At 66.3% G+C, this 56,416-nt stretch carries 51 protein-coding genes and 2 pseudogenes (1 of these 53 cut by a window edge); 30 read left to right on the top strand and 23 right to left on the bottom strand.

The features are described 5' to 3' along the window. Positions 1–2 precede the first annotated feature (2 nt). The 4 genes and pseudogenes from BR31_RS0113320 to BR31_RS0113335 all read left to right on the top strand — a co-directional run bounded on the left by BR31_RS0113320 (position 3) and on the right by BR31_RS0113335 (position 3,293). Complete coding sequence (locus BR31_RS0113320; RefSeq protein WP_027501314.1) at positions 3–1,166, top strand: steroid 3-ketoacyl-CoA thiolase; 1,164 nt, start codon at positions 3–5, stop codon at positions 1,164–1,166. Between the two features lie 156 nt (positions 1,167–1,322). Continuing rightward, positions 1,323–2,144 carry an alpha/beta fold hydrolase gene (locus tag BR31_RS0113325; RefSeq protein ID WP_027501405.1) on the top strand — a complete coding sequence of 274 codons (822 nt, stop codon included), beginning with the start codon at positions 1,323–1,325 and terminating at the stop codon, positions 2,142–2,144. Between the two features lie 74 nt (positions 2,145–2,218). Continuing rightward, a pseudogene (locus tag BR31_RS31085) lies at positions 2,219–2,299 on the top strand (PhnA domain-containing protein); the annotation flags it as partial. Between the two features lie 103 nt (positions 2,300–2,402). After that, positions 2,403–3,293, top strand: a complete 891-nt coding sequence (locus tag BR31_RS0113335) for a universal stress protein (protein WP_027501406.1) — start codon at positions 2,403–2,405, stop codon at positions 3,291–3,293. 152 nt (positions 3,294–3,445) lie between these two features. Here the strand turns inward: BR31_RS0113335 and BR31_RS0113340 are convergent, their stop codons facing one another. After that, positions 3,446–5,179, bottom strand: coding sequence for a sensor histidine kinase (locus tag BR31_RS0113340; RefSeq protein ID WP_027501407.1), 1,734 nt, complete (start codon positions 5,177–5,179; stop codon positions 3,446–3,448). A 52-nt stretch (positions 5,180–5,231) separates the two neighbouring features. Beyond that, positions 5,232–5,870, bottom strand: coding sequence for a response regulator (locus BR31_RS0113345; RefSeq protein ID WP_027501408.1), 639 nt, complete (start codon positions 5,868–5,870; stop codon positions 5,232–5,234). Between the two features lie 199 nt (positions 5,871–6,069). Between BR31_RS0113345 and BR31_RS0113350 the strand changes: the two genes are divergently transcribed. After that, on the top strand, positions 6,070–6,543 hold the full coding sequence (locus BR31_RS0113350) for a GNAT family N-acetyltransferase (protein ID WP_027501409.1): 474 nt from the start codon (positions 6,070–6,072) through the stop codon (positions 6,541–6,543). Positions 6,544–6,560: 17 nt separating this feature from the next. Here BR31_RS0113350 and BR31_RS0113355 read toward each other — a convergent pair whose 3' ends face one another. Next, positions 6,561–7,535: an Acg family FMN-binding oxidoreductase gene (locus BR31_RS0113355; protein WP_027501410.1), complete on the bottom strand. Its 975-nt coding sequence runs from the start codon at positions 7,533–7,535 to the stop codon at positions 6,561–6,563. Between the two features lie 245 nt (positions 7,536–7,780). Here BR31_RS0113355 and BR31_RS0113360 point away from each other — a divergent pair, with 245 nt between their 5' ends. From BR31_RS0113360 to BR31_RS28540, 4 genes and pseudogenes are all read left to right on the top strand, one after another. Then, a complete protein-coding gene (locus tag BR31_RS0113360; RefSeq protein ID WP_027501411.1) occupies positions 7,781–8,656 on the top strand; it encodes a universal stress protein in 876 nt (291 codons plus the stop codon). Positions 8,657–8,699: 43 nt separating this feature from the next. Further along, on the top strand, positions 8,700–9,605 hold the full coding sequence (locus BR31_RS0113365; protein ID WP_027501412.1) for a universal stress protein: 906 nt from the start codon (positions 8,700–8,702) through the stop codon (positions 9,603–9,605). A 24-nt stretch (positions 9,606–9,629) separates the two neighbouring features. Beyond that, a pseudogene (locus BR31_RS32225) lies at positions 9,630–10,238 on the top strand (HAD family hydrolase); the annotation flags it as partial. A gap of 114 nt (positions 10,239–10,352) precedes the next feature. Continuing rightward, the gene (locus BR31_RS28540; RefSeq protein ID WP_442970213.1) at positions 10,353–12,848 is read left to right on the top strand and encodes a glycoside hydrolase family 65 protein; all 2,496 of its coding nucleotides are present in this window, start codon (positions 10,353–10,355) and stop codon (positions 12,846–12,848) included. A gap of 2 nt (positions 12,849–12,850) precedes the next feature. Here BR31_RS28540 and BR31_RS0113375 read toward each other — a convergent pair whose 3' ends face one another. From BR31_RS0113375 to BR31_RS0113390, 5 genes are all read right to left on the bottom strand, one after another. Continuing rightward, positions 12,851–13,273 (bottom strand): Hsp20/alpha crystallin family protein, encoded by a 423-nt coding sequence (locus BR31_RS0113375; protein ID WP_027501413.1) that lies wholly within the window; start codon positions 13,271–13,273, stop codon positions 12,851–12,853. Positions 13,274–13,482: 209 nt separating this feature from the next. Beyond that, positions 13,483–13,953, bottom strand: coding sequence for a hypothetical protein (locus tag BR31_RS31090; protein WP_081830468.1), 471 nt, complete (start codon positions 13,951–13,953; stop codon positions 13,483–13,485). Between the two features lie 332 nt (positions 13,954–14,285). Next, positions 14,286–15,890, bottom strand: a complete 1,605-nt coding sequence (locus BR31_RS0113380) for an MBL fold metallo-hydrolase (protein WP_027501414.1) — start codon at positions 15,888–15,890, stop codon at positions 14,286–14,288. Between the two features lie 31 nt (positions 15,891–15,921). Next, the gene (locus tag BR31_RS0113385; protein WP_027501415.1) at positions 15,922–16,464 is read right to left on the bottom strand and encodes a flavodoxin family protein; all 543 of its coding nucleotides are present in this window, start codon (positions 16,462–16,464) and stop codon (positions 15,922–15,924) included. Between the two features lie 201 nt (positions 16,465–16,665). Then, positions 16,666–17,817 carry a serine hydrolase domain-containing protein gene (locus tag BR31_RS0113390; RefSeq protein WP_037176590.1) on the bottom strand — a complete coding sequence of 384 codons (1,152 nt, stop codon included), beginning with the start codon at positions 17,815–17,817 and terminating at the stop codon, positions 16,666–16,668. A 293-nt stretch (positions 17,818–18,110) separates the two neighbouring features. On the opposite strand from BR31_RS0113390, the gene BR31_RS0113395 reads away from it, so the two are divergent. From BR31_RS0113395 to BR31_RS0113405, 3 genes are all read left to right on the top strand, one after another. Further along, positions 18,111–19,214: a 3-oxoacyl-ACP synthase III family protein gene (locus BR31_RS0113395; protein WP_027501417.1), complete on the top strand. Its 1,104-nt coding sequence runs from the start codon at positions 18,111–18,113 to the stop codon at positions 19,212–19,214. Next, complete coding sequence (locus BR31_RS0113400; protein ID WP_027501418.1) at positions 19,198–20,085, top strand: beta-ketoacyl-[acyl-carrier-protein] synthase family protein; 888 nt, start codon at positions 19,198–19,200, stop codon at positions 20,083–20,085. Before BR31_RS0113395 ends, BR31_RS0113400 begins: the two co-directional genes overlap by 17 nt. Positions 20,086–20,370: 285 nt before the next feature. Further along, on the top strand, positions 20,371–21,771 hold the full coding sequence (locus BR31_RS0113405) for a wax ester/triacylglycerol synthase family O-acyltransferase (protein ID WP_027501419.1): 1,401 nt from the start codon (positions 20,371–20,373) through the stop codon (positions 21,769–21,771). A gap of 6 nt (positions 21,772–21,777) precedes the next feature. Here the strand turns inward: BR31_RS0113405 and BR31_RS0113410 are convergent, their stop codons facing one another. Genes BR31_RS0113410 through BR31_RS0113440 form a run of 7 tightly spaced genes read right to left on the bottom strand, consistent with a single transcriptional unit; the run spans position 21,778 to position 29,458 of the window. Further along, positions 21,778–24,477: a cation-translocating P-type ATPase gene (locus BR31_RS0113410; protein WP_037176594.1), complete on the bottom strand. Its 2,700-nt coding sequence runs from the start codon at positions 24,475–24,477 to the stop codon at positions 21,778–21,780. Next, the gene (locus BR31_RS28545) at positions 24,447–24,947 is read right to left on the bottom strand and encodes a hydrogenase maturation protease (protein WP_081830458.1); all 501 of its coding nucleotides are present in this window, start codon (positions 24,945–24,947) and stop codon (positions 24,447–24,449) included. The genes BR31_RS0113410 and BR31_RS28545 overlap by 31 nt, the downstream gene beginning before the upstream one ends. Further along, complete coding sequence (locus BR31_RS0113420; RefSeq protein WP_027501421.1) at positions 24,944–26,236, bottom strand: Ni/Fe hydrogenase subunit alpha; 1,293 nt, start codon at positions 26,234–26,236, stop codon at positions 24,944–24,946. The genes BR31_RS28545 and BR31_RS0113420 overlap by 4 nt, the downstream gene beginning before the upstream one ends. Continuing rightward, complete coding sequence (locus tag BR31_RS0113425; protein WP_027501422.1) at positions 26,226–26,993, bottom strand: NADH-quinone oxidoreductase subunit B family protein; 768 nt, start codon at positions 26,991–26,993, stop codon at positions 26,226–26,228. Before BR31_RS0113425 ends, BR31_RS0113420 begins: the two co-directional genes overlap by 11 nt. Then, positions 26,993–27,856, bottom strand: a complete 864-nt coding sequence (locus tag BR31_RS0113430; protein WP_037176596.1) for an FAD/NAD(P)-binding protein — start codon at positions 27,854–27,856, stop codon at positions 26,993–26,995. Before BR31_RS0113430 ends, BR31_RS0113425 begins: the two co-directional genes overlap by 1 nt. After that, complete coding sequence (locus tag BR31_RS0113435) at positions 27,846–28,310, bottom strand: cyclic nucleotide-binding domain-containing protein (RefSeq protein ID WP_027501424.1); 465 nt, start codon at positions 28,308–28,310, stop codon at positions 27,846–27,848. The genes BR31_RS0113430 and BR31_RS0113435 overlap by 11 nt, the downstream gene beginning before the upstream one ends. Next, on the bottom strand, positions 28,307–29,458 hold the full coding sequence (locus BR31_RS0113440) for a 4Fe-4S dicluster domain-containing protein (protein WP_051637383.1): 1,152 nt from the start codon (positions 29,456–29,458) through the stop codon (positions 28,307–28,309). The genes BR31_RS0113435 and BR31_RS0113440 overlap by 4 nt, the downstream gene beginning before the upstream one ends. Before the next feature lie 549 nt (positions 29,459–30,007). On the opposite strand from BR31_RS0113440, the gene BR31_RS0113445 reads away from it, so the two are divergent. Then, positions 30,008–30,589, top strand: coding sequence for an Rv1733c family protein (locus BR31_RS0113445; protein WP_442970212.1), 582 nt, complete (start codon positions 30,008–30,010; stop codon positions 30,587–30,589). A 253-nt stretch (positions 30,590–30,842) separates the two neighbouring features. Then, positions 30,843–33,158, top strand: coding sequence for a phosphoenolpyruvate synthase (gene ppsA, locus BR31_RS0113450; RefSeq protein WP_037176598.1), 2,316 nt, complete (start codon positions 30,843–30,845; stop codon positions 33,156–33,158). Positions 33,159–33,167: 9 nt separating this feature from the next. On the opposite strand, the gene BR31_RS28550 is transcribed toward ppsA, so the two are convergent. Continuing rightward, entirely contained in the window at positions 33,168–34,187 is a 1,020-nt protein-coding gene (locus BR31_RS28550) for a 1-phosphofructokinase family hexose kinase (RefSeq protein ID WP_197023608.1), read from the bottom strand. A gap of 179 nt (positions 34,188–34,366) precedes the next feature. On the opposite strand from BR31_RS28550, the gene BR31_RS28555 reads away from it, so the two are divergent. Beyond that, positions 34,367–34,666 (top strand): DUF1918 domain-containing protein, encoded by a 300-nt coding sequence (locus BR31_RS28555; RefSeq protein ID WP_051637384.1) that lies wholly within the window; start codon positions 34,367–34,369, stop codon positions 34,664–34,666. 105 nt (positions 34,667–34,771) lie between these two features. Then, positions 34,772–35,653 carry a universal stress protein gene (locus BR31_RS0113465; RefSeq protein WP_027501428.1) on the top strand — a complete coding sequence of 294 codons (882 nt, stop codon included), beginning with the start codon at positions 34,772–34,774 and terminating at the stop codon, positions 35,651–35,653. Positions 35,654–35,691: 38 nt separating this feature from the next. Here BR31_RS0113465 and BR31_RS28560 read toward each other — a convergent pair whose 3' ends face one another. The 3 genes from BR31_RS28560 to BR31_RS0113480 form a co-directional block, all read right to left on the bottom strand. Further along, entirely contained in the window at positions 35,692–37,104 is a 1,413-nt protein-coding gene (locus BR31_RS28560) for a bifunctional aminoglycoside phosphotransferase/ATP-binding protein (RefSeq protein WP_231496478.1), read from the bottom strand. Positions 37,105–37,355: 251 nt separating this feature from the next. After that, positions 37,356–38,207 carry a universal stress protein gene (locus BR31_RS0113475; protein WP_051637386.1) on the bottom strand — a complete coding sequence of 284 codons (852 nt, stop codon included), beginning with the start codon at positions 38,205–38,207 and terminating at the stop codon, positions 37,356–37,358. A gap of 37 nt (positions 38,208–38,244) precedes the next feature. Beyond that, complete coding sequence (locus BR31_RS0113480) at positions 38,245–38,502, bottom strand: SHOCT domain-containing protein (RefSeq protein ID WP_037176601.1); 258 nt, start codon at positions 38,500–38,502, stop codon at positions 38,245–38,247. A 264-nt stretch (positions 38,503–38,766) separates the two neighbouring features. Here BR31_RS0113480 and BR31_RS0113485 point away from each other — a divergent pair, with 264 nt between their 5' ends. Then, on the top strand, positions 38,767–39,030 hold the full coding sequence (locus tag BR31_RS0113485) for a dsRBD fold-containing protein (RefSeq protein WP_027501431.1): 264 nt from the start codon (positions 38,767–38,769) through the stop codon (positions 39,028–39,030). On the opposite strand, the gene BR31_RS28565 is transcribed toward BR31_RS0113485, so the two are convergent. Further along, a complete protein-coding gene (locus tag BR31_RS28565) occupies positions 39,006–41,375 on the bottom strand; it encodes a heavy metal translocating P-type ATPase (protein WP_051637387.1) in 2,370 nt (789 codons plus the stop codon). The genes BR31_RS0113485 and BR31_RS28565 overlap by 25 nt on opposite strands. A gap of 302 nt (positions 41,376–41,677) precedes the next feature. Between BR31_RS28565 and BR31_RS0113500 the strand changes: the two genes are divergently transcribed. Next, entirely contained in the window at positions 41,678–43,072 is a 1,395-nt protein-coding gene (locus BR31_RS0113500) for a wax ester/triacylglycerol synthase domain-containing protein (protein ID WP_027501432.1), read from the top strand. Positions 43,073–43,093: 21 nt separating this feature from the next. Here the strand turns inward: BR31_RS0113500 and BR31_RS0113505 are convergent, their stop codons facing one another. Next, the gene (locus BR31_RS0113505; RefSeq protein ID WP_027501433.1) at positions 43,094–43,684 is read right to left on the bottom strand and encodes a CBS domain-containing protein; all 591 of its coding nucleotides are present in this window, start codon (positions 43,682–43,684) and stop codon (positions 43,094–43,096) included. Between the two features lie 205 nt (positions 43,685–43,889). On the opposite strand from BR31_RS0113505, the gene BR31_RS0113510 reads away from it, so the two are divergent. From BR31_RS0113510 to BR31_RS0113525, 4 genes are all read left to right on the top strand, one after another. After that, on the top strand, positions 43,890–44,801 hold the full coding sequence (locus BR31_RS0113510) for an ABC transporter ATP-binding protein (RefSeq protein WP_027501434.1): 912 nt from the start codon (positions 43,890–43,892) through the stop codon (positions 44,799–44,801). Positions 44,802–44,805: 4 nt separating this feature from the next. Next, entirely contained in the window at positions 44,806–45,591 is a 786-nt protein-coding gene (locus BR31_RS0113515; RefSeq protein WP_231496479.1) for an ABC transporter permease subunit, read from the top strand. Between the two features lie 1,218 nt (positions 45,592–46,809). Then, positions 46,810–47,175 (top strand): hypothetical protein, encoded by a 366-nt coding sequence (locus tag BR31_RS0113520; protein ID WP_156042475.1) that lies wholly within the window; start codon positions 46,810–46,812, stop codon positions 47,173–47,175. Positions 47,176–47,323: 148 nt separating this feature from the next. After that, the gene (locus BR31_RS0113525; protein WP_156042476.1) at positions 47,324–47,905 is read left to right on the top strand and encodes a trypsin-like serine protease; all 582 of its coding nucleotides are present in this window, start codon (positions 47,324–47,326) and stop codon (positions 47,903–47,905) included. Positions 47,906–47,985: 80 nt separating this feature from the next. On the opposite strand, the gene BR31_RS0113530 is transcribed toward BR31_RS0113525, so the two are convergent. Then, positions 47,986–48,651 (bottom strand): DUF8020 domain-containing protein, encoded by a 666-nt coding sequence (locus tag BR31_RS0113530; RefSeq protein ID WP_027501438.1) that lies wholly within the window; start codon positions 48,649–48,651, stop codon positions 47,986–47,988. A gap of 361 nt (positions 48,652–49,012) precedes the next feature. Between BR31_RS0113530 and BR31_RS0113535 the strand changes: the two genes are divergently transcribed. Next, positions 49,013–49,507 (top strand): DUF3237 domain-containing protein, encoded by a 495-nt coding sequence (locus BR31_RS0113535; RefSeq protein WP_027501439.1) that lies wholly within the window; start codon positions 49,013–49,015, stop codon positions 49,505–49,507. 22 nt (positions 49,508–49,529) lie between these two features. On the opposite strand, the gene BR31_RS0113540 is transcribed toward BR31_RS0113535, so the two are convergent. Further along, entirely contained in the window at positions 49,530–50,363 is an 834-nt protein-coding gene (locus BR31_RS0113540; RefSeq protein WP_027501440.1) for an alpha/beta fold hydrolase, read from the bottom strand. A gap of 263 nt (positions 50,364–50,626) precedes the next feature. On the opposite strand from BR31_RS0113540, the gene BR31_RS31520 reads away from it, so the two are divergent. The 7 genes from BR31_RS31520 to BR31_RS0113575 all read left to right on the top strand — a co-directional run. Beyond that, the gene (locus tag BR31_RS31520) at positions 50,627–50,854 is read left to right on the top strand and encodes a hypothetical protein (protein ID WP_027501441.1); all 228 of its coding nucleotides are present in this window, start codon (positions 50,627–50,629) and stop codon (positions 50,852–50,854) included. Positions 50,855–50,858: 4 nt separating this feature from the next. Next, positions 50,859–51,221 (top strand): hypothetical protein, encoded by a 363-nt coding sequence (locus tag BR31_RS0113550; RefSeq protein WP_027501442.1) that lies wholly within the window; start codon positions 50,859–50,861, stop codon positions 51,219–51,221. A 328-nt stretch (positions 51,222–51,549) separates the two neighbouring features. Then, positions 51,550–52,674, top strand: coding sequence for a tyrosine-type recombinase/integrase (locus BR31_RS28570; RefSeq protein ID WP_051637397.1), 1,125 nt, complete (start codon positions 51,550–51,552; stop codon positions 52,672–52,674). Between the two features lie 96 nt (positions 52,675–52,770). Then, positions 52,771–55,137 carry an ATP-binding protein gene (locus tag BR31_RS28575; RefSeq protein ID WP_037176605.1) on the top strand — a complete coding sequence of 789 codons (2,367 nt, stop codon included), beginning with the start codon at positions 52,771–52,773 and terminating at the stop codon, positions 55,135–55,137. A gap of 142 nt (positions 55,138–55,279) precedes the next feature. Then, positions 55,280–55,483 carry a hypothetical protein gene (locus BR31_RS0113565; protein WP_027501443.1) on the top strand — a complete coding sequence of 68 codons (204 nt, stop codon included), beginning with the start codon at positions 55,280–55,282 and terminating at the stop codon, positions 55,481–55,483. A gap of 17 nt (positions 55,484–55,500) precedes the next feature. Continuing rightward, positions 55,501–55,770 (top strand): Rho termination factor N-terminal domain-containing protein, encoded by a 270-nt coding sequence (locus tag BR31_RS0113570; protein WP_027501444.1) that lies wholly within the window; start codon positions 55,501–55,503, stop codon positions 55,768–55,770. Positions 55,771–55,926: 156 nt separating this feature from the next. After that, positions 55,927–56,416, top strand: partial view of a PAS and ANTAR domain-containing protein gene (locus tag BR31_RS0113575; RefSeq protein ID WP_331281125.1) — the 5' portion only. It continues 209 nt past the right edge of the window; 490 of the gene's 699 nt are visible here — the first part of the coding sequence; its start codon is at positions 55,927–55,929; its stop codon lies beyond the right edge, outside the window.

The raw sequence follows: 56,416 nt of genomic DNA on the forward strand, positions 1-56,416 counted from the left end.
CCGTGGGCACACCAGTTATCGTCGAGGCAGTCCGTACCCCGATCGGCAAGCGAGGCGGATGGCTGTCCGGCCTGCATGCGGCGGAGACCCTCGGTGCGGTCCAGGTCGGAATCCTCGAGCGGGCGGGCGTCGACCCCGCCATCGTCGAGCAGGTCATCGGCGGCTGCGTCACCCAGGCCGGCGCGCAGTCCAACAACGTCACCCGCACCGCCTGGCTGGCGGCGGGTCTGCCGTGGCAGGTCGGCGCCACCACCATCGACTGCCAGTGCGGCTCCGCGCAGCAGGCCAACCATCTGATCGCCGGACTCATCGCGACCGGTGCCATCGACGTCGGCATCGCCTGCGGCGTCGAGCAGATGAGCCAGGTCCCGCTCGGCGCCAACGTCGGCACCGAGGCCGGCCCGCGGCGCCCGGCGTCGTGGGACATCGACCTGCCCGCCCAGTTCGAGGCGGCGGAGCGGATCGCGAAGCGTCGCGGCCTGACCCGCGAGGACATCGAGGCGCTCGGCGTCCGGTCGCAGGCGCTGGCCAAGCAGGCGTGGGCCGAGGGCCGCTTCGACCGCGAGGTGCTGCCCGTGACCGCGCCGGTCATCGGCGAGGACAAGCTGCCGACCTCCGAGACCACGGTCGTCTCCCGCGACCAGGGCCTGCGCGACACCACCGCGGAGTCCCTCGCCAAGCTCAAGCCGGTCATCGAGGGCGGCATCCACACCGCGGGCACCTCGTCGCAGATCTCCGACGGCGCCGCCGCGGTGCTGCTGATGGACTCCGACCGTGCCAAGGCCCTCGGCCTCAAGCCCCGCGCCCGGATCGTCTCCCAGGTGCTGGTCGGCGCCGAGCCCGAGTTCCACCTCGACGGCCCGGTCCAGGCGACCGCCAAGGTGCTCGAGAAGGCCGGCATGAAGATCGGCGACCTCGACCTGTTCGAGGTCAACGAGGCCTTCGCCTCCGTCGCGCTGTCCTGGGCCCAGGTGCACGGACCGGACATGGACAAGGTCAACGTCAACGGCGGCGCGCTCGCGCTCGGCCATCCCGTCGGCAGCACCGGTTCGCGCCTGATCACCACCGCCCTGCACGAGCTCGAGCGCCGCGACGCCTCGACCGCGCTGATCTCGATGTGCGCGGGCGGCGCGCTCGCCACCGGCACCATCATCGAGCGGATCTGATCCAACCTCCGGGCCGACTGTCGGATGGTTCCGACAGTCGGCGCCATCCTCGAACCCCTGATGCCCTCGGCACTCGGTCGCACCGCAGTCTCCGTGCGAGTTGATGTCGTCTCTCACCGCGCCGTCACACCGTGCGCCAGACACCGGAAGAGGCTCATGCCTATCGCCACCCTCAATGGGATCCAACTCAACTACACCGTCACAGGTACGGGGCCTCTGGTCGTACTGGTGATGGGGACCGGGAGCCCGGGGCGTGTCTGGAACTCCTACCAGGTGCCCGCGCTGGTGAAAGCGGGATTCCGGGTCGCGACCTTCGACAACCGGGGGATCGCGCCGTCAGACGAGTGTGCCGACAACATGCACATTGATGATCTCGTCGCCGATACGGCCGCGCTCATCGAACATCTCGGGCGCGGGCCTGCGCGGGTGGTTGGCACGTCGATGGGCGCGCGCGTGGTGCAGGAACTCGCCCTGGCACGGCCGGACCTGGTCGCCAAGGCGGTCATGTTCGGTACGACCGGGCGTCCGCACCCGATGGCGCACACCCTTAATCTCGGTGAGCAGGCCCTCCACGATCAGGGCGTGCAGCTTCCGCCGCTGTATGCGGCTGCCGTCAAGGCCATGTTGAACCTCTCGCCGCACACGCTCGAGGATCCGATACGCGCGCAGGAGTGGCTCGACATCTTCGAGTTCTCCAGCGCGGCCAAGGCCTCGCCCGGTGTCCGGGCTCAGCTCGGGATGGACCGTTCGCGCGATCGACTCGCCGACTACGCCCGCATCACCGTCCCGAGCCTGATCGTCGGATTCGCCGACGATCGGATGACACCCGCGGTGTTCTGCCGAGAGGTTGCCGCGGCCATCCCCGGCGCCCGCTACGAGGAAATCGAAGGCTGTGGGCACTTCGGCTACCTGGAACGGCCCGATGAGGTCAATCGGCTGCTCATCGACTTCCTGTCGGATAGCGCCGGCCCACGCTGACCGCGTCGATCGCCCCACGCGACCGGCCGATGCCTGGCATGTTGTCCGCACAGGAGCCGGTGGCGGGCAAGGCAGTCGGTGACCACGACACCGATTGCAAAGTGGACCGCATCGGCCCCATGCAACTCAAGTCGAGCGTCGTCAAGAAGGTCTGACATGTGACGCAGCGCCCGAGCGAGCGGGCGAGGACTTCCGGCCCTACCCGGCTCCGCTGGGTAGGGCGACGATGAGGGAACTCGAGATCGTGGAGGACCCGCTGTGGACGCTGTCGAACCGAAGGCCCCGGTCGTCGTCGGGATTGACGGGTCCGCCCGGGCCTACGCGGCCGTCAGCTGGGCTGCCAGGGAAGCCCAACGCCACGGATGCGCGCTGCATATCGTCTCCGCTCTCGGCGACCTCAACCCGCACGAGAACGGGATCCGCCTGCCACAGAGCTATTTTGCCGACCGTGATCGCGCGGTCCACGCCCACCTCGATGAGGCCGTCGCGATCGCGCGCACCACCCGCACCGCGACGTCCTCGACCGAGATCACCTCCAGAGTGCTGGACGGACCGGCGAGACCAGCCCTGCTCGAGGCGTCGAAGTCTGCCCGAATGGTTGTCGTCGGTAGCCGTGGATTGGGCCAGATCACCGCGGCGCTCGCCGGATCGGTTGCCGTCGCGCTCGCCGCGCACGCCCAAAGCCCTGTTGTCGTCATCCGCGGGCATGCCGGGCAGACCTCCGGCACCGGCGATGTCGTCGTCGGGGTGGACGGCACCGAGAACAGCGTGCCGGCACTCGCGGCGGCGTTCGAGGAGGCCTCGCTGCGCGCGACCGGCCTGGTGGCGGTCCATACGTGGTCGCCGTTCACCTTGCCAAGGGCCTTCGACGACCAGCTGGACCTGCCGTGGGATGAAGTCGAGACGGCCGAACAAGCGGTTCTCGCCGAGAGCCTCGCCGGCTGGACAGAGCGCTACCCCGAAACGTCCGTGACGCAGACGGTCGTCCGAGGAAGATCGGCCGCGGAACTGCGGGACCGGGCGGCGGATGCGGAACTGCTGGTAGTCGGTAGCCACGGCCGCGGCGGCTTCGCGGGCATGCTGATCGGCTCGACCAGCACCGCGCTGCTACACACCGCGGAGTGCCCCCTCATGATCGTCCGTTCGTGAGCGAACGGACGGAGACGGCACATCTCGGACACCGAAACGCACGACAGTCGGACCACTCGCAGATTGCCAGAACTCGGCCCTGTGGCTCGTGCGACCCTCGGCTGAGTCCGGGTCCCTCCGGATCGGCATGTGTCACCCTGTGGGGGATTCGGTCAGAGGTTCGAGAGTGGGGCCGACCACAGCAGAGTGGTCCCCCCGGACGCACCTCTCTCGACGGTGATGGATCCGTTGCTGTCGATCGCCCTAGACGCAAGATTGTTGAGGCCGCTGCGGCGTGCGTCGGCTGGGATACCGATCCCGTTGTCCGTCACCTCGATGGTGAGATCGTCGAGGACGCTCACCGAGATGGCGACTGCGGTCGCGGAGGCGTGCCGGACCACATTGCTCAGGGCTTCCCGCAGAACCGCCTCAGCGTGATCGGCAAGGTTCGGGTCGACCACCGACAGCGGCCCGGACATGTGAATCGTGATGCGCAGTCCGGCATCCGCGGTCGTCTGGGCGATCACCTCGTGCAATCGTCGTCGGAGTCTGCCGGCGCCCTCGTCTCCCGAATGCAGATCGAAGATGGCCGTTCGGATGTCCTGCACGATCTCCTGGAGGTCGTCGATGGAGTCCGACAGCCGCCGCCGAACCTCCGACGACTTTGCTCGTTGATGCGTGCTCTGCAGGGACAGCCCCACCGCGAACAGGCGCTGGATGACGTGATCGTGCAGGTCGCGGGCGATTCGATCCCGATCGGCCACGACATCGAGTTCCCGCATCCGCCGCTGGGTGTTCGCCAGTTGCAGTGCGACCGCCGCCTGGTCCGCATATGCGGTCATGAACGAGAGTTGCTCGGGATCAAACTGCTCCTGTCCCTCGGCACGCAGGAGGACGAGCACCCCCGCGACCGAATTCTGCGCCCGCAGGGGAAGCACCATCGCCGGTCCGACCTGATCGGACTCCTCGAAACCTGGGTCGAAGGCAAGTCGGTCGACGACGAACGGCTTGCGGGTCCGATACGCCTCACCCGAGCTCGATCCCTCGAGTGGGATCTTGGTACCGACGACAGCATCGGAGAGCGCGCCACTGGACACGCTGACCACCAACACATCGACATCGTCGGCGGCCAAGTCCGGATCGTCGGGAACCGCGAGGAGGGCGCTGTCGGAGGCGGTGAGCGCTCGTGCTCGATCCGCAACCGTCTGAAGCACATCAACGGGCGCGCCGCCGGCGAGCAGCTGAGTTGCTATCTCCCTGGTGGCTTCGAGCCAGGACTGTTTGATTCGCGATTCCTGGTAGAGATGGGCGTTCTCGATCGCGATTCCCGCGGCGGCGGCGAGTGCCTCGACGATGACTTCGTCATCCGCGGTAAAGCTCTGTCCGCCTGATTTCTCGGTGAGGTACAGATTTCCGAATACTGCCCCCCTGATCTGAATCGGCACACCCAAGAACGTCCTCATGGGCGGGTGGTGCTCCGGGAAGCCAACCGAGCTGGGGTGAGCCGTGAGGTCGTCGAGCCGAATGGGTTTCGGCTTCTGAAAGAGCAACCCCAGGACCCCGCGCCCACGGGGCAGATCGCCGATCAGCGCGTGTGTCGCCTCGTCGATGCCCTCGTAGATGAAGGCGGTGAGGTCATCATCGACGCCGCGGACGCCGAGCGCGCCGTACTGCGCATCCACGAGTCCGATAGCCGCGTGCACGATGGAGCGGAGAGTTTCCTCGAGGTCCAGCCCCGAAGCGACCGACAGCATCGCATTCATCAGTGCATCGATGTGGTCCCGCGCGTCGACGATCTGGTCGATTCGGTCCTGGACTTCGGTCAGGAGTTCTCGTAAACGCAGTTGCGAGAGGGCGGGCAGCCGCGTAGGGCCCTGTCCGCCGCCGGCGCCGGATGTGCCAGGCATCACCCGCCTGATTCTTCCACTTCGCCCGGCCGGGTAGGCGTACTCGGCTCAATCACCCATGCCGGGGTGTCATCTTTGCGGCGAGCACTGCGGCCTGGGTGCGCCGCTCGATGCCCAGTTTGGTCAGCAATCGGGAGACATAGTTCTTCACGGTCTTCTCGGCGAGGAACATGCGGGCAGCGATCTGCCGGTTGGTCAAACCCTCGCCGATCAGTGACAACAAGACCTGTTCCTGATCGGTGAGACCCGGCAGGGGATTGAGGTCCTCGTGCATCGACCGCAGCCGTGACATCAACGCTTCGGCCGCGCGCGTGTCGAGCAGCGAACGACCCGTTCCGACGTCATGCACCGCCTTTGCGAGTTCCATTCCCCTGATGTCCTTGATGACGTACCCGTGCGCGCCTGCCAGCACCGCGTCCAGCATCGCCTCCTCATCCGTGTATGAGGTGAGGATCAAGCAGCGCAACTCGGGCATCCGGCACATCAGTTCCCGGCACAGCTCTATTCCGTTGCCGTCGGGCAGTCGCACGTCGAGCACAGCGACGTCAGGGCTGACCGTGGGAATCAACATATGTGCCTGCGCGTAGGTGGCGGCCTCTCCCACCACCTTCAGGTCGGGGTCCACCTCCAATAGGTCGCACAACCCCTTGCGCACGACCTCATGGTCGTCCACCAGAAACACGGTGATCATGCGGCACCTCCCGTCAGCGGCGACGTTCCTCCACCGTACGACAACGGATGCTCCGCGGACTCGTCGAGAGGTCACCGAATCCGAGGACCAAGGTCCCTTTCCAGGAGCGGACAGCGAACTAGTCTGATCTTCGAACCGAAGAGGAGACACCATGTCGGATCCGCGCCCGAGTCCGCTACCGGCGCGATGCAGGCCCTCGGTGACGATCAGGGAGCTGGGGCCGCACGATGCGTCCGATGTTCAGGCGCTCTATGAATCGCTTGACGCCCGCGACTCGTATCTACGGTTCTTCGCCACGCGGCCCACACAGTTGAACGTGGTGGCCGAGCGGGCCACCCAGCACGACCGGGGCCATGGCGGTGTCGGCGCGTTCGAGTCCGGCGCACTGATCGGCGCGGCGAACTTCGTCGTTCTGGACGATCCTTCGACCGCTGAACTGGCCATGGTGGTCGAGCACGACCACCAGCTTCACGGCGTGGGGTCCGAACTGCTGGCACGGCTCATCTGCCTCGCGGAGCGTCACGGCGTCCGAACATTCATTGCCGAGGTACTGGCGGTGAACCAGACCATGCTCCGCGTGATCGCGGAGACCGGGCTGCCGACAACTCGACGCAGGGAAGGGTCAGCAGTGCACATAGAGATCAGGTCCCCCGAATCCGGTGCGACGACCTGATTGAACCGATAATTCGATCACTCGATGCTGAGAACTTCGAACAGGGGACGACGTGGGGTTTCCGGAACGGAAGCGGGGGCGCCCCCTTGCCCGACACGGACCAGGATCTGAGGCATACCCGCTCCCGGCACCAAGCTCCGGATGAGTTCACGGCTCTGCCTCACCTCCGTGAGATGGGTCAGGGGGCAGGTTGCGAGCTGACGCACGGTGGCATCGAGTACGACAGCAGAGAACGCCCTCCCGCTGGCAAGCCAATCAGCTTGCGTGTCGGCGCGTGTGCTCAGCACAAGGACGCTCGACTGGTCGGGTCCTCGTGGCCGCGTCGAATCGCCTCTCAACGGCGTCGGGAACGGACGCCCGACGGCGACATCGGAGCTCTCGGATGCGGTGGCCAGGGCACCCGGCGGAATTCCCTCGGCCGACCGATCGTGCCCGGCCCACCAATAGAGCTCTGCGTGGTACGCGGCGTCGTACCGCCTGGCCGCCGCGCTCGCCTGGGTGGCCGCGACCAGGGCGCTCCGGTCCTGTGGACCGAGCGAGTCGAGGTGCACGTCGTACTTCGCTGCCAGCCCCCGGAAGCGATCCAACTCATCAGAGTATGCACACGGCGGGGGAGCGAAGGGCCTTCGGTCGCTGCGCCGCCGCCGAATGGCTGTGAGGAGGTCGAAATCGTGAGATTGCGGGTGCGCATCACGGTGGAACCGAAGCGACGCGATGGGTCCGGTCGGCACCCGCAAGGGGAGGATCGTCACCTCACTTCGCCACCGAAGCGAAGTCATCGCAATCTCGAGGTGATGCAGCGCGGCGCCGCAACTGATCGCGAGCTGACGGCCCACGGGGTCTGCTTCGCCGATCAGGCGCGACCGGTCGCCGAAGAGTTCCAATCGACCGTTCGAGTAGCGCCAGCGCCAGGGTTGGCTGTTGTGCAGGGATGGCGCGCGACAAGCCAGGTCGACGGCTATCTGGATCACGTTTGCGTCGGGGACGGTCATTTTCGCTGTTGCCTCCGCGCCGGTCGAGGTGGGTAGGGGTGTGTCGGCGACACCTTCTGAGTACGAGTCTCCTCACGATTCCGTCGCCTTCGAAGGGCCGATGGTCATCATTCGCCGGCGCCGTCACGGTGACCGCGAGCGCGGTCGTCGGCAATGACCTAAGACCCTTGTCGAGCACCGTGCCAGGCGAGAACGATGAGGGAGAACGCCAACCGTGCGTCGCCTGCGACAGCCGAGGAGGGGACATGAAGGCTCATTCGCCCGTCGTGGTCGGAGTCGACGGCTCACAGTCAGCCACCGACGCGGTGTGGTGGGCGGCCGAGTGCGCCGTCGCGCGCGGCACACCCCTGAAGATCGTGACGACGATATATGTCCCTGGCGCCTACGCAGTGCCGATCGGGATGCCGCCGGAGTTCTACGACGAGCAGGAAACGGCGGCGAAGCAACGACTGAGCGCCGCGGTCGAGCACGCAAGGCGCGCTGCCGGTGAGGGTCTGAGCATCGACACCGAATTGTTCACCGGTCCCGCCACCGTCACGCTACTCGCGGAGTCGGAGACCGCGAGAATGCTGGTTGTCGGATCGCGAGGTCTCGGCGAGTTCACTGGTGGACTCCTTGGCTCGGTGAGTTCCGCCGTCGTCGGACACGCCCGATGCCCGGTGACGGTGGTCAAGGCGCTGGCCGAAGTGGAGGGGGTCACGCGCCGACCGGTCGTCGTCGGCGTAGACGGCACCCGCAACAGCGAACCCGCCATCGCGGAGGCGTACCTCGAGGCCTCCCTGCGCAATTGCGATCTCTTTGCTGTTCACGCCTGGTCAGACCTCACCCTGCCGCCGCGGTATTCCGACGACGCCCTGGACTGGGAGCCGATCCAGGCCCGTGAGGCGGCGACCCTGTCGGAAAGCCTGGCGGGATATGCCGATGACTATCCGGACGTGCACGTGCACTCGATCGTCGTAAGGCACGAGGCGGTCAAGTCACTGCTCGAGTACTCCCGGCGTGCTCAGCTCGTCGTCGTCGGTAGTCGGGGACGAGGGGGCTTCACGAGCATGATCCTGGGTTCGACCAGCCGGGCGCTACTGCACTCGGTCTCATGTCCCCTGTTGATCGTGCGGGCCTGAGATCCGAGGTCGGACCAACGGCTCCACTGGAGGAGGTTGCTCGATGACCACTGCACAACCCATTCTGGTCGGGGTCGATGGTTCGGCCGGGTCTCACAACGCAGTGCGGTGGGCAGCAGTGGACGCCGCGCTGCGGCACAGCCCACTGTTGCTCGTCGCCATCTACGCGAAGCCGTACGACGTTTTCAGGTCGGCATCCTCCGCGGAGATCTACATCGCGGAGCAGGAGGTCGCGGGGGGACGACTTCTCCGCGATGCCACGAAGCTGGCACATTCCGAGAGCGAGCGCCTAGGTGAGGTGACGGTGCAAACCGCGCTGCTCGGCGGCCGCCCCGCGCCTCTGTTGCTCGACCTCGCGCAGGACGCACGGATGCTCGTCGTCGGTTCGCGTGGGCTCGGCGAACTCACCGGTGGAATCGTGGGATCGGTCAGTTCGGCGGTTGCCGCCCACGCCCCGTGCCCGGTTGTCGTCGTCAAGGGACTTCCGGAGCCCGGCGAGCCTGCAATGGATGGACCGGTGATCGTCGGAGTCGACGGGACACCGACGAGTGAACCGGCGATAGCGGCAGCGATGGAGGAGGCGTCCCTGCGGAGCGCCGAGATCACCGCGGTCCACGCGTGGACCGACGTGGACCTGTCGTCGACCGCATTCGGCGACCGCGAGACGTGCCTACCGGCCAACTGGTCCGCGGTCGAAGCCGAGGAACACGTGGTGCTCGCCGAACAGATGGCCGGTTGGAAGGAACAGTTTCCCGAGGTGGGTATTCGCCGAGTAGTCGTGCAGGACAGACCAGTCCGGGAGCTGGCGGCCATCTCGGCCGATGCGCAGCTGCTGGTGGTCGGCAGTCGCGGCCGAGGTGGGTTCAAAGGGATGCTGCTGGGTTCGACGAGCAGGGCCCTGCTGCATCTCGTCGATTGCCCGCTCATGGTCGTCCGAGCGCCCGAGTGACCTGCCTACTTCCGGGTGACAGGAATGGCATCGGAGTGGCGAGTCGAGCCCGATTCGGGGGTGATCATCGGCGGATGCTCCTACCGGGCGGTGTTGTTCGACCTGGACGGCGTCGTCACAGACACAGCTGCCCTCCACCACCGTGCGTGGAAGGCCGCTTTCGACGAGTTCCTCGCACAGAATCACCCGGCACAACCGCCGTTCGAAATATCGGACTATCTGGCGTACGTCGATGGAAAGAGCCGGTCCGACGGTGTCCGCTCATTCCTCGCCGCTCGGTCGATCTCCCTCCCGGACGAACCGGATCCCGGTGCGGCCCAACCACAGAGCGTTCGCGCACTGGCTGAGAGAAAGGACGAGTTGTTCCGCGACTTGCTCCGGTCCGGCGGAGTGCGCACCTTCACACCGGCAGTCGAGTTCCTACAAAGCCTCCACAGCGTGGGTGTCGGCGTCGCTGTTGTCAGTGCCAGTCGAAATGCGGCGGAAGTGCTGTCCCGAGCGGGTCTGCTCGACGAAGTCGATGTCCGGGTCGACGGTGTCGATGCTGTGCGCCTGCAGTTGCCCGGGAAGCCCGATCCCGCACTGTTCCTGGAAGCCGCGAGGAGGTTGGAGACGGCCCCCGCCCGAACGGTCGTGATCGAGGACGCCGAGTCCGGGGTGACCGCCGCCCACAGGGGCGGCTTCGGCCTCGTCATCGGGATCGCTCCACCGGGAAGGGCCTCGACCTTGGCGGCCAGTGGTGCGCACATGGTCGTAGGCGGACTCGACGAACTCGACTGGAGCATTGGAGAAACGGTGCGCGCTGGATCGTCTCCCGACTCGTCGTGCCAACTGTGCGCGCAGGGCATCTCCCGAGCGTGGTTGCTCGAGCATGTCGGTTTCGAACCGGACGTACAGGGAGCACGAGAGTCGCTGTTTGCGCTGGGCAATGGATACCTCGCGACCAGGGGTGCCTTGCCGGAGGCGAGGGTCGATGCGGTGCATTGCCCGGGCACGTACGTCGCCGGGTGCTACAACCGCGTGACGTCGCGGATCGGACGCATCGAACGCGAGGACGAGAGCATCGTCAACGTTCCCAACTGGCTGCCGGTGGTATTCCGAATCGACGACGGCCCCTGGCTGACGCCCGAGCACACGGCGATGGATCATCACCACGTCAGCATAGATCTGCGTCGGGGACTACTGATGCGAGAGAGCGTCTTCCGAGATCCCGACGGCCGGCGAACACGGATCAGGCAGCGGCGCCTCGTATCCATGGCGACACCCCACCTCGCCGCGCTGGAAACGACCCTCATCGCGGAGAACTGGTCAGGCGCTCTCACGGTGCGGTCGGGAATCGACGGCGACGTCGAGAACACCAATGTCGCAGAGTTTCGCCCCCTCAACGGTCGCCACCTGGACTCGATCGAATCGGGCGTCTCCTCCCCGAACATCGTGTGGCTCAGCGCTGAAACCTCACAGTCACGCATTCGAGTCGTAGAAGCGTGCAGAACCACACTGTCGATCAACGACGGGAACCCCGGCTCGGACAACCAGCGGATCGATGCTTCGCACCGTGGGATCCATCTCGAACAGACCTTCTCGACAGAGTGCGCTGCGAGAATCACGGTCTACAAGGCCGTAGCCATCTACACGTCGAGGGACCGAGCGATATCGGAGCCGCTCGCCGCGGCTGTAGAAGCGGCGGCCTCGGCCGGGTCGTTCGACGACCTGCTCGCGGCAAGCGCCGCCGCCTGGAGCAACCTCTGGGCACGATGCGAGATGACGCCGGACGCGGATCATGGGACTCAGCAGGCAGCGAATGTCGACGTATTCCACGTGCTGCAGGCCCTTTCGCCGCACACGGCAGACATGGATGTGGGCGTTCCTGCGAGGGGGTTGGCCGGCGAGGCCTACCGCGGCCACATCTTCTGGGACGAACTGTTCGTCTTCCCGTTCCTCACCCTGAGGCTTCCGGAACTGACGCGCGCACTCCTGCTCTACCGCTTCCGGCGACTGCCCGTCGCTCGACAACACGCCCGGGCTCTCGGATACGCGGGGGCACTCTTCCCCTGGCAGAGCGGCAGCGACGGACGCGAGGAGACACCGTTGGCACTGCTGAACCCGATTTCCGGCCGATGGATGCCCGACAACTCACGACGACAGTTCCACATCAACCTCGCGATCGCCTACAACGCCTGGCACTACTGGGAGACCACCGGCGACCTCGGTTTCCTCACCGCCTTCGGCGCGGAGCTCCTCGTGGAGAACGCGCGGTTCTGGGCAAGCCTGGCGACATACGATGCCAAGGACGACCGGTACGACGTCCGCGGGGTGATGGGACCGGACGAGTTCCACGACGGATATCCGGACAGTCCGGGTGGCGGCATCGACAACAGCGCCTACGTCAATGTGATGGTGGCGTGGTCGCTCGCCCGCGCGCTCGATGCATATCGCATCCTGGGGCCGGATGCCGATCGTCGAACCTGGGACAAGCTGGGTGTCGGTGGTGACGAGCTCCGGCTCTGGGATCACATGGCGCGGCGGCTGCGGGTCGAGTTCCTCGACAACGGTGTGCTCAGTCAGTTCGAGGGATACGGCCGGCTCGCGGAGCTGCCGCTGGACGACTACCGGAGGCGATACCGGGATATCGGAAGGCTCGACCTGATCCTCGAGGCGGAGAGCGATTCGACGACCCGATACCGGGTGTCCAAACAAGCCGATGTCCTGATGCTGCTCTACCTGTTCAGTGCAGAGGAACTCACATCGCTGATCGAAATGCTCGGGTATGCCTTCGATCCCTCGGTGATTCCCGCGACCATCGACCACTACCTCCAACGCACGACACACGGATCGGCGCTGAGCAGAATTGCCCACTCCTGGGTGTTGTCTCGAAGGAATCGTCGACAGTCCTGGCAGATGTTGGGCGAGGCGCTTGCCTGCGATCTCGGTGAGCGGCCGGTCGCGGACACGCGAGAGGGGATACATCTGGGCGCGATGGCGGGCAGCATCGACATCCTGCAGCGCTGCTATTCGGGGATCGACGTTCGGGAGGGCGTGTTGTGGCTGCACCCCCAGCTACCGACCGAGCTGCGTGCTCTCACATTCGATATCCACTACCGCGACCACTGGATGCACATTCGGTGCGACCACACCGCCGTCACGGTCTCCACGCATCCGAGCGCCGCGGCGCCGGTCCGGGTCGCGATCCACGACAGGGTCCACACCCTCCCGGCCGGCGCGACGATCTCGGGTCCCGCGTGAGCTCAGTCCTCGTCCTTGACCTCGATCTCCCGAGGTCCTTCGGGCGGCGGCAACACGCCGACCGACACCGTAAGGATCCCCTTGGAATAGGTGGCCTCGACATCGTCTTCTCGCGCCCCCGCGGGAAGGCTGACGGTGCGCGAGAACGAGCCGTAGCTGAACTCCGAGCGGCCGCCGGCATTGCTTTCCTCTGTGCGCTCGGCCTCGATGGAGAGCCGCCCGTCGTGAATCGCGACTTTGATGTCACGCTTGGGATCAAGGCCGGGCAGCTCGGCACGCAGAAGGTACCGATCGTTCTCGACTTTGTCCTCGACGCGAATCATGTGGCCACCCATTGCGGTGGGCATCCGCGACAGCGGAAAGCCGGCGAAGAAGTCAGCGAGCTCGGGGAAGACGGAGTAGCTGCGAGCTGGGACGGATCCCATGATTCCTCCTCTATTGGGGTCGCGGTCATTCCACGTCCGCTGGGTCCATTCCAGTCGCGTGCGAGGGCCCGAGGCAGGGTCATTTGTCATCACTTCAGCGAGGGCGGGGATGAGTCAACCGCCGAACAGCGCCCCGCGTTTTCTCGCTGACTGAGCGCCGACACGACTCTGCTGCTGGATCTCTCGGGTTTGGTCGTCCGGGATCAGTGTCATGAGCGTCGTTCATCACGGAAAGACACCAGCCGCCACCACGCTGCATCGGTCGGATGCGTGGTGTCCTCCGATGCAGCGTTTCCTTTCGGCGCAGCGTCCGCGAGGACGTTGTCACGGCATGCGTCCGGCACCACGCGATATCGAATTGAATCGAGACAGCTCACCAACGCGAGAACCCACCACAATGCGCAGACATAGTCCCGAGCGGGCCTCTCCCCGTCCCACTGATAGAACCCGCGGTATCGGTCCTCCTCATCAGCGGTGAGCCACAACTTCGAGACGAACCCAGGAAAGCCCACGAAAAGCGGCGTGTTGAGCAGGCTTTCCGCCCGAAACAGGGCGTGTCCACGACCACGCACACCTCGCAGTTGAAAGGTCACAACAAGGACCACAGGCTCAGTAGGAGGTGCACCGTCTACGACGGTTTCCCTATAGACAACTCCGGTGGTGCCGTCGGCAAAAGTCATGCTCTTCCCCACATGACGTGTCGGTTGGTGGAGTCGACGGTGGGCGAGGATGGTCACCGTCCGCGCTGCGCAGCCGACAAGACGTGGCATCGCCACCCACAGCGGTAGGGGCCGCAGTTCCGAGTCTCCATCAGTGCCATGGATGGGATTGTTCGGCGAAGAATCTCGTGGCTCCATCGCGTCTCCCTATCTGGTGTCGTGAGCTTGCACGTCGGGCTGGCAACTCCGCTCGCTTATCGGATTCGACTGATCCCATCGCTCCCTGACCTCGCGGCCCTAGTTGCAGAGCGAGGGACGACCCCGGCGGGGCGGATTCGCCAGGGTGCCTTGGCTCAGCCGCGAACACGCTTCTGCCGGGTTTCGTGCGGATCGGCATACTTCTCGAGCACTTTGCGCATGTCTGCGATTGCCTTCCGCCGGTTCTCGGGGTTCGAGATCCGAGTTAGTCGGTGCTTGAGGCTCACCGCAAGATCCGCATAGTCGTTCTGCCAGTCGCGGCCGACCAGTTGCGCCGCATCCGAACGGGTGGTACCCATCAGCTTTGCCGGGGTGCCGGACTGCAACTGGTAGCTTTCTCCGATCGCCGGTGTGACGACGGAAAGCGAAGGGTCGTCGCCCGCCAAAAGTTCCGACAGTGCCGCGACTGCCCCCGGCTCACCGTGGGTCAAGAACAGGCTGCCCGAGATGGGCTTCCGCTTCTTGATCCAGTCCTTCAGTTCGCCCTGGTCTGCATGGGCCGAATAGCTGTCGATCCGCCGAACATGGGCTCGCACATAGATGTCGGTGCCCGAAATTCGAACTCGCTTTGCGCCTTCGAGGATCACACGCCCCAACGAGCCTTGGGCCTGAAAGCCCACGATCAGTATCGTCGAATCCGAGCGGTGCAGATTGTGCTCGAGGTGATGGCGGACGCGTCCCGCCTCGCACATGCCCGAGGCGGCGATGATGATGACACCCGACTTGTCGTTGATCCGCATCGATGCGGCCGCATCCTCTACGTAGTGGATCGCGGGATGGTGGAAGATGTCCTTGCCGCCGAGATCCTCGAGTTCGGTTGCGTGTCTGGCGAAAACTCTGGTTGCGCGGTTGGCCAGCGGCGAGTCGACAAAGACGGGCACGTGGGGGATGCGGTCCTCGTCGGCGAGATACGCAATGTCGAGCAACAGTTCCTGCGTTCGTTCCAGAGCAAAGGCGGGGATCACCAGGTTGCCCCCGCGGGAGAGGGCCGTGTTGATCTCTCCTTCTAGCAGATCGCGCCGCTGGGCGATCGTCAGCTGCCCCCGGGTTCTGCTGCCGTATGTCGATTCGCAAATGACATGGTCCAGCCCCGACGGCCCCTCAGGATCGGCGTAGAACGCCTTGTTCTGAGGCCCGAGGTCACCGGAACAGAGCAGGCGAACGCCTCCGGCGTCGATCTCCGCCGATGTCGCACCCAGAATGTGTCCCGCATTCCACAGTCGCGCACGGAACCCCGGCGCAGGTTCGAACCAGTCCTCCAGTGGAACCCGGCGGGCCTGTCTCCACGCCATGAGCGCATCGTCCTCGGTGTAGATCGGCGTGAATGGCGGTTCGCCGGCTCGATCGCGCCGTTGGTTTCGTCGTTGCGTCTCGAATTCCTGGATTCGTCCGGCGTCGGCGAGCATGTATTCCAAGAGTTCCGCGGTCTGGGCAGTGCAGAATATCGGCCCTTCGAAGCCCTGCGCCACCAGTTTGGGCAACAGGCCGCAGTGGTCGATATGTGCATGGGTGAGGACAACTGCGTCAATCATGTCCGGCGCGAAGGCAAAGGCGCCGTAGTTCAGCGTCTCGAGGCTGCGCGATCCCTGGAACAGGCCGCAGTCCACCAGGATGCGCCTGCCCTCCGATACAAGCTCCATGCACGAGCCGGTTACCGTCCTCGCGGCCCCGTGAAAGGTGAGGTTCACGCTCGTCGCCATGCTGACCTCCTTCTTCGAAATGGACAGAGCGTCACCGCGGCTGCCTGCGCGAGTGTCCCCACTGCTGTGCGAGCGAGTGCCCCCACCGCTCGGCTCGAATCTCTTCGCCGTCCTCGAGGCATGACTCCTTGTCCACGAGGAAACTCTCCGACTCCGCGATCAGATCGAATCCAAGGTGCCGAAGCTTCTTCCCGATTCCCTTCGATGCCCTCCCGGTCAGCAGCGCGGGTGCATCTATTCGAGTGTCGAACGCGACTGCCATGCCATGTGTGGGTGGAAGTGACGCGAGCCATTCCCTGATGCCCTCGCTCGCCGCATTCGGTTCCAGAGTCACCGTGCTGTCGGATTGGCCGGCTGCCTCCTGTGCACTACGTCGTGTCGACTCGCGACTCATCCCGTGCACATGTGTCGGACCCCCGACGATCACCAGGTCGTATCCAGACAGGTCCGCGTCACCTACCTGCGACACCGGGAGGGTCGTCACCTCACCGAACGGTGCGATACCCCGGGCGATCGCTTCGGCCACGCGATGAGTGTTCCCGAACATCGACTCGTGGACCACGAGTGTGCGCATCACGGTTCCTCCTGTGCTGAGCACTCGTCGGACAACCGCACCACGGAATGAGCGGACCCTCCGGCTCAGGTTTCATCCCTCAGTGTTCCATCGACCGGCGGGGCCCGAACAAGGCACAAAGTCACGTGGCCGACCAGTAGAACCCGCTGGCCTGGCGTTCGACCAGGGTCCGTCAGATGGTTGTGCGACGAGGAGTCCTGGCTACAGTCGCCGCGCGATCGACTCGGCCTCCGCGCCCAGTTTGGCCAACCGCAGGTCGGCGAGGGGGGTGAGGGTGTTGCCCATCCGGTTGGTCACGAATGCCACCGACAGACCCGTCGCGGGGTCGGCGAAGGCCCCGGAGCCACCGAGACCGTAGTGGCCAAAGGCGTACGGTGACTGGGTTCGGCTCGCGACGAACGCGGCGTGGTAACCGAGCCGCCAGTTCATCCGGATTCCGAGCACGTAATCCCGGGCCGTGGTCTGCACCTCACCGATCTGCGCGAGGCCGTCCTCGCTCAGGAATCGGGTGCCGTCCACGACGCCCCCGTTGGCCATCGCCCCGTACATGCGAGCCAGGCCGCGGGCGCTGAAGACACCGTTCCAGCCGGGCATGACGTGGTCGTGGATGACCGGGTTCCGGACGAGTTCGTCGAACCCCTCCGGCATGCCTGCGGCGGCGAGGTTGTGCAGCCCCGGGGTTCGCGACAGGACGGAGGATGCCACGCCCCAGGGGATCCCGAAGGGAGTGATCCTCGGAAAGGTCTTCGCGATGCGGCGGCGTTCTTCGTCGGGCACCTGGAACCAGAACTCGGGAATGCCGAGGGGGTCTGCGATCTCGGTGCGGACCAGGTCGGTGAACGACATTCCGGTGACCCGGGCGGTGAGTTCAGCGACGAGCGATCCAAAGGTCACCGCGTGATATCCGGGCATGACACCGCGCCGTCGGTCGGGAACGGCCGCAGCAAGCGCGGTCACCACCCCGTCGTGATCCAGAAGCGCCAAGCCGCCCGGTACCAGACCACGCACACGATGGAGTCCGGCCCGGTGGCTCAGCAGTTCACGAACCGTGATGGAGTCCTTGCCAGCGCTCGCGAATTCAGGCCAGTACTCGGCAATCGCCGCGTCGTAGTCGATCAGCCCACGGTCGGCGAGACGGTGGAGGACAGTGCTCGCGACGCCTTTCCCGGTCGAGAACGACACCGAGACGGTGCTCGCCCGCCAGCGCGTGGTGGGAGTGGACCAGCCAGACCAGATGTCGACGACCGGTTCACCGCGCAGGTACACCGCCAGCGCGCCACCACCGTCGGGCGTCCGGTTGAACAGTCCGAAGAATCTGTCCGCCAACGGCCTGAAGGGCGGGGCCACCACCATCGCTGTCGGCGGCTGCTGCCCGCCGCGCGGGTCTGGGCGTCCAGATCCGTTGTTGTCCGACCCTTCGTGCGCGTGCGTCACGGTGTCCGCTTTTCGCTCTTCGGGGCCGTCCTCACACGTCCCCTACCTCTGCATACAACGCCGGGATACCCCCGGAGGATTCCCGATTTACCGCCGTCGGCGAACCCGAGTCGCCGCCCGGGCACGGCCGCGAGGAACCTGGAGAGGGGCCGAAATGCTCTAGTCCGTACACCCGCGCTGCGAAATCATTGGTGGGCGGAGGTGTCAGTTCGATGGTCAAGCATTGGCTCGTGATGGAGACCGCGGACCCGGATGCGCGGTCTCCTTTCCGCGCCCGGGTGGCCGGCGCGGGTCGGCATCTGCCGGCAACCCGGCTGACAACCGAGGATCTGATGGCGACGACCCGCCACACGACGCACATCGATCTCGAACGACTGACCGGGATCCACGAACGTCGGGTCTCGGTCGGAGACGAGGACTCCTACACACTCGCGACCGCTGCAGCGCACGACGCACTGCAGCATGCCGAGCGGCCCGCAGCGTCGATCGACGTCGTGATCAGCTGCAGTATCACCAAATTCCGGGACGGACTGACCCAGTGGCTCGAACCGACCATGAGCGGCGCGGTTGCGCGTGCCGTCGGCGCCGATGCGGCGATGACCTTCGACCTTGCGAACGCTTGCGCCGGAATGCTGACCGGGGTCACCGTGGCCAACAACTGGATTCGGCAGGGCCTGATCGACCGGGCCCTGGTCGTCAGCGGTGAGTACATCTCCCAACTCGGCCAGAACGCGGCCAACCACATCCACAACATCATGAGCAAGGAGTTGGCATCGCTGACCCTGGGCGACGCGGGTGCCGCACTGGTCCTGGAGCGAGCACCTGTCGGGTCTGCCGGAATCCGGCTCGCCGGGTTCACAACGGTTGCCGACTACAGCCGGCTGTGCGTCGCGTACCCGAAGGGTGACGATCCCGGCGCACGCATGTTCACCAACTCCCGAGGGATTCAGAAGGCCGCGATCGCGGACACCCCGCTGTTGCTGCACGAGGTCCTCGACACCCTCGGCCTGTCCATTCACGACATCGACCACGTGATCACCCACCAGACGTCTGCCCGGGCGATCCGCAAGGGGATGGCCGAGGTCACGGCATCGTTCGGTGACTCACCCCGGCACGATGCCGTCATCACCGTCGACAAATACGGGAACACCGCCTCCACGACCCACACCGTCGCCCTGGTCGAAGAACTCGAGGCGGGCCGGATCCGGCCGGGGGAGACGGTCGCATTGATCGCCCTCGCGTCCGGGTTGGAGATCGGGATCGTCCTGGTGGAGATCGACGAGGAGTTGGTGACAAGTTATGGGCACCGTCATTGATCGACTGGAGATCGTCCACGGTGGGTGGCGATCACGGCACAGCGCGCTCCATCTTGCCGTCGCCGCGGCGAAGTCCTGCCTGGAGCACGCCGGTCGCAGTGCGAACGACCTCGACCTGATCATCAACACGGGCTTGTATCGGGATCGGAATCTCGGTGAGCCCGCACTGGCGGCGATGATCCAGGAAGACATCGGCGCACATCCGGAGGACCCGCACAGCGATTCCCACGGCACGTTCTCGTTCGACCTCGCGAACGGCACCTGCGGAGTGCTGACGGGCCTTCAGATCGTCGACGGCTTCCTGCGCTCGCATGCGATCCGATGTGCTCTCGTCGTCGCCAGCGACGCCGACCCCGGTCACGGCATGAGCGAACATTTTCCGTTCTCCGCCACCGGGGGAGCGGTGTTGTGCAGCTGGACCCACGGAGGCCACGGGCTCGGCCCGGTGCACTGGGTGAACGAACCCGACGACGGCGAGTCGCTCCGGGCGACGGTCGGTCAGGGTCACAACCGGAACATCCTCCACATCAACCAGTCCGACTCGCTGGACGAGCGCTACGCGTCCGCATCCGCTGCGGCCGTCACCTCGTGCCTCGCGCGTGCCGTACGCGGTCTCGAAGAAGTCGACGCAATCGTGGCCGCACCGGCCCGCCCGGGCTACCGAACAGCACTCGCGGCCCGACTCGGAATTCCCGAGACCCGGATCGGCGTCGCCGACGACGTCCGCATGCACACCGCCGCGCTGGTCGGTGCTCTCGACCACGGCCGCCACCACAGGGCGGCCGGCACACGCACGCTGATCGTCGCGGCGGGGGCTGGTGTGACAGCAGGAGCCGCCCTCTACGAGGAGCCACCGGTCAACGCAACGTAGCCGCAGTCGACCTGACAACCGACGCTCGAACCCTGATGGATGACCCGAGGCACGCGATGGAACGCTTGACGATCCCGACCCGACGGACAGTCGAATCGGCTGTCGCACTCGCATGCAGGGCGCCGTCGCTGCACAGCAGTCAACTACCCCAGGTACTGATCAGAGTTGGTACGAGCTCCCGACCAGAACCTGCATCGACCACTCCACGACGACCACTGTCGGAAGTGCTCTTCCTGGATCAGCCGAATCCGCACCACCACCGCCCGAAGCCGAGGTGAGACAGCGATGGCATCCGACAACCTCAGCTTCCTCGACGCGGGCTTTCTCGAAACGGAGGATTCTGATCGACACGCCAGCCTCAACATCGGGGCGCTAGCGATCATCGATGGCCCGGCTCCCGACCAGAACGAGTTCCGCGAGGCCGTCGCCGTCCGTCTGTTGAATCTTCCGCACGCGAAGCAGAAACTGCACACCGCCCCCTTGGATGTGGGCGCACCCTCCTGGGCGGATGATCTGAGCTTCGACCTCGACCGGCATTTGCGGCGCGTCGCGCTCCCCGAGCCCGGAGGGGACGAGGAACTGTTCGGCTTCGTGGGGCGGGTGATGGCACACCGACTGGACCGCGACCATCCGCTGTGGGAATGCTGGGTTGTCGAGGGCCTCGTCCGCGGCAGGTGGGCGATCCTCGCCAAGCTGCACCACTGCCTGGCAGACGGGATCACCGGGGCGAAGCTGTTCGACGCCATGTGTGACGAGCCGGACCCACGGATGACACCGGAGTCCGAGCAGACGCCGCTGCGGGCGCGGGCTCCGGGACTCGTGGAGTCCGCCGAGGCCCTGATGTCTCCGCGTCGTCAGCTTCGGCTGCTGTCCACCGTGGTGAGCGCCCCCCAGCGAATGGCAGCGGCGGCCGTCGGCACAGTCGGCGGACTCGCTCGGCTGCTGGCGGAGATGGTGACGACCTCGTCCACCACCTCCCTGAGCGGTCCGATCGGCCGGCAGCGGCGGTACTGCGGGGCCCGAGCCACGATGGCGGATATCCGCGAGATCTGCGAGGTCTACGGCGTCACCGTCAACGACGTCGCCCTCTCGGCAATCGCGAGCGGACTACGCACTGTCCTCCTGCAACGAGGCGAGCGGCCCGACGCCCATGCGGCACGAACCCTCGTACCGGTGTCGGTGCGCTCCGGACGCGATCGCGACTCGACACACAACCAGGTCTCCCTGATGCTGCCGTTCCTTCCAGTCGACATCGAAGATGACATCGAACGACTCGCCGCGGTGCATGAACGGCTTGCCGCACACAAGAACCAGGGCGAGGCGGAGGGAGGCAAGGCGTTCACGTCCTTGGCGCAGTACGGCCCGTTCATGCCGATGGCGTGGGCTGTTCGACTGGCTCTTCGCTATCCGCAGCGCAGTGTCGTCGCCGTCGCCACGAACATTCCCGGACCACGCGAGGTCCGGCACGTCCTGGGGCGAAGGATCTTCGAGATCTTCCCCTACGTGCCCATCGCTGTGCGCCTGCGTATCGGCATAGCGATACTCAGCTACCACGACCACTTCACCTTCGGGCTCACCGGCGACTACGACACCACTGCCGACCTCGGCGACCTGGCCAGGACGATCGAGCACGCGGTGAAGTCCCTTCTCACCGCGTCCGGCTCGTCGGAACCGAAGGCGCAGTAACCTTTCTCACCCGGTGACGCTCATGGTCGGGCGGGTCGATGCGAGAGTGTCCGGATGCTGCCGAGACGCGTCGGCATGCCTACGGAGTCGACACCGATAAGCCTCATCGATGCCCCAGACCGCGACGGGCATCGGGAGCATCATCAACAGCATCCATGGGGCGACACCGGCGGTCCCGAACACCGTCTGCAGCGGGGGCATGTACACGAGCGCGGCAGCAAACATGATCTCGAAAGCGATGCCGCCGACCAGGAGCCGGTTGGTCGTGAGCCCGACCGAACGAAGCGAAGCCAGCGATGTTCGGGCTGCCATCGCTGTTCCGATCTGGCACGCAACGATGCTGAGAAATGACACCGTCGTCGCCTGAAGATACGTCTCGTGCAGGGGAGTGCCTGTACTGACGTCGTCGCCTGGGTGCCAACCACCCTGCACGAGCACGATCAGAAACGCACCGAGAGCCAACAATGCCGACATCCCGCCCATCAATGCCCATGCTCGCCACAACAGTTGCCTGGTGATCACCCCTTCTCGTGTCGGTCGGGGCGGTTGCGCCATGAGGCCTGGTTCTGCCGGTTCGCGTCCCAGCGCCAGTGCGGGCAGTGTCTCGGTACCCAGGTCGATGGCCAGGATCTGCAGCACCGTGAGGGGGAGCGGGATCATCCCCCCGGACAGGGCGAAGACCAGAAACGGGACAACTTCCGGCACGGAATGCGCGAAGATGTACAAGACGAACTTCCGCACGTTCGCGAACACTCGACGTCCCTCACGAATGCCGATGGCGATCGTCGCGAAGTTGTCGTCGGTCAGTACGACAGTCGCAGCCTGACGGGCAACGTCCGTACCGCTGCACCCCATGGCTATGCCGATGTCCGCGCGGCGCAGTGCCGGGGCATCGTTCACGCCGTCTCCGGTCATGGCAACGACATGGTGGGTGTCCCTCAGCGCATCTGCGATTCGAAGCTTGGCCTCCGGAGAGGCGCGGGAGAAGACGACCTCCGTGTCTTCTCCCAACAGGGCGTCGAGCTGAGATTCTGACATCGTGTCGAGTTCGTGTCCGTCTATCGATCGGCTGACGTCGATCCCGACCTGCTTGGCGATCTCCGTTGCCGTTCGGCCGTTGTCTCCGGTGACGACGTGGATTCGGATGCCCGCACTGTGGCAGTCGGTGACCGCCGCACGAACTTCCGGCCGCGGAGGGTCGAGCAAACCCAACAGTCCTAGGAGGCATAGGCCGGATTCGGCGTCATCCCGTTCGCCCACGGGCTCGGTCACCCCACGTGTGGCCACGGCGAGCACTCGTAACGCCTGACCGGTCATGGCGGTGACAGCGTTCTCCCAGTGCCGGAGCAGCTCATCGTCCAGCGGCACCGAGTTGACGCGTGCGTCGATAACGGTGCTACAGAGGGGGAGTACCTCCTCTGGTGCGCCCTTGACGGTGAGCACGAGTGAGCCTGCGTGCACGTCGACGGTGGACATCCGCTTGAGATGCGTCTCGAACCGGAACACCTTGCGTCGTCCGGCCTCCCGCTCGCTCGGGTCCACGGGCTGGCCGTGCTCAGCGGCGTAGGACAGCAGTGCCAACTCGGTGGGGTCACCGGTCGAGCCGAGATCGGCTGTGGTGCAACGGGCCGCGGCTGCGACCAGTACGGACGGCGCATCGGAGGCAACATCCGTGACACGCATTCGATTGGCGGTCAGGGTTCCGGTCTTGTCGGTACATATGACGGTGGTGCAGCCCAGCGTCTCGACCGACGACAGTCGCTTGACCACCGCGCCCTTACCCGCGAGAGTCCTGCTGCCTGCGGCAAGTGCCAGTGTGATGGTCGGGAGCATTCCTTCGGGTACATTCGCGACCAGCAATCCGATCGTGAAGACGAAGGCGGCCGCCGGCGACAGCCCGGCGAGTAGCCCGAGTGGTAGGAACAATGCGCCCACACCGACCGCCACCGCGGCGATGAGCCACGCGACCCGGCGAACCTGAAGTTCCAGCGGGCTCGGCTCGGATCGAACGCCCCGTGTCAGTGCAGCGATTCTGCCGAGCTCGGTGTGGCTGCCGGTGGCCGTGACGATCCCGGTGGCGGTCCCACTGATGCAGGTGGTTCCGCTGAACACGAGGATCGGCGAATCCAGGGGTCGACGTGCGATGTCGCGAGCCGTGGAGTCGCGTTCGACGGGGTTGGATTCCCCGGTCAGGACCGCCATGTCGACCTCCACCGCGCCCGAGATCAGCTGTGCGTCTGCCGACACCTGGTCACCCTCCTCGACCACAAGGAGGTCCCCTGGAACCAGTTCGCGTGCGAGCACGTGGTTGCGGCGGCCGTCTCGGACGACCCAGGCCTGCTGGGGCACATAATCGCTCAGCGCCGCCACGGCGTGTTCGGCGTGCTGTTCCTGCACATAGGCCAGGATGGCGTTGAGCACGATGACCGCAACAATCGCAAGTCCGAGCTGGACAACACCGGACACGGCAGCCAGCACCGCCGCCAACCACAGGAGAAGGGCGAGCGGGTGGGTGAACTGACGGATCATCGCGGACACGCGGTGCCGCCCCCGCTTGTCGGCGATCTCGTTCGGCCCGCGAACCTGCAGGCGCCGTTCCGCCTCTCGGGTGGAGAGTCCTTCCGGGCCGGTGCCGAGGTTTCGCATCAGCTGTCGGGAATGTTCCGGGAAGTCCGTCACGGATGTCCGCCCCCATTCCCGGTCCATCTGGATTCGTCGCCGGGAGGACTGAAACGAGCGATCTCCGCGGCGACCATCGCGGTCACGACGGGCACGGCCGCGGCCAGCTCCGGAGACAACCCGACGCCGATGTCGGTGTCGCCCGCTTCGACCGCGTAGATCACCAGGCGGAGGGGCTCTCGGCCGAGGGCGGCGGCCAACGCAAGCGCCTCGGTGATGCCCAGGCCGTGTGAGCTGGTGTGCTCGGCGCAGCTCGGGATCGGATGGTCGACGAAGCGATGGATCTCCCCGGGCGATGCCGGCGTGCAGGCCACCGCATCGACGATGACCGCCAGGTCGGCGCCTACCCAGGTGTCGAGGAGTGCGGACGCCTCACCCTCGACGATCTCCACCCGAACTCCCGACGGGTGCATGCGTTGAATCGCGCGTGCGACGACGGGTCCGACGCCATCGTCGCGGCGGTATTCGTTCCCGACGCCTACCACGACGACGGTCATCTGCGGTCCACCGTCAGTTCCAGGAAGTGCGCGGCGCACGAGATGCACGGATCGTAGTTCCGAATGGTGCGCTCACACAGCCCGGTCAGCTCGGTGTCCGTCATCGCCAGGTTGACCGCGAGGGTGTTGCGGAGGTCGTCCTCGATGGCGGCCTGGTTCTGGGAGGTGGGCGGAACGATGGTCGCGCTGAGGATCCGGCCGTCGGAATCGAGCTCGTAGCGGTGGTACAGCACCCCTCGTGGTGCCTCGCTGACGCCACATCCGATCGCAGCTCTCGGGGAGATGTCGACATGCGGATGTTCCGGGCGTTCGTACTCGCGGATCAGACGGAGCGCCTCGTCCACCGCGAACACCGTTTCGACCGCCCGCACCACGATGCTGCGAAACGGGTTCCGGCACCGCGCTCCCAGCCCCGCATCGGCGGCCGCCTGCCGGGCGGTCTCCGACAGGCTCGCGGAACTGAGGCTGTATCGAGCCAACGGTCCGGTGAGGTAGGCACGCCCGTCGAGGCGGGCGTGCAGAGCGGTCGAGTGCTGCACCTGATGCTCTGCGACGTGATCGCTGAACTCGGATGCGGAGAAGGTGGTACCGGATGTGGTCGCCAGCGTTCCGTCCTCGATCGGGTAGCGGTCCGGCTGTGCGAGCGCGAGGAGGTCGCAGTCGATCTCAGTGTCCGGGAACTCGAAGGCCGCGACCCACCGCACCGTGGCAAGAGCGTCGTCGAGTGTCCGTCGCAACTGTTCGGCGAGGGGTTTGAGCTCGCCGGCCGTCGGTGCTCGATAGAAGCCGCCGAGCCGCACGTTGACGGGGTGGATTGCGCGACCCCCGAGCTGTTCGAGTATCGCGTTGCCCGCCTTCTTCAGCGCGAGGCCGCGTTCGATGTCCGGGCGCGCGATCCTGGACAGCTCGACGGAGTCGGCCACGCCGAGGAAATCGGGGGCGTGCAGAAAGTAGATGTGCAGTGCGTGGCTGGCGATCCACTCCCCGCAGTAGAGCAGGCGGCGAAGGTCGAGAAGCGGCTGCTCGAGGTGCACGCCGCAGGCCTGCTCGATCGCATTGCACGCACTGACCTGATAGGCAACCGGACAGATGCCGCAGATTCGGGACGTGATGTCCGGCGGTTCACGGAAGTCGCGACCCCGGAGGAACGATTCGAAGAACCTCGGCGGTTCGTAGATGTTCAGCTCTGCGGCCTCGACCCGCCCGTCCCGGACGGTGAACGCGAGCCTGCCCTCGCCCTCGACGCGCGCGAGCGCGCCGAGGGTCAACCGCGTGGTGTCATCGTCCATGGTGCCTGATCCCGTCGAATTCGGGTGACGCCACATTGAAGGTCGCGAACACCCGCCCGATGCCCTCGTCGGTCATCCCACAGGTGCGGAGCCATCCGGTGAGGGAGGCGAGATTCGGATTGGTTGTCGGCCCGAAGCAGCCGTAGCAGCCCCTCGACTGTGCGGGACACAGTGCCCCGCAGCCGGAGTGCGTCACGGGCCCGAGGCACGGTGTGCCGTCGGCGACCATGACGCACGTCAGGCCGCGCCGCTTGCACTCCGCGCAGACGCTGGTGTCGGGGATGTTCGGCTTGCGGCCCGCCAGGTACGAGGAGATCACCTCGAGAAGTTGACGTCGGTCGATCGGGCATCCTCGCAGTTCGAAGTCCACCGGGACGTGTGCGGCGATCGGTGTCGACGTCGCGAGGCTGTCGACGTACTGGGGGCTCGCGTACACCACGGACATGAACTCGTCCACGTCGGCAAAATTTCGAAGGGCCTGGATCCCTCCCGCCGTAGCGCAGGCACCAATCGTCACCAGATATCTGGACTCGTCGCGAATCCGGTGAATGCGTTCGACATCGGCTGCGGTGCTGATCGAGCCCTCGACGAGGGACAGGTCATAGGGGCCGCCCTCTATCGCGCTCGACAATTCCAGGAAGTGTGAGATGCGGACGGCGTCGGCCAAGACGAGTAGCTCGTCCTCGCAGTCGAGCAATGTCAATTGGCACCCGTCACAGGACGCGAACTTCCATACCGCAAGTGTGGGCTTGTCCATCACAGCTCCCGAACGCCGAGGAGAGGGCCGGCCACGGCGTAGTCGACCACGGGACCATCACGACAAAGCAGCAGCTCGCCGAGTTGGCAGTGGCCGCACAGCCCGTTGCCGCACTGCATGTTCCGTTCCAAGGAGACACGGATACTCTCTGGCGCAATGCCTTTGCCGATCATGGTGCGAGCCGACAGGCGCATCATCGGCTCCGGACCGCACAGCAGCACGGTCGTCCGCGTGGGTTCGAGATCCAGACGGTCCAGTATCTGCGTGACGAAGCCGACGTGGCCGTGCCAGCCCGGTTCCGGCAGGTCGACTGCCAACTCGACATCCACCTGGCCCCGGCCCGACCAGGACACGAGGTCCTCGCGGTAGAGGAGATCGGAGGGACGGCGTGCACCCACCGCGAGCACGACCCGACGAAACCGATAACCAGTCCCCACCGCCGCCAGGACGGCGGAACGGACAGCCGCGAGCCCGACACCCCCCGCGGCAATTATCAGATCATCCTTCGCAGATTCGAGATCCCAGCCCCGCCCGAAAGGCCCGCGCACACCCACGACCTCCCCGACCCGCGCCTCGCGCAACGCGTGACTGACGGCGCCGACGGCGCGAACGGTGTGGACGACGGTGCCGTCGCCTCGTGCGGGGTCCCCACAGATCGAGAGGGGGATCTCGCCCACGCCGCGTGCGTAGAGCATCATGAACTGACCCGGCCGGAATGGGGGAAGGCGCCCCCCGACGGCGTCAAGGGTCAGTGTGGACGTGTCCAGGGTCTCGTCGTGCCGGTTGATGACCCGATAGGCGGACGGCACGACTGGATCGCGGCGGGCCGCCGCGTCCGGATGGTTCAGCTCGTCACTGAACATGTTCCTGCACATAGACGTTGAGCAATCGAGCACGTGTCGCCTGCAATCGGTGGAGCAGGGACCGCGAGAGCGTCAAATAGACCCCACGTCCGATCGCGGGCTCGTCCTGCGCGAGCGACTCCAGCGTGGCGACATCGAGCTCCACCGCCGTCGTAGCGGCTACGGCGGAGGCACTCCACTCCCACAGCCGAGGTGCACGCAGCCACGACACTCCCAGCACGTCACCGTGGGAGAGCGTTTCGACGGTCACCTCGCCGCGGCCGGGAACCGTCGCGGTGAGGATGACCCGGCCCGAGCGAATGAACCAACACTTGCCGGCCGGATCACCTTCCCTGAATATCTCCTCGCCCGCCGCGAACTGCACTCCACGCGAAATGCCAGCGAGCCGGTGAAGTTGACGGTCGGTCAGTCCCTCGAAGTTCACGGGGAAAGCCGTGCCACCGAAGTCGTTCATCGGCGCTCACCGAGATCCGGTTCGAGGTCCAAGGCGCCGGTCAGGCGCGCTGCCTCCGCGGTGATGTCGATCCCCACCGGGCACCAGTCGATGCATCGACCGCACCCGACACAACCGGAAGAACCGAACTGGTCGTACCAGGTGCCCAGTTTGTGGGAGATCCACTGCCGGTATCGGCTCTCACCGCTGACGCGCACGGTGCCGCCATGCAGCTGCGAGTAATCCAGGTCGAAACACGACGACCAGTGCTGCCAGCGTTCCGCATTGTCTCCGGCCAGGTCGGAAACGTCCTCTGTCGTCGTGCAGAAACATGTGGGGCAGACCATCGTGCAGTTTCCACAGGTCAGGCAACGGGAGGCAACGTCCTCCCAGACATCGGCGTCCCGTGCTTCGCGGAGCATGGCGCGGAGGTCGACATTGGGCATCTCGCGGCCCATGTGATTTGCCGCATCCGATACGGCGAGCTCGGCCTCGACGATTTCCGCATCCGTGGCCCGTCTGCGATTCACGAGTGTGAGTACACGCGCGCCCTCGGTGGTACCGACCTCAGCGACAAAGCGATGACCGTCCTCGTCGATTTGCTCGGTAAGGCAGAGGTCGAACCCGGTCCCGACAGCGGGGCCGGTGTTCATCGACGCGCAAAAGCACACTCCGCCCGGTTCAGTGCAGTTCGCCGCGACAATGAAGAGACTCTCGAACGGACGAGTCGTCGAGGGCCCGCCGGCAGACAGAACCCGCTTCAGCACGCGGATCGCTGCCAGGTCGCACCCGCGGACGCCGAGAAATGCGTACTTCGTCTCCGGAGTCGGCGGCAAGCGGTAGGTGCCGTCCTGACCCTCACTCCAGAGCTGTCGCCGAGGTGGGTGAAGGTACTGCTTCCACGACTGTGGCCCGGCCGAATGGCCGAACACGGCGGAATCGGATCGTTTCCTGAGCTGGTACCGGCCAGGGGCGGTTTCCACACCCCACCCCGCCGGTAGTTGGTCGCCTGATTCGAGTGTGTCGAGGACGATTGCGCTGTCCCGGACGGTGGGGCCGATGACCTGGTAGCCCTCCTGCAACAGCACCGCGATGAGTTGGTCGAGCCCGGCGCGGTCGAGGACCGCCTGATCGCCAGGCCTGTCGGTCAGATCTCCGTCATCCGTCATGAGCCCTCCTGCGCGGAGTTACGCAGTTTCATTGAAGCTCCGGGCGCGGACCCACGACCAGAGTCGTTCGGCACTTTCTCAAGCCGTGGGTCGCGGTCGGATGTCGCGTCGAAGCAATAGACTTCGTAGCCGCAGAGGATCTGCCGCATACTCCATTCGCGCCCTGTCGCTCGAGCACGAGACCGATGTACCGCGATGACCGAGGCCCGGCAAGCGGGCCGCCGTCGTTGACTATGACTACGCCTGGCAAAGCCAAGCACGAGTGCTTCCGCACGGTGCCATTATTCGCCCGCGCCTGCTGCCATGTCGAGGTGACCGGACGCGGCGAGCGCGGCCACACGGTCCGATTGGCCCCTCCAAGGACGCTGTGGGCAGCCCTGATGCCGGCCGGTGGGTTCTCTGCTGGATCAACCCATCTGTGGTCGGCGGCAACGGCAACAACCAGGCGATCGGGACAGTCAAGTGCGGCGATGCGGTGACTTTGTCCTCTGCCCACCACGCCGCCCCGGTGTGAGACTGCGAGATGTATGGCGAGGAGGTGACCGGGCAATGTCCGGGTATCCAGGCATCGCGACCAGGTTATGGCGCAGCTCACCGTGGACTAGCAACCCTCTCCTTCGCACTGGCGACCGGATTCGGGTGGGAGTCGAGATCATTGCAGTCATGGTGACGCTGGTCCTGATCCCGGTCTCGGCGGCGGTCGGGACCGCAAGATTCGACACCTTCAGCGGAGAATCGAGGGAGCGCGCATCCACTGGACATCCGGTGACGGCTGTCTTGGAGGCCGCGGCATCTGCCGAGTCCGGACCGAACCGACCTCGGAGGTATGTGACGTGGTACCTCGACGGCGAGTTCAGGCGAGCGACCGTCGAGGTCACGTCCAACGCGGCAGTCGGGGATCAGGTCGAGCTGTGGGTGGACGACCAGGGTGTTCCGATGGAGGAGCCACGTTCAGGGCCGGCGAACGCCTTTCTCGCGATCGAATGCGCGGTGTACCTCTGGGGACTGTGCGCGGCGATCACCGCGGTCCTGGTGGTTACGCTCCGGCGCGTATTGATGTGGCACAGACTCCGCGACATTCAGCGGGAATGGCAGTGGATCGACAACACACCGGGCTGGACCGTAGCGTGATGATCACACGCCGGGAGACGCGACACCACCGGTTACCCGGCATTGCTCGCGGACCTGCAGGTCCGCCCGAGAGGCGGTGCGCACGTGGGGCGAATCCCACGGCGGACTCTCATCCAGGAGCAGCTTCCATCGCATGATCGTCTGCCTCAAAGTCGACGTCCAACCCCAAACCTGCTTATTGGTGACCAAGTGCCCTGGACTCGGCGCACCTACGCGCGTTGGCTGAGTGTCAGTGGCCACGAGGAGGCGAGCCATGCCTGACCAGGGTGTGACGACATCGAAGTACGTACTCGGACTCGACGAGGTCGGACTCGCGGATGCGGGATCGGTTGGTGGTAAGGCCGCCAACCTCGGGGAGATGACCCGTTTGAAACTGGCGGTGCCGCCCGGATTCGTCATCACCACCGGCGCGTATCTGGAGACGATGCAGGAGAGCGGAATCCGGTCGGAGCTGTACACGCATCGGGTTCCCGACGCTGTGGAGGCCCAGCTGTTGAGTGATCAGGCCAAGAGACTGCGCGGGATCGTTCTGGACGCACCGTTGCCGGATGCCGTGAGACACGCAATCACCGATGCTTACCACCGGCTCGGCGACAGCATCCGGGTCGCGGTTCGCTCGTCTGCCCCCGCCGAGGATGCGGCGGACACGTCGTTCGCGGGAATCCACGACAGCTACACGAATGTCAGCGGAGACGACCCGGTACTCGACGCGGTACGACGGTGCTGGGCGTCGCTGTGGTCCGAACGAGCACTCAGCTACCGGGCCGCTCGCGGCTATGGCGAGGAACCCTCGGTAGCGGTCGTGGTCCAGACGATGGTTCCCTCGGACCGTTCCGGGGTCGCATTCACGGCCGACCCGCGAAGCGGGACACGCGAGCACATCGTCATCGAAGCGGCGCGCGGTCTCGGCGAGGTGGTGGTCGGCGGCCAGGTCGAACCCGACACCTACACAGTCGACAAGGACTCCGGCGCCCTTGTCGACATGCACTTGGGCGCACAGGCATTTCAGATCCACAGCGATTCCGTTGGCGAGAGCCGGGAGGAGATCGCACCGGATGTGCAGCGGCAGCGGGTCCTCGATGACAGAACCCTGCGCCGTGTCGCCGAGCTGGCCACGGTCATCGAGAAGAGTTACGACGCACCACAGGATCTCGAGTTCGCCATCGCGGGCGACGACTTGTGGGTGGTGCAGACCAGGCCGATAACGACGTTGGGGATGTCGGTCCAACGAGGCCCGATCGAGGAGGCGAGCCCGTCCGGAGTGCTGGCAACCGGACTCGGGGCAGGTCCCGGAATCGCAAGCGGCCAGGTGCGGGTCCTGACGTCGCCGAAAGAAGGCGACCGTCTCCAGGCCGGCGATGTCCTGGTCGCTCCGATGACGAGGCCGGATTGGATTCCGATCCTTCGGCGCGCGGCGGCGATCGTGACCGATCGAGGAGGAATCACCTGCCACGCCGCGATTGTGGGCCGTGAACTCGGCCTGCCCGTCGTGGTCGGCGCACGCAATGCGACGTCGGTCTTGACCGAGGGGCAGATGGTCACGGTTGACGGCAACAAAGGGGTGGTGGTTGCGGGCGCCGACAGCGAGGATCGGATCCTGACGGCGCCGGTGACCCCAGCCCCGACGGCTGTCGGAGTCCGAGTCGGCCAGACCGGAACCGCGACCGCGATCTATGTCAACCTCGCCTCGCCCGACACCGCAGAAGACGTGGCCGCACGCGCCGTTGACGGCGTGGGTCTGCTCCGAGCCGAGTTCATGATCACCGAAGCGCTGGGAGGCAAGCATCCGAACAAGTTGATCGAGGAGGGGCGCAGGGACGACTACATCGAATCGATGGCCGAGGGCGTCGGCCGCATCGCGGCGGCTTTCTCGCCTCGGCCCGTCATCTACCGTGCGGTCGATCTGCGGAGCAACGAGTTCGCGAATCTCGACGGCGGCGAATCCGAGCCGGTTGAGGAGAATCCGATGATCGGGTACCGGGGTTGCTTCAGGTACATCCGCGAGCCGGACCTGTTCGGCCTCGATCTCGACGTGCTACACAGGGTGCGCCAGCGGTTCTCCAATGTTCACCTGATGATCCCCTTCGTCCGCACTCGGTGGGAGCTCGTCCGTTGCCTCGAACTGGTCGACGCGCATCCGCTGGGACAGGACCGGCGCATGCTCCGCTGGATCATGGCCGAGGTGCCCTCGGTCACGCATTGGCTGGAGGAGTACGCGCGCCTCGGCATCGACGGGCTGTCGATCGGCACCAACGACCTCACCCAACTGGTCCTCGGCGTCGATCGGGACTCGGGCGTCTGCGAGGATCTGTTCGACACGATGGATCCGGCGGTCCTGGCGACGATCGACCTCATCCTGGATCGCGCACGAGCGGTGGGGATGACGACGTCACTCTGCGGTCAGGCGGTCTCGAGCGCGCCCGCACTGGCCGAGCACCTCGTCCGGCGGGGCATCACCTCGGTGTCGGTCACACCTGACTCCGTCGAGCAGACCCGCCGCACGGTCGACATGGCCGAACGCCGAATCCTGCTGGAACACGCCCGGATCGGCGACCGACCAGGCGAGTAATGACCTTGCTCAGGATTCCGGGATGCCCTTGTGGCCGGCCAGGTCCAGTGAGTGGTTCTGGAGCTTCGACTCGTGCCCGACCGCCGCGTCGGAGGCCGCCTCGATCGCGTGTAGCTCGGAGCGACACCGCTCGACCTGCTCGCGGGTGCATGTGGCGGTTCCCGGTGTCATGAGCATGGCCGCGCTCGCGGCGACACCGAGCCTGACCGCCTCGCCGAAGCTCGATCCACGACACAGCCCCACCACCGTGCCCGCAACCAGGCTGTCGCCGGCACCGACACCGCTGCGCACCTCCTTGGGAAGGGCGGGGATCTCGTACTGACTGTCCGGAGTGACGGCGAGAGCGCCCCGAGATCCGAGAGACACCACGACTCGAGCGCACACACCTGCCTCGATCAGCTCCCGCGCCGCACGCACCTGGTCGCCCGGCGTTTCGAGCGTTCGCCCGGTGAGGTCGCGCAACTCCCGGATGCTCGGTTTGAGCAGAAACACCCCGGATTGCACCTGCCGCAGCGCCTCGCCCGAGCTGTCCAGGACGAAGAGGGCCTCGGAGCCCTGCACCACGGTCGACACCCGCTGATAGAAGTTGGTCGGCACACCCGGGGGCAGGCTGCCACTTGCCACGACGAAGAGGGCCGTTGCGGAGAGCCTTTCGATCGCGTCCAGGCAGGAACTCTGCTCCTTTCTCGTGAGAGTGGGTCCGGGCAGGACGAATCGGTATTGGCGGGCCGTATCGGTCTCCGCCACCGTGATGCACTCCCGTGTCGATCCTCGAATCGGCACCACCTCGTACGGCACACCTTCGCCCGCGAGCAGGGTGCGCACCATCTGGCCGGTGGGGCCGCCGGTCGGTATCACGGCGAGGACCGATGCTCCGAGAGCGTGCGCTATCCGAGCGACGTTGACACCGCCGCCTCCGGGGTCATTCCGGAGCGAGGCACACCGCAGCTTGTGGTCCGGTCGAACCTGTGGGGTAGCAGTTTCGATGTCCAGCGCAGGATTCATGGTCAGCGTGACAATGTCGTGCACCGGTCACCTCCCGGGTCGCAGCAGGCTTACAGACCGTTCCCATCCAGTGTTCAACCCGCCCTGCCCTGCACGGTAGGGCCTACCGCACCCACGCGACGGGACCGCGGGGTGACCAACGGCCCTATCGACCGCACATCGCGCCTTCGTACCGTCATGAGCGAGGCAGAAGGAGAGCCGCCATGCGCGCCGAGGCCGGGGATTGGCTTGTCGTCAAGGGGACAGTCGTCGACGCACCGGACCAGGTCGGCCAGATAGTCGAGGTACGGACCAGAGACGGCGGCCCGCCGTACGTCGTGAAATGGGTGCGGGACGGTCACCAGGCTCTGGTCTTCCCCGGGCCCGACGCGCTCGTCGTAGCGGCCGCCGTGATGACCCGCCGACAGGAGCACGAGCGCAATCGAATTGCAGAGCTGCAGAAGCTCATCGGGGGAACAGGTAAGCAGGGCGGCGACCCAACCGGATCAAAACAGTCGACGTGAAGACCGATGCGATGGGGGCGGCGACCGATGCGCCGGATCGGATCTACCAATGAACTGGAGGAATGCCATGGCCACCGTCCACGACATCATGCACACGGGTGCGACGTGAACGCATCGACCAGGCGTCAGGTCCTGGTGGGGGTCGACGGATCGGTGGCCAGCCTCAACGCAGTGCGTTGGGCCGCTGAGGACGCCGCGCTTCACCAGCGACCACTGCACCTGATCAATGTGCTCGCCGCTGACACCGCCGGTGGACCCAGCCTTGGATACGATGGGCCCGGTCTCGCGAAGGTACGCGCCGAATCCCAAGCCATTCTCGACCGCGCCATGCCGGTGGCCGCAAAGGCTGCAAGCGCGATTCACGCCATCGAGGTGACCACTGAGATCGCGGACGGCCAGGTGAGGCCGATCCTGCTGGGCAGGACCGAGGACGCGAGCATGGTCGTGGTCGGTAAGCACGGCCTCGGCACGTTTGGCATGGGCTTGCTCGGATCGGTGAGCTCTGCACTCGCCAGGCACTCCCGCTGCCCTGTGGCGGTGGTGGGGGGTGCCACTGTCCCCGCGGATCCGTCTGGCGGCGCGGTGCTGGTCGGCGTGGACGGATCGTCAAACAGCGAACCGGCGCTCGGTGTTGCATTCGACGAGGCTTCACATCGAGGTGCGGAACTGCGCGCACTATATGCATGGAGCGACGTGAGCGAATCCCTCGCCTTCGCTGTCGACTGGCAGGCAGTGTCGACCTCCGAGGAGATGGCGCTCGCCGAGAGCCTCGCAGGGTGGCAGGAACGCCATCCCGACGTGCACGTGCAGCGGATCGTCGTCAAGGACCGCCCGGTTCGCAACCTACTCGCGAGATCTCAACAAGCGCAGCTCGTGGTCGTCGGTAGCCACGGGCGAGGCGGGTTCGCGGGCATGACGCTCGGTTCGACCAGTCAGGCGCTGCTATACCTGGTGGAGTGCCCCATCATCGTGGTTCGAGGGCCCTGAGCCGAACTCACGCTCCGCAGCTCGCTGCCCGACGTGGGTCAGGGATCGCTGTGGTGGGATCTCCAGATTCGTACAGTCTCGGACGCGGCCTCGTCCACCGTGCGCATGGTGTCGATCGTTACCGCGTCGGTCCACGGATCGGCGTCCGTGGACATCCGATCCGCAATGGCCGCCGTCGCATCGGAGAACCCAACCGTCCGAGCGACTATCCGCTGTTCAGACACTGCTTGTGGGCACGCGCAGCGCAACTGCAGGAGCATGCTTGCGGTCTGGGCCGCGAGCTCGCGCGCCCGGCGCCGTTCCCGGCGATCGGACCACGATGCGTCGAGGACAACCGATTCGCCGTGGCTCAGATGGTCCTCGGCTCGGCCGAGCATCGCGTCATAGACCGCCGAGATCGCCGCGGGGGAGTACAGGCCGCGCCGGTAGGCTCCCGGCTCACCGCCGATCTCGCCGGAGCGTTGCAGCTCGTCGCGGACCGAGTCGCTGCTGACGACCACCGCGCCGACCGCCTCCGCGAGCCGCGTGGCCAGGGTGGACTTTCCGGTGCCGGGGAGACCACCGACGAGGGCCAGGCGGACCGCCGATGCACGTAGGTGCTCGAGGCTGAGCATGGTGTGCCGTGTCGCCGACAACCCGGCATGTTCGACGCCCTGTGCGTGTTGGATGCAGTCGACCTTCGCCCGAACCAGCGCGCGGTACGCGGTGTAGTGGTGGACCAGAGAGTGGGGCGCAGTGTCCGCGGCGAGGTCCCGATACCGTCCGACGACCTCCTGGGCCAGATCGGGTCTGCCCAGGAACTCGAGATCCATGGCCAGAAAGGCGATGTCGTCGATGCAGTCGACGAATCGCAGTCGATCGTCGAAGTCCAGGCAGTCGAGTATCCGAGGCCCATCGGGGAGGCAGAAGATATCGTCCGCGATCAGATCGCCGTGCCCGTCGATGATCCGATGTGCCGCAATCCGCCGATCGAAAAGGCGTCGTCGGCCGCTCACGTACCGGGCCGCATGACGGTCGATCTCGGCGAGGACGCCTTCTGGTGGAATCTGGCCGTGAAAGCCGCGGATCTCCGCGATGTTTGCCCGCCAGCGTTCGAGTACCGACGCGGCGGTCCCGCATCCGTCGATACTGCTGCCGCGTTCAGCCTGGGCGTGAAATGCGCAGAGCTGTTCGACGAGCCTCTGTAGATCCTTGTCCGCCAGCATTCGAGTCGTCGCCAGGTGGGACAGCCGAAGGCTGCCGGGAAGCCGCCGCATGACGAGTATCGGTTCGCTGCATTCGTCGTCCGGAGACGTCAGGTGGGCTATGCCGAGGTAGACATCGGGTGCAAGTCGCCGGTTCAGACTCAGTTCGTTTCTGCATGCGGCGTCACGTTGTTCGACGGAGCGAAAGTCCAGGAATCCGGTGGCGACTGGCTTCTTTCCCTTGTAGCAGCGGTCGCCGATGAGCACGACGATGCCGGTGTGGGTCTCACGGATGACCGGCGCTTGGTGCTGCTGCACCGGTTGTCCTGTCTCCGAGTCATCCATGACCGTTCATTCCGAATTCGGACGCTGCAAACGGGATCTCCGGTCCCCACCCTTCGATCTCGTCCCAGGTGCCAAGGGAGCCCCCTTCACGTGGATCGCGCTGCCCAGCACGATCCGGTGATACTCCCCGGCGCGGGGTTCCCCCAAAGTGAACTTAGGTCGACGACGCACAGTCATCGCGGCTCTCGGTACACCAGGATCGGACACCGGGCATTCAGCAGGAGTGACTGACTCGTCGAGCCGAGCACCGCGCCCTCGACGAAGCCACGCCCGCGGCTGCCGACGACGATCATCTGCGCATTCGCACTCAATGCGGTCAAGGACTCGGCAGCGGTGTCCTGGACGACCAGAGTGTCGACGCGAATCCCGGGAAAGGTCGTATGCCATCGTTCGACCCGACCGCGAATTTCCTCGTCGAACTCTCGCTCGACCTCCAGCGCACGCCGTCGCCGCAGGTCGGGCATCAGATCGACGGCAGCGCGCACCGCCAGCACGTGTGTATGCCTGATCGAGGCCTCGTGCATCGCCGATCCGAGCAGCGCATCGTCGATGTGGTGCCCGCCGAGCCCGGTGAGAACGGGCCCGGTCGATGGTGGCGCGGAATCCGGGTCGGAGCCACGAACCACCACAACGGGGCATGCCGCGCCCGCAGCAAGAGCCGACGCGGTAGATCCCACCATCGCCCGGCGGATGAATCCCATTCCGACCGAACCGAGCACGAGCGCGTTGGCGGATTCTGTCTGTGCGCGGAGGGTCGGCACAAGTGGTCCGCGCACTATCCGGGACTCGACCTTGACCGAAGCGTCCACACCCCTCGCGGCAGCCTCGGCGAAGGCGAGCACGCGCTCGGCGTATCTGCGTTCGAGTTCGTCCTTCGCGATCACGTAGACCAGGTGCAGTTCCACCCGACGACCCACTGCCTCGACCGTCGCCCACTCTGCGGCCCTGACAGCCTGGTCCGAGCCGTCGATGCCGACGACAAACGGTTCGTCTCGATGTGGGTTGTACACCGTCTCGACTCCCATGTGATGTTGACGTCCGTGATGTCGAGCTCGCGCACAGCTACGAAGGTTCGACTTCGTCCAGCACAGCCAGCCTGCGTCGGAACTCGTCCTCGTCCAGTTCGCCGCGCGCGAATTGCTGCAACAAGATCTGGCGCGCGGAGCTCATGGGTGCGACGTAATGACGGTCCGGCGCGCTCCTGTTCTGGAATCTGATCACCGCCACGACAGCGAGGACCACGACCACCACGAGAATCGTGAACCATCCGATCATCAGCACAAACATCCAGCCATTCGAGGCGTGGTCGTCCCAGTACATGACATGACCTCCTCCACGAGCGATCTAGTCCGGTTCGCCGAGTGATCGCCCGGACTCTGCCGCCCCCGCAAGACCACTGTTCCGCTGCCACGACGGCGGCGCTAGGGACCTTGTTCCCTCGCTTCGGATGGACCCGACAAAGGGACCTTGTGCCCTGCCACCATTCGCAGGCGGCGGGAAGGCTGGCTGGCAGGTCGAGGCGAGCACCACCCACCTCGCGCGGTCGCCTCGACACCGAAGGCACGGTCCGTGAAGGAGTAACCCATGAGCGACAAGACCTGGACGATCGACATCACGATCGACGAACGTGATCGTCGGACCCGCGCGAAGGCCGCCCTGGCGATCGGTCAATCGAGACTCGTCGGCGTCGGGTTCGCCAGGCGAGATCCGGCCGATCCGGAGGTGACGGTGATCGGCGACGAACTCGCCGCCGCGCGGGCTCTCCGTGATCTGGCGAACCAGCTTGTCGCGACGACATCCAGGGACATCGAGAATGCCATGCATCAGCCCGTCCGGTTGGCGCGATGACCATCGCGGTTTCGCGTGAGGGCCCCGGCCGGATCAACGGCGAGTGAGAAGTAGCACTCTTCCTCCTGAATGAAATGAAGCCTCAGCAGGGCGTGGAGACCATACAGGCAGGAGAGCAGATCGTCGGTTTGGTCCGCGCTCAGCGCGCCCGCGCTGTCGGCGAGGACCAGGTGCTGATGAAGGCGTTGGCACTGGTGCTCGATCTCGACATGCATGCGGCTCATGGGCGCAGTCGCCTCCGAACTGCCGAGCGGACGCGCCAATGCGGGGTACAGGTCCGTATCCTCCGCGCGCTCGTGCGGCAAGAGGGTGCGACGAAGGAAGTCGTCGGTGCGGCGCAATGCCGCGTGTGCCGCGCCGCGATCGCCCCCGGTGATCAGCTCCGCCGTCTCTCGCAGGATCGACAGTTCGTCCCGCATGTGGTCGTGCTCGGAACTGAACCGAACAAGCATGGCGTCGGTCCGGGGGTCGATGTCGACAGCCGGTCGCCCGCCGAGCGCTCGCATCGCGTTGAGAATGACGGCGACATCGATGAGCTCCTGCGTAAGCGCACCCACGGCAGGTGTGAGCAGGCCGAACGCAGCGAATCCCATTGCAATACAGGACATCACCATCCCGCCGACGGCGCTCTGGGTCGCGATGCGGCGCGCCCGTTGTGCCGTGACCATGGCGTCCGCCACCCGGTCCAGCCGGTCTGCGGTGAGGACGACATCGGCTGCTTCGGTACTGGCGCTCGAACCCCGAGCACCCATGGCTATCCCCACTGACGCGGCGGCGAGCGCGGGCGCGTCGTTCACGCCGTCGCCGACCATCACGGTGATCGCCGTGCCCGTCTCGCTGCGCACGCGCGCGACCTTGTCTGAGGGTGACTGCTCCGCGTAGATGTCGTCGATCCCCAGGATCGTCCCGATCTCGCGCGCCGGTTCGGGGCGATCGCCGGTCAGCAGCACCACCCGGCGCAGGCCTTGCGCGCGCAATCGACGCAAGGTGCGGGGGGCATCACTTCGAATCGGGTCGTTCAACACGATCGCCCCACTGATCACACCATCGATCGTGACCCACGCCGCTGCGGTTCCGTCGAAGGCCAGCCGGTTCTGCAGGGTGACGACCCAGCGCGGGGGCTCGGCGAGGGGAGCGAGGACTCCGACGGTCACACGGTGACCGTCGACGGTCGCGCTGACCCCGGTGCCCTGCTGCTCGGCGACATCGACGGGAACCACCAGGTCGAGCCCTCGTACCCTGGCTTCGCGCACGATGGCCTCGGCGAACACATGGGCCGAGAACTGGTCAGCGGAGGCTGCGACCCTCAGGATCTCGTCCGCGGTCACGCCGGGTCCGGCCACGATCTCGCTTCCTGTCGGGCGTCCCATGGTCACCGTGCCGGTCTTGTCCAGCAGCAGCGTTCGTGCCCGACCAAGGTTCTCCAGGGCGCCGCCGTCGCGAATCACAACCCCGAAGCGGGCAGCTCGTGAGAGCCCGGAGACGATCGCGACCGGGGCAGCGAGCAGCAGGGGGCACGGTGTCGCGACCACCAGCACTGCCACGGCTCGGGTCGCGGAGCCGCTCGCAAGCCATGCGGCCGCGACGATCGCCGCGACGAACGGGAGGAACCACAGCGCAAACCGGTCCGCGAGACGGACGATTTGAGCGTTCTCGGCCCCCGCTTCCTGGGCCAGGCGCACGATCCCGGCATACGTGCTGTCGGCTGCCGTCGCGGTGGCAACGATCTCGACCGGACCACCGGCGTTGAGCACCCCGCTCCGGACGTCCTCGCCGTGGCGTCGTTCGACGTGCATCGGTTCGCCGGTGAGTGCCGATTCGTCCAGGATGGCATTCTCGGTCGACACCCAGCCGTCGAGCGGGATCAGCTCGCCCGGGCCGATGGCCACCAGGTCGCCGACGACGACCTCCTCGAGCGGAACCCGGCGCACGTCATTCCCGGCGCGCAGCCGAGCGCTGCGGGGTGCTCGATCGACGAGTTCGCGAAGATCTTTCGTCGCGCGTGTGGACGCCGCTGTCTCCAGTGCCTGGCCGGAGGCGAACATGACGCCGATGAGGGCTCCCGCAAGGTATTCACCGACGAGCACCGTGCCCACCAGCGCCAGAACGGCGATGATGTCGACGCCGAGCCGGCCGCGCCGGATCCCCACGATCACCGACCACGTCGCGGGTACGAGCGCCACCCCGGTCGCGGTGATCCAACACGCGTCGGCGACGTGGTGGTGCCCCGTCAGGGCACCCACGACTCCCGCCACCAACCCGGCGGACGTGACGACGAAGAGGGCGATACTCAACCCGTGACGGGATACCCGTTGCAGAAGCGTCGGCCTCGGCTCGGTCGGCATGTCCCTGCGCGCTGTCAGTGCATACCGTCCATCGGCGGCATGGGTACGCCCATGTGGTGCAGCCACATCATGAACGCGTGGCACATGGCCATCAGATCTGTCGGCATGGCGACCACTCCTCGACGGGATCCGACATCGCTAGCTGGGATGATGACTCGAGTATCCGCCGGGCAACCGCGATTGGAACAGGGCCAAAGGTCATAGTCGCGTCCTGGAGCAAGGCCGGTGACGGATCCATACTGGAGGTGTACGGGTCCGCGGATCACCGCGGTGTACACACCTGACCGAATGAGTTGGTGGCAATGACCGATGAGTCGCCGCTGTACATGAACCAGGCCGACCTGATGGCGTGGCGCATGGAGGCAGATCCGGTGCTGCGCTCGACCATCGTCGCGCTGTTGATCCTCGACCGAAGTCCCGACTGGCGCCGCGTGGAATCGATGATGGACAGGGCCACCACCCTCGCACCCCACTTCCGGTGCAAGGTGGTTGAGACGAAACTGGGTCCGGCTCCACCGCGCTGGGTGGTCGATCCGGACTTCGACCTGTCCTGGCATCTGCGGAGATTCACGCTCGCGGCACCGGAGATGCAGTCCGTGCTGGATTTCGCCCAGACAACGGGATCGACGGCCTTCGACAGGGAACGGCCGCTGTGGGAGTTGACGGTGCTGGACGGGCTGTCCGGCGGCCGTGCCGCCATCGTGCTGAAGGTGCACCACGCACTCACCGATGGGGTCGGCGGGATGGCCATCACCCGCGAGATCGTGGATCTCACGCGCGCGGGGGAGCGCCCCCTCACAACGCCGCCCGTCCAGCGGGAACCAACGAACGGTGCGGCGCCGTCGTGGTACCGACTGTCCGCCGCCGCCCTGTCCAGACAGGTCATGGACTGGGCACCTCAGCGCGTGCGGTCAGTCGTCGACGACCCTCTCGGAACGGCGCGCGGGGCGGCCGCGACTCTCATGTCGGTCGCCCGTTTCGTTCGGCCGATAGCGACCACATTGTCTCCCGTGATGACCGCCAGGTCCACGCGCAGGCGCTTCGCCCTTCTCGAGGTGCCGATCGAGGATCTGTCCCAGGCGGCCTCGTGCGGCAGCGGATCGATCAACGACGCCTTCATCGTTGCGGTGCTGCTGGCTATGAGGCACTACCACCACCGGTGCGGGGCCGCGGTCGACCGCCTGAGGGTCACGATTCCGATGAGCCTGCGGACGGAGCGGGATCCCTTGGAGGGCAACAAGATCACCCTGGCCCGCCTGACGCTGCCCGCTGACACAGACGACCCCGCAGTCCTGATCCGGCAAGTGCACGCGACCATCGGCAGGTGGCGCATCGAACCGGCCATACCTTTCGCGCCTGCCATCGCGGGTGTGCTGAACATGCTGCCGCCGGCGCTGCTGGGCAACATGCTCAGACATGTCGACTTCGTCGCCTCGGATGTGGTCGGCTCACCCGAACCTTTGTACATCGCGGGGTCCCGGGTCGATCGCTACTTCGCGTTCAGTCCCACTCTCGGCGCGGCCTTCAACGCGACGATGGTGTCCTACGGATCTCGATGCTGCGTGGGGCTCGACTCCGACGCCGCCGCAGTCCCGGATGTCGGTGCGCTCCGGGAGTCGATGGTCGAGGGATTTCGCAGGGTCCTGGAACTGCGTGGGCAGTCCGCCCTCGATGGTGCGGAGGACGCGGTCCGTTGATCATCCCGAGCTCTCCGCGTATCAGGAGAACGAGACCTCGTTGACTCCGGGAACCGTCTCCGCCAGCGCAGCTATGACACCGCACTCGGGGTCGTCACGCCCAATTCCGTCGATGGTCACGTTGCCACCCGCCACGTGGACATCCCATTGTCGCGCGCCGCTGCCGCTGTAGACGTCTAGCCGATGTTGGATCTCGTGGGCGATGTGGGTGTCGTCCATCGTCAGGACGCTGATCAGGTCCCTGCGGGTCACGATGCCGATGATGTCCTTGTCGTGCACGATCGGGATGCCACGCAATCTCGAATTGAGCATGGCTGACGCCAGGTCACTGAGGTCAGCCTCGGCGGTCATCGCGACGACGGGGCTGCTCATGACCTCCGCGACCGTCGGAGCCTCCCGCGCCTGTTCGTCACCGGTTGCCTGCGAACCGGACCTGCGGAACTGTTCGCGCAGGAGGTCGCCTTCCGAGACGATCCCGGTCAGATGCTGGGAGTCGTCGACGACCGGGAGAACCGTGAAGCCCGTCGTTTCCATGGTGTGAAGGCAGTCGATGACCGGCGTCGACCGTGTCACGGTGGTGACCGGGCTGCTCATGATGTGTCGCGCGCGCATGATGGCTCCTTTGACTACATTCTCCAGCGTCCGCGCGACCGGCTGGGGAGACTAGGGCCATACGTCCCACAGAGTCCTCGATCCACGCTCACGTCGTGCCGTGCATGGCGCCCGACTGGACGCGAGTTGTCGCCGAGGTGCTCCACCCAGCAATAGGGACCAAGGACCCTGCTCGGGTGCGGCGCGCGTGATACAGGCTTGGGATATGCCCAGTCGCCCGGCGATCACCACCGCCGGCCTGTCCAAGTCCTACGGCCGGCAGCCCGCTCTGGTCGACGTGGACCTGAGCGTCGACGCGGGGGAGATATTCGGATACCTAGGGCCCAACGGCGCGGGGAAGTCGACGACGCTCCGCATCCTGATGGGCATGCTGCGCCCCACATCGGGCTCGGCGACCGTGCTGGGACTCGATTGCTGGTCGTCTGCGCCTCGAGTGCACCGTCGGGTCGGCTACGTTCCGGGGGAGCTCGCCCTGTACGAGAAGATGACCGGGCTTGATCACGTCTCCTACTTCGGTCAGGTCGGGGCTCGCGGAGGCCGGAGCCGGGCAACCGACATCGCCGACCGACTGGACCTCGATCTCGGGAGGCCCGTCCGGGTCATGTCGCGGGGAAACCGGCAGAAGCTCGGGTTGGTGCTCGCGCTGATGTCGTCGCCGGAGTTGCTCATTCTCGACGAACCGACAACCGGCCTGGATCCCATCATGCAGCGGGAGTTCGACGAGGTACTTCGTGAGCACACCGCTGCCGGGGGAACGGTGCTGCTGTCCTCCCACGTACTCAGTGAGGTACAGCAGGTAGCGGACCGAATCGGGGTGCTCCGTGAAGGACGGTTGATCGCTGTCGAGAAGCTCCACACGTTGCGCCAGAAGTCCCTGCACCATCTGGTCGTCGAGTTCGCCGATCCCGTGCGTGCGGACGTGTTCCGCGACGTCGCGGGTGTTCGGGATCTCGTGGTAGACGGAAGAACGCTGAGATGCGACGCACCGGAGCAGGCACTCAACGCGTTGATTCAACGTGTCGCCAAATTCACGGTGGTCGACCTCGAATGCGCCGAGGCCGACCTCGAAGAGACGTTCATGACCTATTACGGGACCGAGTCAAGTGATGCTTCGTAGCGTGATGACGAAGACGCTTCACGACCAACGCCGGGCATTGCCCGCATGGGTGATCGGCCTCGTGCTGCTGGTCGGCATGTATGTGGCCATCTGGCCGAGTGTGCGCGGCGAACCGTCGATGAACGAGTTTCTCGATCAGATGCCAGAGGCATTTCGTGCGCTCTTCGCAATGTCTGGCGCGGACATGTCCACGCCGGTCGGCTACGTGAAGATCGAGCTCATGTCGTTCATGGTTCCACTTCTGCTGTTGACGTATGCGATCGGCGGTGGCGCCGCGGCGATCGCGGGCGAGGAAGATCGAAGGACGCTCGATCTGCTCCTTTCCGCGCCCATCAGCCGGCGACGCATCGTCTTGGAGAAGGGCGCGGCCATGCTGATCGGCACCGCGCTCCTGGGAACGGTCACCGGCCTCGCGTTGATCTTGTTGGGTTGGCTCGCGAACATGGACCTGCCCCAGGGCGGGGTGGCCGCCGTGATGGGGCATGCGGTATTGCTCGCACTGGTTTTCGGTGCACTCGCCTTGGCGTTGGGTGCCATCACCGGTCACCCGGCGGTCAGTCGTTCGGTGCCTGTCGCCGCCGCCATCCTCGCGTACATCGTCAACGGTCTCGCACCCGTGGTCACCTGGCTCGAGCCATGGCAACGCACTTCGCCCTTCTACCAGTACGCCGGCCACGATCCGCTACAGCACGGATTCTCCGCCGGATCCGCGGTCATCGCGTTGGTGACGATCACGGTGCTGATCGTCACCGCGATCGTGGGCTTCGATCGACGTGATGTCCGCGGATGAGGCCCATACCCCCGGAGGGCAATTCATCACAGTGACGTAATACCTGGGCGTGGCCGGGAGGAGCGAAGGGGAGTATCAACCTGCCTCCACCCGGGGCATCCGCGCCATGGGCGAGTCAGCGTTGGCCCGGGGCCCGGGGCCCGGGCCCCGGAACCGCCACTACATGGCGCGAGAGACGTGCGCGGGCTCGACATCCGGCGCGAGCCAATCGGCTGACCGAACCCGAGCATTGCGTCACAGTGACGCAATGCGGTGGCATGGCCGGAGAGCAGGGCGCGCACGAAGGGGGTCACAAACGCACGAAGGACACCGACCGGGGCGCGCGACGGACAACGGCGTCACGGGACCACGCGCCTCGAGGGAACGTCCAAACCGGCAGCGGACCCGTCGCCGGAGCGGCAAGCAATTGCCAACCGGCAAGGCATGCTCGGCATTCGCGGGCGCGTCAAGGAAGACGCCAAGGCGCATACGGGCGGCGGACGGGATAACCGAAACGACCGGCGCGGACGCGTTATCAACGCATTTCAGTGCACAACCGATAATCGACATTATGTCATCTTGAGTGCATATGGCCGCCCCCAGTGGGCACCGATGGACACGGTCCATCGAGAGGACTTCGCACGAGCACAGTGACCACCCGGGCGCGGCGGCGGCGCCCGAACCCGAGTCCGGCTCCGCACCCCCGCGAGGACCTCCGCGCAACGGGCGCACGCCGAACGGGCGCACGACGACGACGACAGATCGTCACGACTGGCGACGTTGCACCGAACCGTCCGACGAAATCGATTGTTCCGCTCCAGCCCGCCGATCGACACCCGCACGCATCCCAGACCCCCACCGGCAGCACGGACCAGCGCACCACCGACACCGGAACCGAGTTTCATGGATAATCACTGTTATCCATGAAACTTGCTGCAGTACAACAGATTACATGGATCACGGCTCACGCGGGCAGGCTTCGCACGAACCCCGGTCGGTTGCCACGGTTCTCCGACGGCATGTCCCGCAACGCGTTCGCTCGGACAGGCTGCGGGGACCACCCCTCGGCACCCGACTCCCCCCGAATGGCCACCAACCCGCCCACTCCTCTCGCCACGGCCGAACCTGTTCTGCCACCAACCGATCCCCCACGGCGGCCGTCCGTACGACCTGGGGATGACACCGATTCCCACCGCAGACCGATGCGCACGATCGGTCCCGGACGCGAGAGTGGAGGACATGATCAACACCAACCCGTCGCATTCAAGCCGCTTTGCCGTCGTCGGTCTCCTCACCGCACTCACGGCAATCGCTGCACCGGGCACGGCGCTGGCGATCCAGAACGGTGCCGATGCGACGGCGGGGTCGCAGCCCCGGTTCGTACAGATCGTGGCCGAGACCGACCGGCTCAGCGAACCGCGGCACGTCGTCGACGTTCGCGGCTACAGCGTCCTGCCGGGCTACGCGATCACCGACCGGCCCGATGGGATCCGCACGGTCAGCGGCGACGCCGCAGTCCTCGAACTCGCGTCCCCGGTGCCCGACGCGGCGCCGCTCCCCCTGATCGACACGTCCCCGACGGTCGGATCCTCGGCCGCGGACTGACCGGTGCGTATCCGGCCGGTAGCCCGGACATGCTGCAGCAGGCGAATGTTCGCGTCGCTGCGCCGTCGGCGTGCCAGGCCACCATGGCGGATCGATACGGCTTCGACGAGGCGCAATCGCTGTGCATCGAGGGCTGGAGAACACGGCGATGTCCACGGTTGTCCCCTGCACCGGGGACTCCGGCGGTCCCCTCGTCATCGGAACCGGACCGACGGCCCGGCTCGCCGGGATCGCCAGCTACCTCGACCGGCGGGACAACTGCGACGACCCGACCGTGCGGCTCGCCGCGTACACCGACGCCGCCACGATCCGCGATTGGGCATTCGCCCCGGATCTCGTGCTCGCTCCGGCCCAGACGAAGGCGCCTCGCATCACGGGTACCCCCGCGGTCGGCTCCACGGTGTCCTGCCAGTCCGAGTGGGCCGATCCGAACGCTCAGTTGAGCGTCGAGTGGACGATCGGAGACCGCTCCGAGGACGGGGGTCTGACGCCCGTGGACGGCGCCGCGATCAATCACACCGCTCGGTCGATCGAGATCCCACAGCAGGCGGACGGACATCAGCTGGTCTGCACGGTCTCCGCACGCGGCGAGGGCGGCGTCTCCACCGGTATCAGCGAGGACGTCACGGTCATGCCGCGACCGGTGGCCGCGGGGTCATGGTTGACCGTCGCCGGCATCGCCGGCCTCGCAGGTGCGGGAGTGCTCGCCGCGGTGCTCAGCCGCCGATAGACACGACAACCAGCACTGTCGGGCGGCCCGCCCCGCGAGGGACGGGCCACCCGACAGCGCTATCGCAGCCGGCTACCGGGCTACTTCTTGGCGGCAGGCGGCGCGTTCAGCAGGGTGATGAACGGCTGGGCGTTGGCGGCCACGGCGCCCAGTCCCCCGATCGCGGTACCCGCAAGCGAGGCGCCTGCCCCCACCAGCAGCGCCCCGCCGATGCAACCCGCGAGCGGGCCCGCACCGAACAGCATCGCAGCAGGCGCCGAGACCACACCACCGGCGACGGCACCGAGGATGCAGCCGCCGACCAGGCCGGTCGCCGCGCCCAGGAAGCCGCCGACGGCGCCCGTCATCGTGATGTTGTCCTTGACCCCCGCGACGGCCGCGGGCAGGTCGATGTCCTTGGCGGGCAGGGCAACCGGGGTCGCCGCGGCCGGGCTGGTGTCCGCGGTGAGCGTCGCGGTCCGCCCGTCGATCTTCGCCGTGACCGGATGTGCGATGCCGTCGACCGCGAGCGCCAGCGGTACCGACTCGACGATGGCACCGCTCGAGTCCCGCACGATCAGGTGGTTGTTCTCGGTGGCCAGCGAACCCGCGGTCGTATCGAGGATCACCTGGTTGCCGCTGCGGGTGACATTCCACCCCACACCTGCCGCCTTGGCAGGCGCCGGATCCGCATGGGCGGTGCCGGCAATGATTCCCATCGACGCGATCGTCATGGCCGACACGGCCGCCAGTTTGGTCATCTTCATGGTCGGTGAGATTCCTTTTCGTTCTCTCGCAGGCACCGATGGTCCCTGCGCTGCCGGGCGAAGCCAGCCGATGGGTGACGCGTCGGTCGACGCAGACGGCACGCTGAGCTGCTGCAACGGTGAAGACAGTCGGCGTGTTGGAGATACCGACGACACTAGGGACGAAATGTGTCGGCGCCGTCGCGCGCGGTGTCCTCGCCCTTACGATCTGCGCACCTTGTCAGCTACTGAGGAGTCAGAAGCGCGCAATCAGAGCGTGACTCGACAGAAACACCACGTGAACCGACAACCCTTGACTAACCGTACGGACGATCGTACGTTTATTTTGCCCCGCCACTTCCCCACTCCGAAAGGTGTTGACATGACCACGGACTCACGCGTGAAGGACATCGACGAGATCAAGACGACACACCTGTTCGACATGGTCGTCGACCTGAACCCGCCTCTGAAGGTCGGAAAGGGGCCGTTCGGGCACCGGACCATCTTCACCGCGGCCGGAGGATCCTTCGACGGCCCACGGCTCCGCGGCGAGGTGCTGACAGGTGGCGGCGACTGGGGACTGTATCGCCCCGACGGAGGACTGGCCCTGGACGTGCGCCTGACACTGCGCACCGACGACGGCGCCCTCGTGCACGTGACCTACGGGGGCCGGTGGATCGTCCCGGCCGACCTGCGAGCCGACATCGTCGATCCCACCAAGAGGACCGGGATCGACCCTGCTCAGTACTATTTTCGGACGGCTCCACTCTTCGAAACGGGCACGATGCAGTACGCGTGGCTGAACGACCTCGTCTGCATCGGGTCCGGCTATCCGGTCGAAGGCGGGGTCGCCTACCGGGTCTCCCAGGTTCTGTGAGCGCTCGCTGACCGGATGACCACTACGCCGGCGAAAGGAACCCGCGGATGGCCGAGGTCAGCTCGCGCGGACTGTCCTCCGGGATCAGCGTGTAGCAGTCCGCGAGTTCGACCAGGTCCGCATCGGGAAAGAGCGCGGCCAGGCGGCGGCCGTGCTCGATCGGCATCACCCGGTCCTCGGTCCCCCACACGATCAGCACCGGACCCCGGAAACCCGCGGCCGCGGCAGCCCAGGTCCGGAGCGTGTCCCGACCAGGAACGGAGGTGACGTATTTCCGGAGGTCACGTCGTATGGCCGCGTTCTCCGTCGCCGGCCGGAACCAGGCGTCCATCACCTCGGTCGGTACCGCGCGTTTGCTCATCGCCCCCCACGCCCTCGGCGATCGTCGCATCACACGCAGGCGCAGCGCCTGCATGGTGAGGAAGAGCCCGCCCGGGATGCGTGCGAGGGCCGCGACGGGCCGCGCCGGCGGGGGTGGGTAGTTCTCGAAGGCCTCGCTGGCGGTGATGATCATCCTGGCGATCCGCGAGGTGTCGCCGTTCGCGATCAGGACCTGTGCACCGCCCCAGTCGTTCTGCGCGAGTGTCACATCCGACAGTCCGAGCCGTTCGACGAACTCCCCGATCAGCACGGCAAGCGAGGACAGCGACAGGTCCGCGTCCGGCCGCATCGGAATCCGGTGGCCGCCGAGCGGCCAGGTCGGCAGGATGCACCGATAGTCGTCGCGCAGGTCGGCGACCACGTGACGCCAGAGCGTCCCGTCCATGGTCAGACCGTGCAGGAACACGATGACCGGCCCCGGCCCACCCGTGTCCTCGTACTCGATCGTTCCCACCGACAGTTCGACCGTCTGCATGACAACTCCCCCGCCTGGACATCCGAACAGAACGTTGCACCCGAGCCGAGGGCCTCGCGTCACATCTTCCGGGCGCGGTACCCTCCCCGTTCTCTGCGGAAGGAGGTGAGGAACACGGAACGTGATGTGCCCGTGTCGGTTCGCCGACTGGTGTTCTTGACGCCGATAGGCCAAGCGTTATGTCATTATCACTGGGGGGCACGCTGCGCCAGCGGCGTGTCGATCTCCATAGGATCCGCGGACGTCTCTCAGACCGAAAGTTCATGAACCGCTACAAGATTCCCCTACCCCGCCACGAGGTCGTCGCGGACATCCAACGGCCCCCGCCGGTGGTTGCCGACGGGGTCTCGCGGGCCCTGTCCCCCGCCCTACCGCACGACCACCACGATGTCGCGCGCGAGTTCCGGACGCGGCGACGGCCACAGTGTTTCGATTCGTGCCTGCGCGGGCATCACTACCGGGTGCGCCTGCACCGCACCGAGGGGGCGTGACGCCATGACCGACGATGTCGAGAAGCGCTGGAGCAACCCGCGAGAACTGCGCGCCGCGAGCCGCTACACCCTCGCCGTGATCGTCCTCGCGCTCGCGGTGATGGCGGCCGCGGCGATCTGGGCGGAGGTCGCTCGCCCGGACGACTGCGCTGCCGACACCGTCCTGGCATGCACGACCGCACCGCGACTCGTGCTGGCCTTCGTGCCGACATCGATTCTCCTGATCGGCGGGCTCGGCGCATTCGTGCGGACCTACCAGGTGTGGCGCGCAGGCGGCACCTGGCCGATCTGGCACGGAGCAGGCTGGGTCCTGTTCATCGCGATGCTGCTCTATCTCGGTATCTCGGCGACGGCGCTTGCCGGCTAGCGCCCAACTGCGACCAGCGGCGCCCTCGGGGGTCACATCGCGTTCGGGTCGGCCCGGCCCGCGTGGCCACCCCCACTCCCCTCTCCCGCCCGACCCCCTTCGTCGTGGCCAGACGACGGGAGTGGCTGCACAACCTGCACCCGACCTCGGTGAGTAACCACCGCCACGGCACCTTGTGCCGATATCCCGAGCGTTATGACATTATCAATCCACCGGCGTTCGGCGGGCCACGGAGGCGACCTCGGCCGCTCTCCTGTCCCGGTGCCGGTGATCCGGGCGGCCGAACCCACTCCCCTCGGTGTCGGTGCCCCCCGCTAGCGTGCCGCTCATGGTGACGGTGCGAGAACCCGAAGACGAACTCCTCCCGAGAGGGAGCCGGGGGCAGGAGCGACTCTCCCCCTGGTTCGGGGAGTTCCTGGTCCACCGCAGCACCGCCAAGCCCTCACCGAACACGCTCAAGGCGTACCGCCAGGACTACACCCTCATCGCCGACGCCCTCGCGCGTGCCGTCGGGGTGAGCGCAGCGGAGCTCACCCTGGATGCCCTCGACAAGACCACCGTGCGTGCGGCCTTCGCCGACTACGCACAGACCCACCAGGCGGCATCGATCCGGCGGTGCTGGTCGACCTGGAACATGCTGTGCGACTTCCTGTTCTCCGTCGACGCCATCGTCGCCAACCCTATGTCGGCGGTGCTGCGCCCGAAGGCACCCAAGACGCTGCCGAAGGCGTTCCGCGCCGATTCGGTCGAACGGCTCGTCGCAACCCTGCAATCCTCGGACGACAGCGGGGCACGCGCCTGGCCGGAACGCGATCTCGCGCTCATTCTCACCGGGCTGTTGACCGGGATGCGGTCGGCAGAACTGATCGCGGTCGACCTCGGGGACCTGCGCGATGCGGTCGACGACGGGGACGGCCACGCCAAGGTGATCCACGTACACGGTAAGGGCAACAAGGAGCGGGTGGTCACCGTCGAGCCTGCGGTCGTCGACGTGCTCGGCGACTACCTCGTCAGCCGCTCCGAGCGCTTCCCGGACACGGCGAAACGGAGGCCGCGGGCCGGCGTCTCCCCCTGGGAGCGATTCACCGCCGCCGACCCCATGTTCGTCGGCGGCGACGGCCTCAGGATCACCAGGGGAACGCTGCAGTACCGCGTCGAACGCGCCTATCGCCGCGCGGGGATCAACGGAGACCGCGCGAAGGGCGCCCTCGTCCACCAGCTTCGACACACCTTCGCCACCGCCATGGCCGACCAGAACGTGAGCATCTACACGCTGATGCGGATGCTCGGGCACGAATCCATGAACACCACGCAGCGGTACACCGCGGGTGCGGGCGCCTCGGTCCGGGACGCCGCGGCCCTGAACCCGGCGTACCAACTCGTGACCAGGGCCGCGCCGCTCCCCCGCACCGACGCCGTCGGGACGAGCGAGGACACCCGGTATGCCGGCTGAACAAAATGAACACAACAACTTGGCCGCCATGAGCCCGTCATAGCCTTCGAGAGATAGCGTCGATCACAAGCACACCGCGAAACGAGTTGACGTTCGATGACGACCTCCGTGAGGGACAAGCCTGGAAACCTGCGGGTGGAACTGACCAGTTTCATCGGCAGGCGCCACGAGATCGCCGAGGCGAGGCGGCTGTTGTCCGCCTCCCGCCTGGTGACGTTGGCGGGCGTGGGCGGGGTCGGGAAGACCAGGCTGGCGTTGCGGGTCGCCGCAGACTCCCGGCGCGCTTTCGCCGACGGGGTGTGGTGGATCGAGCTCGGCGAACTGCACGATTCCGCGCTGCTGGCGGAGACCGTCGCCGCGGCGCTCGGGCTGCCGGACCAGCCGGGCCGGTCGGTTTCTCGCCTGCTCATCGATCACCTCTCCACCAGGCAGACATTGCTCGTCCTGGACAACTGCGAGCACGTGCTCGGCGCCGTCGCGGAGTTGGCGCAGACGCTGTTGCGGACCAGTCCGGAGCTGCGGATCCTGGCCACGAGCCGCGAGGTCCTCGGGGTGGACGGGGAGCAGGTGATGCGGGTACCGCCGTTGACGGCACCGGACACGCTGCAGACCCCACCGCTCGAGGCGATGCCCCAGTACGAGGCGGTGGCACTGTTCGTCGCGCGAGCCACAGCCGCTCTGCCCGACTTCGCGCTCACCGATGCCAATTGCGCTGCGGTGGCGACAATCTGCGGCAGGCTGGACGGGCTTCCGCTGGCCATCGAGCTGGCCGCGGTGCGGATCCGCGCGATGACCGTCGAACAGATCCTGCAACGCCTGACCGACCGGTACCAGTTGCTCACCGTCGGTTCCCGGGTGGCACCGACCCGTCAACAGACCTTGCGGTCGTGCGTGGACTGGAGCTACGAACTCTGTGGGGCCGCGGAACAGAAGCTGTGGGCGTGGCTGTCGGTGTTCGCGGGCGGATTCGAGCTGGATGCGGCCGAGGGCATCTGTCCCGAGGAGGTGGTCGCCGACGATTTCCTGGACACGGTTGCCTCCCTCGTGGACAAGTCGATCCTGCTCCGTGAACAGGTCGGGGAGTTCGTGCGCCTCGGCATGTCCGAGACGATCCGCGATTACGGCAGGGAGAAGCTGCACGAATCCGGCGACTATCTCGATGCTCAGCGGCGGCACCTCGCGTGGTACGAACAGCTGGTACTGCGGGCGGAGTCCGAGTGGATCGGCCCCGATCAGTCGGACTGGATCGCCCGACTCGATCGGGAACAACCGAACCTGCGGGATGCACTGACGTACAGCCTGACCGAACCGGTCGTCGAAACCGATCCGGATGTGAACGCGCGCATCGTCAATGCCCTGTTCCTGTTCTGGACCTGCCGGGGTCTGCTGGGGGAAGCCAGGCATTGGATGGGCCGCTGCTTGACGAGCACCGACACCGCGCAGGCCTCGGAACGTCTGTCGACCTTGTACAACGACAGCGTGCTGGCAGGAATGCAGGCCAAACTCGGCGAGGCCGCGGCAGGGGTCGCGCAGTGTCGCGCGCTCGCGGAGCAGGTGGGAGACGCGGAGTCGCTCGAGATCGCGAACTACGCGAGGGGGTACCTGGCGCTGTTCAGCGGCGATCTCGCCGGTGCGGTCGAGCCGTTCCAGATTGCGCTCACGATCGCGGGAACGCCGTTCACGACCGGGTCCGGACTGAGTCGGCCCGTGTCCCGGGTCGCCCGACAGCTCGGTGGCTACCTCGGCCTGGCACTTGCGAGCGGACTGCTCGGGGACGAGGAAACGGCAGTCTCCTGTCACGAGCAGGTGCTGGCTGTCACCGCGCCGCGAGGTGAGTCCTACTTCCGCGCGTACTCGCTGTGGGCTCTCGCGCTGACGGTGCTCCGGACGGGAGACACCGAGCGGGCGGGAACCCTGATGGAGCACGGCCTGCGGCTGATCCGCCAGGTCAACGTCCCGTTCGTGGCGGGCTGGTGCCTCGAGTCGTTGGCCTGGATCGCGATACGCGAGGACAACCCGACGCGTGCCGCGATCCTGATGGGTGCCGCTCAAAGGCTCTCGCAGACAGTGGGGAGTGTCTCGGTGACCCTTCCCTATCTACTCGGGAACCACGACGAATGCGAGCAGCTCACCCGCGGCGCGCTCGGGAACGGGGCCTACAACGAGGCATTGCACACCGGTGCTGCCATGAACCTCGACGAATCCGTCGCCTACGCGCTCGGGGACCGCCTCATCGACCAGCCAAGGACGACACCGGCCGCAAGCGTGTTGACCCCCCGCGAAACCGAGGTCGCACACCTGGTCGCGGAGGGGCACACGAACAAGGCGATCGCCTCGATGTTGATGATCTCGCCCCGCACCGCCCAGGGCCACGTCGAACACGTCCTGTCCAAGCTCGGGTTCACCTCCCGTACCCAGATCGCGGCCTGGATCGCCGAGAACCAGCTGGATCGACAGCCCTGATCCGAGGCCAGGCGCCCGACCTGTCGCCGCGATCGACGGGTTGGTTTGCCCGGATGCGCAACTGGGTAGTCGTGGACTACTGCATCCGGATCGGCCGGCAACGGCACGGCGGGCGCAGGCATCGGCACCGTCTGGAGGCGACATGCGAATCGTGACGCTCATCGTTCTGATCTGGCTGATTGTCGGTGCGGTCGCGGCCGGCCAACGCGGTTACTTCGGCAGCGACACCCCGACGAGCTGCGCGACCGCAGGCACCATCGCCGTCACCGTCCTCGCCGGCCCCCTGAACTATCTCGGCGTCAATCCGAAGATCGCGGATTGCTCATTGCCCCAACCGAGTCAGTGACGACGGAGGAGCTCACCGTGCCACGCACTGGATCAGATCCACACCTCAAGGACCAGGCCCTCTACGAGGAGCTCAGGAAGAAGGGCGACTCGAAGGAGAAGGCGGCACGCATCTCCAACGCGGCGGCAGGACAGGGCCGAACCAAGATCGGCAAGAAGGGCGGCACCGCAACCGACTACGAGAACCGGACGGTTCCGGAGCTGAAGGAACGTGCCAGAGACCTCGGGATCTCGGGCTACTCGAGCATGAGGAAGAAGGACCTCATCGACGCGCTTCGGAACCACTGAACCCCTCCATCGACAGACGGGGCCGAGCAGGCGAAACATCAACTGGCCGATGCGATTGCGGACCCGGGCGGACCACCTCCACGGTCGGCGATACCGACACACCGCCGGCCTCTCGACCCGATCGCAACTCTCCACGAAGGGGTCCATACTCGATACGTGAGCGATGAAGCACCCGAGGCGCAACAGGATCTGAACGACCTCGAACCCGCCGACATGTCCGGCATGCTGGTCGGGAGCTTTCGCTTTCGCGTCGCCGAGGATGCGTGGGAGTGGTCCGACGCGGTCGCCCGGATGCACGGGTACGAACCGGGCTCGGTTGTGCCGACAACCGAGCTCTTGCTCTCCCATAAGCACCCCGACGACAAATCCCATGTGGCGGCGATCCTGGACAACGTGCGGGCCCACGGGGCACCGTTCAGCAGTCGTCACCGCATCATCGACACCGCGGGCGAGACCCATCGCGTGGTGGTCGTCGGCGATCGACTGCTCGACGAGGACGGCAATGCGATCGGCACGTTCGGGTTCTACATCGACGTCACCGACGCCTTCGAGTCCGATGTCCAGGAATCGGTCGACGACGCCGTCGCGGAGATCGAGTCCTCGCGGTCCGCGATCGAGCAGGCCAAGGGGGCGTTGATGCTCGCCT

Origin of the sequence: Rhodococcus sp. UNC363MFTsu5.1 (assembly GCF_000686785.1) — a bacterium.
GTDB lineage: Bacteria > Actinomycetota > Actinomycetes > Mycobacteriales > Mycobacteriaceae > Rhodococcus_G > Rhodococcus_G maanshanensis.

What these genes read in the sequence shown, in the direction of transcription:
- BR31_RS0113325 (WP_027501405.1), top strand. Translation starts at nt 1,323, where the DNA reads ATGCCTATCGCCACCCTCAATGGGATCCAACTCAACTACACCGTCACA.
- BR31_RS0113340 (WP_027501407.1), bottom strand. Translation starts at nt 5,179, where the DNA reads ATGCCTGGCACATCCGGCGCCGGCGGCGGACAGGGCCCTACGCGGCTG.
- BR31_RS0113345 (WP_027501408.1), bottom strand. Translation starts at nt 5,870, where the DNA reads ATGATCACCGTGTTTCTGGTGGACGACCATGAGGTCGTGCGCAAGGGG.
- BR31_RS0113355 (WP_027501410.1), bottom strand. Translation starts at nt 7,535, where the DNA reads ATGACCGTCCCCGACGCAAACGTGATCCAGATAGCCGTCGACCTGGCT.
- BR31_RS0113360 (WP_027501411.1), top strand. Translation starts at nt 7,781, where the DNA reads ATGAAGGCTCATTCGCCCGTCGTGGTCGGAGTCGACGGCTCACAGTCA.
- BR31_RS0113365 (WP_027501412.1), top strand. Translation starts at nt 8,700, where the DNA reads ATGACCACTGCACAACCCATTCTGGTCGGGGTCGATGGTTCGGCCGGG.
- BR31_RS28540 (WP_442970213.1), top strand. Translation starts at nt 10,353, where the DNA reads ATGGTCGTAGGCGGACTCGACGAACTCGACTGGAGCATTGGAGAAACG.
- BR31_RS0113375 (WP_027501413.1), bottom strand. Translation starts at nt 13,273, where the DNA reads ATGGGATCCGTCCCAGCTCGCAGCTACTCCGTCTTCCCCGAGCTCGCT.
- BR31_RS31090 (WP_081830468.1), bottom strand. Translation starts at nt 13,953, where the DNA reads ATGACTTTTGCCGACGGCACCACCGGAGTTGTCTATAGGGAAACCGTC.
- BR31_RS0113380 (WP_027501414.1), bottom strand. Translation starts at nt 15,890, where the DNA reads ATGGCGACGAGCGTGAACCTCACCTTTCACGGGGCCGCGAGGACGGTA.
- BR31_RS0113385 (WP_027501415.1), bottom strand. Translation starts at nt 16,464, where the DNA reads ATGCGCACACTCGTGGTCCACGAGTCGATGTTCGGGAACACTCATCGC.
- BR31_RS0113390 (WP_037176590.1), bottom strand. Translation starts at nt 17,817, where the DNA reads ATGGTGGTGGCCCCGCCCTTCAGGCCGTTGGCGGACAGATTCTTCGGA.
- BR31_RS0113395 (WP_027501417.1), top strand. Translation starts at nt 18,111, where the DNA reads ATGGTCAAGCATTGGCTCGTGATGGAGACCGCGGACCCGGATGCGCGG.
- BR31_RS0113400 (WP_027501418.1), top strand. Translation starts at nt 19,198, where the DNA reads ATGGGCACCGTCATTGATCGACTGGAGATCGTCCACGGTGGGTGGCGA.
- BR31_RS0113405 (WP_027501419.1), top strand. Translation starts at nt 20,371, where the DNA reads ATGGCATCCGACAACCTCAGCTTCCTCGACGCGGGCTTTCTCGAAACG.
- BR31_RS0113410 (WP_037176594.1), bottom strand. Translation starts at nt 24,477, where the DNA reads ATGGACCGGGAATGGGGGCGGACATCCGTGACGGACTTCCCGGAACAT.
- BR31_RS28545 (WP_081830458.1), bottom strand. Translation starts at nt 24,947, where the DNA reads ATGACCGTCGTCGTGGTAGGCGTCGGGAACGAATACCGCCGCGACGAT.
- BR31_RS0113420 (WP_027501421.1), bottom strand. Translation starts at nt 26,236, where the DNA reads ATGGACGATGACACCACGCGGTTGACCCTCGGCGCGCTCGCGCGCGTC.
- BR31_RS0113425 (WP_027501422.1), bottom strand. Translation starts at nt 26,993, where the DNA reads ATGGACAAGCCCACACTTGCGGTATGGAAGTTCGCGTCCTGTGACGGG.
- BR31_RS0113430 (WP_037176596.1), bottom strand. Translation starts at nt 27,856, where the DNA reads ATGTTCAGTGACGAGCTGAACCATCCGGACGCGGCGGCCCGCCGCGAT.
- BR31_RS0113435 (WP_027501424.1), bottom strand. Translation starts at nt 28,310, where the DNA reads ATGAACGACTTCGGTGGCACGGCTTTCCCCGTGAACTTCGAGGGACTG.
- BR31_RS0113440 (WP_051637383.1), bottom strand. Translation starts at nt 29,458, where the DNA reads ATGACGGATGACGGAGATCTGACCGACAGGCCTGGCGATCAGGCGGTC.
- BR31_RS0113445 (WP_442970212.1), top strand. Translation starts at nt 30,008, where the DNA reads ATGTCCGGGTATCCAGGCATCGCGACCAGGTTATGGCGCAGCTCACCG.
- ppsA (WP_037176598.1), top strand. Translation starts at nt 30,843, where the DNA reads ATGCCTGACCAGGGTGTGACGACATCGAAGTACGTACTCGGACTCGAC.
- BR31_RS28555 (WP_051637384.1), top strand. Translation starts at nt 34,367, where the DNA reads ATGCGCGCCGAGGCCGGGGATTGGCTTGTCGTCAAGGGGACAGTCGTC.
- BR31_RS0113475 (WP_051637386.1), bottom strand. Translation starts at nt 38,207, where the DNA reads ATGGGAGTCGAGACGGTGTACAACCCACATCGAGACGAACCGTTTGTC.
- BR31_RS0113480 (WP_037176601.1), bottom strand. Translation starts at nt 38,502, where the DNA reads ATGTACTGGGACGACCACGCCTCGAATGGCTGGATGTTTGTGCTGATG.
- BR31_RS0113485 (WP_027501431.1), top strand. Translation starts at nt 38,767, where the DNA reads ATGAGCGACAAGACCTGGACGATCGACATCACGATCGACGAACGTGAT.
- BR31_RS28565 (WP_051637387.1), bottom strand. Translation starts at nt 41,375, where the DNA reads ATGCCGACCGAGCCGAGGCCGACGCTTCTGCAACGGGTATCCCGTCAC.
- BR31_RS0113500 (WP_027501432.1), top strand. Translation starts at nt 41,678, where the DNA reads ATGACCGATGAGTCGCCGCTGTACATGAACCAGGCCGACCTGATGGCG.
- BR31_RS0113505 (WP_027501433.1), bottom strand. Translation starts at nt 43,684, where the DNA reads ATGCGCGCGCGACACATCATGAGCAGCCCGGTCACCACCGTGACACGG.
- BR31_RS0113510 (WP_027501434.1), top strand. Translation starts at nt 43,890, where the DNA reads ATGCCCAGTCGCCCGGCGATCACCACCGCCGGCCTGTCCAAGTCCTAC.
- BR31_RS0113515 (WP_231496479.1), top strand. Translation starts at nt 44,806, where the DNA reads ATGACGAAGACGCTTCACGACCAACGCCGGGCATTGCCCGCATGGGTG.
- BR31_RS0113520 (WP_156042475.1), top strand. Translation starts at nt 46,810, where the DNA reads ATGATCAACACCAACCCGTCGCATTCAAGCCGCTTTGCCGTCGTCGGT.
- BR31_RS0113525 (WP_156042476.1), top strand. Translation starts at nt 47,324, where the DNA reads ATGTCCACGGTTGTCCCCTGCACCGGGGACTCCGGCGGTCCCCTCGTC.
- BR31_RS0113530 (WP_027501438.1), bottom strand. Translation starts at nt 48,651, where the DNA reads ATGAAGATGACCAAACTGGCGGCCGTGTCGGCCATGACGATCGCGTCG.
- BR31_RS0113535 (WP_027501439.1), top strand. Translation starts at nt 49,013, where the DNA reads ATGACCACGGACTCACGCGTGAAGGACATCGACGAGATCAAGACGACA.
- BR31_RS0113540 (WP_027501440.1), bottom strand. Translation starts at nt 50,363, where the DNA reads ATGCAGACGGTCGAACTGTCGGTGGGAACGATCGAGTACGAGGACACG.
- BR31_RS31520 (WP_027501441.1), top strand. Translation starts at nt 50,627, where the DNA reads ATGAACCGCTACAAGATTCCCCTACCCCGCCACGAGGTCGTCGCGGAC.
- BR31_RS0113550 (WP_027501442.1), top strand. Translation starts at nt 50,859, where the DNA reads ATGACCGACGATGTCGAGAAGCGCTGGAGCAACCCGCGAGAACTGCGC.
- BR31_RS28570 (WP_051637397.1), top strand. Translation starts at nt 51,550, where the DNA reads ATGGTGACGGTGCGAGAACCCGAAGACGAACTCCTCCCGAGAGGGAGC.
- BR31_RS28575 (WP_037176605.1), top strand. Translation starts at nt 52,771, where the DNA reads ATGACGACCTCCGTGAGGGACAAGCCTGGAAACCTGCGGGTGGAACTG.
- BR31_RS0113565 (WP_027501443.1), top strand. Translation starts at nt 55,280, where the DNA reads ATGCGAATCGTGACGCTCATCGTTCTGATCTGGCTGATTGTCGGTGCG.